The organism is Curtobacterium sp. JUb34, from assembly GCF_003755065.1.
Taxonomy (GTDB): domain Bacteria; phylum Actinomycetota; class Actinomycetes; order Actinomycetales; family Microbacteriaceae; genus Curtobacterium.
In genome coordinates, this window is record NZ_RJVH01000004.1 from 1 (window position 1) to 57,671 (window position 57,671).

The window sequence follows — 57,671 nt, forward strand, 5'->3', positions numbered from 1 at the left end:
AATAAATTGGCATTGACAATGTGCACGCTGTTGAGTTCTCAAGGACCAGACGCACTCCCCCGCTCGACACCCGAAGATGCTCCGCCAGAGAGGCTATGAAATCCGCTGCCCGGGGAAGAACCGTGGCGGACAAGATCTCCGGGTGAACCCAGTGACCGTCTCAGCCGTTCCGTTCTCCGCCGCCGTGGCAACGAGTGATTACTTTACGCAGGGCCGGACGGCTGCGCCAAGCCAGGCGGCATCCCGGGCGTGTCGCCCTGATCGGCTCGCGGACGCGGAACGGCCCGCTCCCCCAGAGGGAACGGGCCGTTGCCGTGACGAGCCGGGTCAGTGGCGAGCGATCACGGGGTTCTTGAGTGTGCCGATACCGGAGATCGTCACCTCGACGACCTCGCCGTCGCGGATCTGACCGACGCCCGCCGGGGTACCGGTCAGGATGACGTCGCCGGGCAGCAGGGTCCAGATCGACGACACGAACTCGACCAGCGACGGGATGTCGTGGACCATCTCGTTCGTCGAGCCCGCCTGACGCAGGTCGCCGTCCACCCGGGTCTCGATGCGGATGTCCGACGGGTCGATCTCGGTCTCGATGACCGGGCCGAGCGGGCAGAACGTGTCGAACCCCTTCGACCGCGTCCACTGGCCGTCGCGGGCCTGCAGGTCGCGGGCCGTCACGTCGTTCGCGATCGTGTACCCGAGGACGACGCTCGCGAAGTCCTCGCGCCGGACGTTCTTGGCGAGCGAACCGATCACGATGGCGAGTTCGCCCTCGTGGTCGACGCGACCGATGTCGGCCGGCAGCCGGATGGGCTCGTCGGGCCCGATCACCGAGGTGTTCGGCTTGAGGAACACCACCGGGTCGTCGCCGGCGCGCTCGTCCATCTCCGAGGCGTGCTCGAGGTAGTTGAGCCCCACCCCGATGACCTTCGACCGCGGGATGACTGGGGCGAGGAGCTTGGCGTCGGCGAGTGCGACGCGCTCCCCCGTGGTCTCGAACCCCTGGTACATGGGGTCTCCGGCGAGCACCACCAGGTGCCGTTCGTCGAGGATGCCGTACCGGGGGTCTTCACCCTTGCTGCTGAACCGTGCGATCTTCACCGTTCGACCCTACCCACGCCCGAGCGTCGATCAGGACGCGTCGGTCAGCTTCGTCATCCACCCGTGCGGGTCGGGACGACGGCCGTACTGGATGTCGGTGAGCTCGTCGCGCAGGGACATGGTGAGTTCCCCGGCGCCCTCGGTCGGCGACCCGATCGTGAAGCCCTCGCCGCGGAGTTCCGCGATCGGGGTCACGACGGCGGCCGTCCCGCACGCGAACGCCTCCGTGATGGAGCCGTCGGCCACACCGTCGCGCCATTCGTCGAGGGTCACGCGGCGCTTCTCGACCGTGAGGCCGCGGTCCTCCGCCAGCTGCAGGATCGAGTCGCGCGTGATGCCCTCGAGGATGGAGTCGGAGTCGGGCGTGACGAGCGTTCCGTCGGATCGCACGAGCACGACGTTCATGCCGCCCAGCTCTTCGAGGTACTTGCCCTCGACCGAGTCGAGGAACATGACCTGCTGGCACCCGTGCTCGTACGCCTCTTGCTGGGGCAGCAGCGACGACGCGTAGTTGCCGCCCGTCTTGGCGGCACCGGTCCCGCCCTTGCCCGCGCGGGCGTACTGGGTGGACAGCCAGATCGAGACCGGCTTCGGGCCGGAGGTGAAGTACGCCCCTGCCGGGCTGGCGATGCAGTGGTAGGCCACCGCCTGGGCCGCCCGCACCCCCAGGAACGACTCGGTCGCGATCATGAAGGGCCGCAGGTACAGGCTCGTCTCGGGCGCGGACGGCACCCAGTCGACGTCGGCCTGCACGAGCTGCCGGATCGACTCGACGAACGCCTCGACCGGCAGTTCCGGCAGCGCCAGCCGGCGGGCAGACCGCTGGAACCGGCGAGCGTTGGCGTCCGGGCGGAACGACCACACCGAGCCGTCCGCGTGCCGGTACGCCTTGAGCCCCTCGAAGATCTCCTGCGCGTAGTGCAGCACGCTGGCGCTCGGGTCGAGCATGAGCGGCCCGTACGGGTGGATCGAGGCGCTGTGCCAGCCGTCATCGAGCGTCCACTCGACGGTGGCCATGTGGTCCGTGAAGTGCTTGCCGAAGCCCGGGTCGGCAAGGATCTCCTCGCGCTCGGCTGCGGCGCGACGGTCCGCGGACGGGGTGGTGGCGAACTCGAGTCCGAAGGCGGTGTCGGTGCTCATGTGGAGGGCTCCTTCTCAGGCGGTGGTGGTGCGTGCCGTGGCCGCGGCGGCGATGGCGTCGCCGATCTCGGCTGTGCGACGCTGCGTGGTGCCCCGGTCTGCCAGGTCCGCCTCGACGGCCCGCGTCACCGCCGTCGCGAGGTCGCTGCGGCCGATGTGGTCCAGCAGCAGGGCGACGGAGAGGATGGCGGCCGTTGGATCGGCCTTCTGCTGACCCGCGATGTCCGGCGCGGAGCCGTGGACCGGCTCGAACATGCTGGGGAAGGTGCCGTCCGGGTTGATGTTGCCCGAGGCCGCCAGACCGATGCCGCCGCTGATCGCGCCGGCCAGGTCGGTGATGATGTCGCCGAAGAGGTTGTCGGTGACGATGACGTCGAACCTAGCAGGTTCCCTCACCATGTGGATCGTCACCGCGTCGACGTGCTGGTAGTCCACCGTGACGTCCGGGAACTCCGCACCGACGGCCGCGACCGTGCGCTGCCACAGGGCGCCAGCGTGCACCAGGACGTTGCTCTTGTGCACGAGCGTCAGGTGCTTCCGTGCCCGACGGTCCGCCAGGTCGAAGGCGTACCGCACGACCCGCTCGACACCGAACGCGGTGTTCAGCGAGACCTCGGTCGCGATCTCCTGCGGAGTCCCCGTCCGGATCGCACCGCCGTTGCCGACGTACGGCCCCTCGGTGCCCTCGCGCACGACGACGAAGTCGACCGCGCCCGGTGCGGCGAGCGGCGTCGCGACGGCGTCGTACACCTTGGTCGGCCGCAGGTTGACGTAGTGGTCGAACGCGAAGCGCAGCTTCAGCAGGAGTCCACGCTCGATGATCCCACCGGCCAGGCGGGGGTCGCGGGGGTCCCCACCGACCGCGCCGAGCAGGATCGCGTCGTGCGATGCGATGGCGGACATGTCGTCCTCGGTGAGGATCTCACCGGTCTCGAGGTACCGCGTCGCGCCGAGGGAGAAGGGGGTCTCCTCGATGACGAGGTCGTCCGGGGTCACGGCGTGCAGGACCTTGAGCGCCTCGTCGACGACCTCTGGCCCGATGCCGTCCCCGCGGATCACCGCGAGCTTGAGCGTCCGGACGTCCATCAGAGCGTGATGTCGATCTCGCGGAGCGAGGAGGCGTCGATGGCCCGGCCGACGTGCTCGAGGATCTCGGCGGGCACCGGGGAGTCGACGGTCAGGACGCTGAGCGCCTGTCCGCCGGCGGCTTCGCGCGAGATCTGCATCGCCGCGATGTTGATGCCGGCCTCGCCGAACTCCTTGCCGTAGACCGCGACGATGCCGGGGCGGTCGACGTACTCCATGACGACGTGGTGCCGGTCGAGCGGGACCTCGACGTCGTGGCCGTTGATCTCGACGAGCTTCTCGACCTGCTTCGGACCGGTGAGCGTGCCGGAGACGCTGATCGCCGGTCCGTCGGACTGGGCGCCGCGGATCGTGAGCACGTTGCGGTACTCGGGGCTGTCGGTCTCGGTGATGAGCCGCACGGTGACGCCGCGCTGCTCCGCGATGAGCGGGGCGTTGACGTACGACACCTGGTCGCTGACGACGTCGGTGAAGACGCCCTTGAGCGCTGCGAGCTTGAGCACGCTGACGTCGTACTCGGCGAGCTCGCCGTGGACCTCGACGTCGATGCTCGTCACGGGCGAGGTGGCGAGGGCCGTGAAGACCTGACCGAGCTTCTCGACCAGCGGGATGCCCGGACGGACGTACGGGTCGATGACGCCACCGGCGACGTTGACCGCGTCCGGCACGAGCTCGCCGCCGAGCGCGAGGCGCACCGACTTCGCGACCGAGACGCCGGCCTTCTCCTGCGCTTCGTCGGTCGAGGCGCCGAGGTGCGGCGTGACGACGACGTTGGGCAGCGAGACGAGCGGGGAGTCCTTCGGCGGCTCCGACACGAAGACGTCGAGTCCGGCGCCCGCGATGGTGTTCGCGGTCAGCGCGCGGTGCAGGGCGTCCTCGTCGATCAGACCGCCGCGGGCGACGTTGACGACGAACGCCGTCGGCTTCATGAGCGCGAACTGGTCGTCCGAGATCATGCCGAGGGTCTCGGGGGTGCGCGGCATGTGGATCGTGACGAAGTCGGCACGCCGCAGCAGGTCGTCGAGGGAGACGAGCTCGACCCCGAGCTGCTGGGCGCGAGCCGTCGTGACGTAGGGGTCGTAGGCGATGACCTGGACGCCGAAGGCCTGCAGGCGCTGCGTGATGAGCGCGCCGATGCGGCCGAGACCGATGATCCCGACGGTCTTCTCGTAGAGCTCGACGCCCGTGTAGGACGAGCGCTTCCAGGCGCCGTCGGCCAGCGACGCGTGCGCGGCCGGGATGTGGCGGGCGAGCGACAGGATGTGCCCGACGGTGAGCTCGGCGGCGGAGATGATGTTCGACGTCGGCGCGTTCACCACCATCACACCGGCGGTGGTCGCCGCCTTGATGTCGACGTTGTCCAGGCCGACACCGGCACGGGCGACGACCTTGAGGTTCGGGGCCGCGGCGATCGCCTCGGCATCGACCTTGGTGGCGGAACGCACCAGCACGGCATCCGCGTCGGCGAGGGCCGACAGGAGCGCGGGCCGGTCGGTGCCGTCCACGTTCCGGATCTCGAAGTCGGGCCCGAGGGCGTCGACCGTGGCGGGCGAGAGTTCTTCGGCGATCAGGACGACCGGCTTCGACACAGCTGCTGTTTCCTCACGAGAGACGGTTGGTATCCCACCATGCTATCGACGTGCGCGGTCCGTTACGACCGCGCTCGTCTAGAACTGCAGCAGGCTCGGCACGAACAGCTGCAGGTCGAGCCACAGCGCGCCGGCCGCCGCGAAGGCGAGGACGAACACGGCGACGGTCACGGTCAGCCGCGCACGACGCGTGATCACCAGGGCGGCCACGAACGCGACGGGGGCGATCAGGATGTCCAGGACCAGCCACAGCCAGGGCGTGCTCGCCTGCAGCGATTCCCCGCCCGAGGTCGTCGCGAGGAAGGCGTTGAACTCGTCCACCCGCTGCGAGATCTGCGTGAGGTTCCCCACCGCCTGCACCGTCATGTAGGCGAACAGCACCGCGAACACGACCCAGACGGCGACGCGGCCGACGATCGGGCCGGGCGACCGGCGTGCGGCCGGCGTCGCGGCGGTCACCCGAAGCTCCGCGTCAGCAGGAACGGCCACGGGAACAGCACGACGGCACCGAGCAGCATCCAGAGCAGTCGCGTCCGGGTCCGGCTGCCCCGGGCGGCCCACAGCACGACCGTGAACCACAGCGCCGGCGCGAGGATGGCGAGGAACCGGAGCACCTCGACGAAGACCGTCAGGACGGTGTCGACACCCGAGACGTACGACGTGGACGCCGTCAGCAGCCAGGCGACGGTGTAGAGCAGGTAGAGCCCACCGAACACGCCGAACCCGACGAGTGCGCCGGAGGTCTCCGGTGCCTCGGGGTCGCGGTCGCCACGGTCCTTGACGGCGACCGGGTTGTGCGCGGCGTCGACGTGGGTGGCGTCGTCGGCGTCACCCCAGCTGAGCGCCTCGTCGTCGTGGTCGACGGCGTTCGTCACGTCCGGGTCGACCGACCCGTCGGGTGGGGATGCTGCCGTGTTCATGCCTCGATCCTACGAGGGACCAGCGCTCGGGGAGACCACGGGTTCCCGGTGAGACGACCGCTCAGGCGTCGGCGGGCTGCGTCTGGAGCACCTCGGCGACGACCTCGCGCACGGCGGGGAACAGCGGGTGGCTCTCCATCAGTCCGGTGAGGATCTCGGTGAGCGCGTGCGCCGTCGCGCCGGAGCGGAGCAGCGCGTGCAGCTCGATCGACTCCGGGTCGTTCTCGTCGTCGAACGCGAGCGCGACGCGGACGGCACCGAGCAGGTGACCGACGGGCAGGCCGCGTTCGGCGAGCTGTGCGGCCGGACCGACGAACCGCTCGCGTCGGCCGAGCTTGCGGAGCGGGTTCCGTCCGACGCGCACGGTGGTGTCGGGCAGGTGCGGGTTCGCGATGCGCGAGAGGTTCGCCGCGACGTAGCGCGCGTGCTCCTCCGGGTCGAAGCCGTGCTTCGCCACGAGCAGCGCGGTGGTCTCGGCGAGGACACCGTCGACCTCGGCACGGACGGCGTCGTCCTCGAGGGCTTCACGGATCAGCCGGATGCCGCGGACGTAGCCGTGGTAGGCGGCCGTCGCGTGCGCGGTGTTGACCGTGTAGAGCTTGCGCTCGACGAAGGGCTGCAGGTCGTCGACCCACGTGACGCCCTCGATCGTCGGGGGTTCGGCGTCGGAGCCGAGGAACGGCGTGCGCTCGATGACCCACTCGTAGAAGGGCTCGAGGACGACGTCGAGGCCACCGGACTGGCCGAGCACGCCGGACTGGTCGGGGACGATGCGGTCGATCGCGCAGTTCGCGAAGACGGCGGCGATGTCGCGGTCCTCGAGCACCGGCGCACGACGGATGCTCGCGTGCAGGGAGTCGGTGGCGTTGAACGCGTTCTCGCACGCCACGACCGTCACGTCGCCACGCTCGAGCGGCCGGGCCGCGAGCCCCTCGGCGATGAGCGGCGCGACGAGCGGGAGTGTGCGAGCGCCGACGGCGGTCGTCACGACGTCCGCCTCGGCGATGGCCTGGACCACGCGGTCGCGGTCGGTCTTGCTGCTGAGCGCCCGGAAGCCGTAGACGAGGTGCTCGACCGGCATCTCGCCGACCTCGTGCACCACGAAGCGTCCGGCTTCGTTCAACGCGGACACCACACGGTCGTCGACGTCGACGAAGGTGAGCTCGTAGCCGCTCGCCACGAGGAACTGGCCCACGAACCCGCGCCCGATCTTGCCGGCGCCGATGTGGACCGCTCGTTTCGTCACCGCCATCCGATGATCATCCCATGCTGGTCGGTCCGCCCCTGACCGCACGTGCGGATCACGGCCGACGGCTGTCGCGCATCGTCCGGGCGCACGCCGAAGGGACGCCGGTCCACGGCGTCGGGGCTGGAGAAGAGCTGCTGCATAACGTTCGGGTCACGTCGCGAGGCGGCGGTGCAAGGGCTGCACCGCCGCCTCGTCATCGAGTGTTCCTCGGAAGACTACCGCGCTGCGGAGCCGTCCACGTAGTCGCCGTCGTTCTGCTTCCACGCGAAGAGCGCGCGCAGCTCGCGGCCGGTCGCCTCGATCGGGTGGCCCTCGCCCTTGGCGCGGAGCGCCTTGAACTCGGGGGCACCGGCGTCCTGGTCGTCGATGAAGCGCTTCGCGAAGGCACCGTTCTGGATGTCCGCGAGCACCGCCTTCATGTTCTCCTTGACGTCGGGCGAGATCACGCGCGGGCCGGAGACGTAGTCACCGAACTCGGCGGTGTCGGAGATCGACCAGCGCTGCTTGGTGAGGCCGCCCTCCCAGATCAGGTCGACGATCAGCTTGAGCTCGTGCAGGACCTCGAAGTACGCGATCTGCGGCTGGTAGCCCGCCTCGACGAGGGTCTCGAAGCCGTACTGGATGAGCTGCGAGGTGCCACCGCACAGGACGGCCTGCTCGCCGAACAGGTCGGTCTCGGTCTCCTCGGTGAAGGTCGTCTTGATGCCGCCCGAGCGCAGACCGCCGATGGCCTTGGAGTACGACCACGCGAGGTCCCAGGCGGAACCCGACGCGTCGACCTCGACGGCGACGATGACGGGGACGCCGCGGCCGGCCTCGTACTCGCGACGGACGGTGTGACCCGGGCCCTTCGGGGCGACGAGCGACACGTCGACGCCCTCGGGTGCCTCGATGTAGCCGAAGCGGATGTTGAAGCCGTGGCCGAAGACGAGGGTCGCGCCCGGCTTGAGGTTCGGGCGGATGTCCTCGGCGTAGACGATGCGCTGGACCTGGTCCGGCGCGAGGATGACGACGACGTCGGCCCAGGCGGTGACGTCGGCCGGGGTGAGGACCTCGAAACCGGCCTCTTCGGCCTTCTGGCGGCTCTTCGAGCCCTCCTTGAGGCCGATCTTGACCTCGACACCCGAGTCACGGAGGTTGAGGGCGTGGGCGTGGCCCTGCGAGCCGTAGCCGATGACGGCGACCTTCTTGCCCTGGATGAGCGTCAGGTCGGCGTCGGCGTCGTACACGATGTCAGTCACGAGGGTGTGTCTCCTTGGTTCTGGTGGTCTGTGGGGGTGGCGGACCGCTGGTCAGCGCACCCGGTCGGTGATGCTCTTCGGTCCGCGTCCCATGCCGAGCAGGCCCGCGCGGGCCAGCTCCTTGATGCCGTAGGGCTCGAGGACGCGGAGGATCGCCTGGATCTTGCCGGGGTCTCCGGTCACCTCGACGATGAGCGAGTCGTTCGCGACGTCGACGACCTGTGCGCGGAACAGGTTCACTGCCTCGAGCACGGCCGACCGCGTCTGGTTGTCGACGCGGACCTTCACGAGCATGTGCTCGCGCTGGACGGACTGCGAGAAGTCCAGTTCGACGATCTTGATGACGTTGACGAGCTTGTTGAGCTGCTTCGTCACCTGCTCGAGCGGGAGGTCCTCGACGTCGACGACGACGGTGATCCGGCTGAGGCCGTCGACCTCGGTGTTGCCGACGGCGAGCGACTCGATGTTGAACCCGCGGCGGGCGAACAGTCCGGCGACGCGGGTCAGCAGACCGGGCTTGTCCTCGACGAGGAGGGACAGGACGTGGCTCATGCGGTTTCCCCCGTCATGTCGGCGTCCTCGTCGTCCCAGGTGGGTGCGAGGGCCTGGGCGTACTCGATGGACGAGTTGCTGACTCCCTGCGGGACCATCGGCCACACCATCGAGTCACGGCTCACGACGAAGTCGATCACCACGGGGCGGTCGTTCGTCTCGAGCGCGAGCTGGATGGCCGCGTCGACCTCGTCCGCCTTCTCGACGCGGATGCCGAGGGCGCCGTACGCGTCGGCCAGCTTCACGAAGTCGGGCACGCGGCGCGAGTCGTGGCCGGTCTCGAGGTCGGTGAACGAGTGGCGGCCGTCGTAGAACAGCGTCTGCCACTGCCGCACCATGCCGAGCGACGAGTTGTTGATGATCGCGACCTTGATCGGGATGTCGTTGATGACGCAGGTCGCGAGTTCCTGGTTCGTCATCTGGAAGCAGCCGTCGCCGTCGATCGCCCAGACCACACGGTCCGGCTCGGCGACCTTCGCACCCATCGCCGCGGGGACGGAGTAGCCCATCGTGCCCGCGCCGCCGGAGTTCAGCCACGCGTTCGGGCGCTCGTACTTGATGAACTGCGCCGACCACATCTGGTGCTGCCCGACACCGGAGGCGTAGACCGCCTCGGGACCGGAGAGCTCGCCGATGCGCTTGATGATGGCCTGCGGGGCGAGCAGACCGTCGGTCGGCTCCGCGTACCCGAGCGGGAAGTCGACCTTGAGCTGGTGGAGCTTCGCCCACCAGTCGGCCGTCGAGGCGCGGTCGTCGACGGCGATGCCGCCCCAGGCGTCGAGCAGGTCGACCAGGACCTCCTTCGCGTCGCCCACGATCGGGACGTCGGCGAAGCGGATCTTCGAGATCTCGGCGGGGTCGATGTCGACGTGGACGACCTTGGCGTTCGGCGCGAACTCGTCGGCCTTGCCGGTCACGCGGTCGTCGAACCGGGCGCCGAGCGCGATGATGAGGTCGCTGTCCTGCAGCCCGAGCACCGCCGGGACGGTGCCGTGCATGCCGGGCATGCCGAGGTGCTGCGGGTGCGAGTCGGGGAAGGCCCCTCGTGCCATCAGCGTCGTCACGACGGGTGCACCCGTCGCCTCGGCGAAGCGGAGGAGCTCGGCGGTCGCGCGGGAGCGGATGACGCCACCACCGACGTAGAGCACCGGGCGCTCGGCCTCGGCCAGGAGCTGCGCGGCCGCGGTGATCTGCTTGCCGTGCGCCTTGGTGACCGGCCGGTAGCCCGGCAGGTCGATCTTGGGCGGCCAGACGTAGGGCGCCGACTTCTGCTGGGCGTCCTTCGTGATGTCCACCAGCACAGGGCCGGGGCGACCGGTCGTCGCGATGAGGTGCGCCGCGGCCAGGGTCGCGGGCACGTCGGCCGGGTCGGTGACCAGGAACGAGTGCTTCGTGATCGGCATCGTGATGCCGACGATGTCGGCTTCCTGGAACGCGTCGGTCCCCATCAGCGTCGAGAACACCTGGCCGGTGATCGCGATGAACGGCACCGAGTCCATGTAGGCGTCGGCGATCGCCGTGACGAGGTTCGTCGCGCCGGGGCCCGACGTCGCGATGGCGACGCCGACCTTGCCGGACGCCGAGGCGTAGCCCTCGGCGGCGTGGCCGGCGCCCTGCTCGTGGCGGACGAGGATGTGGCGGATCGTCTTCGACGCCATGAGCTCGTCGTAGAACGGGATGATCGCACCGCCGGGCAGGCCGAAGACGTCGGTGATCCCGAGGTGCTCGAGCGTCCGGAGGACGGCTCCCGAGCCGGTCAGGATCTCCGGCGACCGGCGTGCACCGGCGGCCGCGGACAGCGGAGTTGCTTCCGTGGGCATGAGGTGGTCCTTGCCTGGAGAGGTGGCGATGGTGCGTGTGTCGAACGCTAGCCCGTGACCGCGCCCTGGGCGGCGGACTTCACGAGCTTGGCGTACTTCGCGAGGACTCCGCGGGTGTAGCGCGGGGGCAGCGGGGCCCAGCCGTCACGGCGGGCCTCCAGCTCGGTCGGGTCGACCAGTAGGTCGAGCGAGCGAGCCGCGATGTCGACACGGATGCGGTCGCCATCGCGCACGAAGGCAACTGGACCTGCGTCCACTGCCTCGGGTGCGATGTGGCCGATGCACAGGCCGGTTGTGCCGCCTGAGAATCGTCCGTCGGTCAAGAGTAGTACATCCTTGCCGAGGCCCGCGCCCTTGATGGCCGCGGTGATGGCGAGCATCTCGCGCATGCCCGGGCCGCCCTTGGGGCCCTCGTAGCGGATGACGACGACGTCGCCCTTCTGGATCTTCCCCTCGGTGAGGGCGTCCATCGCGGCGCGCTCGCGGTCGAACACCCGTGCGGGGCCCTCGAACACCTCGGCGTCGAAGCCCGCGGTCTTCACCACGGCACCCTCGGGGGCGAAGGTCCCCTGCAGGACCGTCAGGCCGCCGGTCTCGTGGATCGGGTTGTCGAGCGTGCGGAAGACCTCGCCGTCGAGCGCCGGCGGGTCGATCTCGGCCAGGTTCTCGGCGACGGTCTTGCCCGTCACGGTGAGGCAGTCGCCGTGCAGCAGGCCGGCGTCGAGCAGCGCCTTCATGATCACCGGGATGCCGCCGTTGCGGTCCACGTCGACCATGACGTACTTGCCGAAGGGCTTCATGTCGGCCAGGTGCGGGACCTTCGAACCGATGCGGTTGAAGTCGTCCAGCGAGAGCTCGACCTCGGCCTCGTAGGCGATGGCGAGCAGGTGCAGGATGACGTTCGTCGAACCACCGAGCGCCATCGCGACGGCGATCGCGTTCTCGAAGGCTTCCTTCGTGAGGATCTGGCGAGCGGTGATGCCGTGCTCGAGCATGTTGACGACGGCCTCGCCGGAGCGGTGCGCGTAGTAGTCACGGCGGCGGTCGGCGCTCGGCGGGGCGGCGGAGCCCGGCAGCGACATGCCGAGGGCCTCGGCCACGCTCGCCATGGTGTTGGCCGTGTACATGCCACCGCAGGCGCCCTCGCCCGGGACGATGGCACACTCGATCTTCTTCAGCTCTTCCTCGGACATGGTGCCGGCCTTGCAGGCACCGACGCCCTCGAAGGAGTCGATGATCGTGACTTCCTTCATCGTGCCGTCGGCCTGCTTCACGTAGCCCGGCATGACCGAGCCCGCGTAGAGGAACACGCTCGCCAGGTCGAGGCGCGCGGCGGCCATGAGCATGCCCGGCAGGGACTTGTCGCAGCCGGCGAGCAGGACGGTGCCGTCCAGGCGCTCGGCGTTGACGACGGTCTCGACGCTGTCGGCGATGACCTCACGCGAGACGAGCGAGAAGTGCATGCCCTCGTGGCCCATCGAGATGCCGTCCGAGACCGAGATGGTGCCGAACTGCAGCGGGTAGCCACCACCGGAGTGGACGCCTTCCTTGGCGCCCTGCGCGAGGCGGTCGAGCGAGAGGTTGCAGGGCGTGATCTCGTTCCACGAGGACGCGATGCCGATCTGCGGCTTGCTCCAGTCCTCGTCTCCCATACCGACGGCCCGCAGCATGCCACGCGAGGTGGTTGCTTCGATCCCGTCGGTGACGACCCGGCTGCGCGGCTTGACGTCGATATCAGGCATGGAGCGAGTCTAGGACGCTTTGGGATACCAGTTGGACATCAACATGCGTTCGCATGTTCTGGAGCCCGACCGGGAGGCCCGGATCACCCTGGTCAGCGCGTCGCACGCAGGCGAGCGAGCTGCTTCAGGACGCCGGTCAGGGCCGCCGGGTCCGCGATGCGGTACCCGGCACGGGTCTCCCCCGGACCCACCTTCACGCCGACGTCACCGTCGCCGAGCACGCGGAAGCCGTCCTCGTCGGTGACGTCGTCACCGGCGAAGAACACCGCGTCGGCACCGTGGAGCTCGCGCAGCCGCGCGATGGCGTCGCCCTTGGTGACGTGCCGGACGGCGAACTCGACGATGTCCTTGCCGCCGCGTTCGAGCACGTCGGGGTCGGCCTCGTGCGCCGCTCGGCTCGCATCGGCGTTCGCCTGCGCGGCGACCTCGGCGCTCACCCGACGGGTGTGCACGCCGTGGCCGGCCGGCTTGTGCTCGATGACCACGCCCGGGTGGCGGGCGCCGACCTCGTCGAGCGCCGCACCGATCCGTGCGACCCGTGCGACCTCGTCGTCGGTGAGGGCCGCCTCGTCGTGGCCGTCCACGCGCCACTCGACGCCGTGCGACCCGACGAGCGCCATGTCCTGCGGCGCGTGCGACACGGCCGCGAGGCTGCCGAGCGGACGGCCCGAGACGAGCACCACCTCGGTGTCCTTCGCGCGGTGCAGCGTGAGGACCGCGGCCCAGGACCCCGGCAGGGCGCCGACCTGCGACGGCTCGTCGGCGAAGGGCGCGAGCGTGCCGTCGAAGTCGAGGGCGACGATCACGCGCCCGGCGCGGCCCAGTGCGTCCAGCGCGGCGTCGAGCCCTGGAGCCGCCGTCTCGTCGACGTGCGTGGTGTGCTCAGTCATCACGTGCCTCCCGGGTGTCCTCGGCAGCCCTGGCGGACTGCGCGTCCTGGTCGAAGATCGACATGTTGTCGGTCTGCGCCTCACGGTGTCGGTCCGCCGGGTCGACGGCGGACGGGTCGAGCTGGGCGTTCCGCGGGGCGTGGCGGTCGAGCGCCTCGAGGAACGAGCGCGACCAGCGCGCGACGTCGTTGTCCCGGACCCGCTTGCGGAGCGCACGCATCCGCGTGGAGCGCTCGCGGCGCGGCATCTCGATCGCGCGCTCGATGCTGTCCTTCAACGCGCCGATGTCGTGCGGGTTGACGATGACGGCCTGCTTCAGTTCGTCGGCGGCGCCGGCGAACTCGGACAGGATGAGCACCCCGTCGCTGTCGAACCGCGCCGCGACGTACTCCTTGGCGACGAGGTTCATGCCGTCCCGCAGCGCGGTGACGAGCATGATGTCGGCCGCCAGGTAGAGCGCCACCATCTCCTCGCGCGGGTAGCCGTGGTGCAGGTACGAGATCGGCTGGTGGCCGATGACCCCGAGGTCGCCGTTGATGCGGCCGACGCTCAGCTCGATCTCGTCGCGGAGCGTGGCGTAGGTGTCGACGCGCTCGCGGCTCGGGCTGGCGACCTGGATGAGCGCAGCGTCCTCGACCTTGATGCGGCCGTCCTCGACGAGCTCGCCGAAGGCCTTGATGCGGTGCCGGATGCCCTTGGTGTAGTCGAGACGGTCGACCCCGAGCAGGACCGTCTTCGGGTTGCCGAGGCTCTCGCGGATCTCGCGGGCACGCTCCTGCACCTCGGGTCGGCGGGCGATCGCCTCGAAGCTCTCGGCGTCGATCGAGATCGGGAAGTGGCGGGCCTCGACGTGGCGGACCGTGATGCCCTTGCGGCTGCGCGGGGCGTCCGGGTCGTCGACGGGCACGTCGATCGTCTGCCCCTTCGTCGTGTAGCCCTTGATGTGGCGGACCGCGCGGAGGAAGTCGCTCGCGTCGTCGTGGCGCTGGAAGCCGATGACGTCGGCGCCGAGCAGACCGTCGAGGATCTGCGCGCGCCACGGCAGCTGGGCGTAGATGCCGACGGGCGGGAACGGGATGTGGTTGAAGAACCCGATCGTCAGGTCGGGACGCTTGGCACGGAGCAACGCCGGGACGAGCTGCAGCTGGTAGTCCTGCACCCAGACGATGCCGTCCTGCTCGGTGATCTCGGCGATCTGGGTCGCGAAGCGCTCGTTGACCCGCTTGTACGCGTTCCACCAGTCGCGGTGGTAGCTCGGGTGCTCGATGACGTCGTGGTACAGCGGCCAGAGCGTGTCGTTGCTGAAGCCCTCGTAGTACTCCTCGACGTCCTCGGCGGACAGCGGGACCGGCACGATGTGGATGCCCTCGTTGTCGAACGGCTCGACCTCGACCTCGGGCTGGCCGACCCAGCCGACCCAGGCGCCGTCGTTCGCGCGCATCACGGGTTCGAGTGCGGTGACGAGGCCACCCGGCGAGTGCCGCCATCCCTCGTTGCCGTCCTGGTCGACGACCCGGTCCACCGGGAGGCGGTTCGAGGCGACGACGAAGGCGTACTTGGTGGACGAAGGAGAAGGTGCAGACACGGGTCGGAATCTACCAGCGCCCGGACAGCGGATTCACGGCGGATCGGCGGTTCCGGTACGCTACGTGTGCGTGTCGGGGGGACACGGGTGCTGGCGTGCGGCATCGGCCTCCCGGTCGGAGAGGACCCACCAGCCATGAGCGAGAACCCACCGAACCCGCCCGTTCCGCCCCTCCAGCCGGGACAGCCGGGCCAGCCGGGTCAGACCGCGCCGGGCGCCCCGCAGCCGTCCGACGCCTTCGGCCGTCTGCTGCGGTCGGTGACCGGCCGCGACTGGCTGGCGTCCGTGCTCGCCGCCGTCGGCGGCTGGGTCGCCGCCTACGTCGTGGCCGCGATCTCGTTGCTCCTCACCGTCGCCGTGCTCGCGGCCGGCGGATCGGGATCCGCTTCCGTCGGATCGGGATCGACCGGCAGCACGCCCGACCTCGGCTCCGGGAGCACGCCCGACGTCCAGTCGCTGCTCTCCGGGGTCAGCGTCCTGCTCGGCACGCCCGCCCAGCTGGTCGCCCTCGCCGACCTGGGCCGTCTGCACCTGTCCGGCTCGATCGGCTTCCTCGGGTCGGGGTCCGGCGCGCTCGCCGTCGTCCCGGTGCTCGTGCTCGCGGCACAGGTCGTGCTGGCCGTCGTCCTCACCCGTCGGATCCGCAGCCGCGACCTCGGGCGCACCCCGATCGTGCTGACCGCCGTCCTATCCGGGCTGGTCACCACGGTGCTGACCAACGCCGCCGCGGGCATCCTGGCCATCCGGTTCCCCGCCGTTCCGGGCGCGGCCATCGACCCCGTGCACGCGGTCGGCCTCGGCAGCATCCTCGGCGCCTTCGTGATCGGCGCACTCGCCGCGGTGCTCGCACGTCCGTCGGCGCTCCTCGGCCGGAACGTGTTCGCCGGTCGTGTCCTCGGCACCCTTCGCGTCGCGGCGTCCCAGCTCACGGTGCTCGTCGTGCTGGTGACCGTCGTCGTCATCGTCGTCGCCCTGATCGGGCAGCCCTCGTGGGGTGCGGCGCTGCCGGTGCTCGTCGGCAACGTCGCGGTCGCCCTCACCGCCCTCGGGTTCCTCGGCGGCGTCGGGCTGTCCGGCTTCGGCTCGGCCGGGAGCACGGCGTCGGTCTTCGGCGGCGCCGGCGGCTGGACCTGGCTCGTCGTCCTGCTCGTCGTCGTGACCTCGGTCGTCGCGGGCCTCGCGCTCGCCGTCCGCCGCAACGACCGGTTCCGCACCACGCTGGACTGGGTCGTGACCCCGGTCGTGTGGTTCGCCCTGGGGCTGCTGCTCTTCGTGCTCGGCACCGGTCTGGTGTCGTACCAGGCGACGGGCGTCAGCGCGGTCAGCGGCAGTGGTTCGGTCGGGATCGCCCCGTGGACGCCGCTGGTGTTCGCCCTCTGGGGCGGCGCGATCGAGGCCGTGGCACGGTACCTCGCACCCGTGCTGCTCCCCCGCCTCGGCGGTGGCGTCGTGCTGCGGACGTCGCGCCTCGTCGGTGCCGACCCGCGTCCGGCGGCCGCGCCGGTGTTCCCGGCAGCGGGATCGCCGGCCCCCGGAACGTCCCCGGTGGCGGGATCGCCCGCACCCGGCACGTACCCGCCTGCCGGCTCGGCTGCGCCCGGCACGTACCCGCCCGCCGGCTCGGCTGCGCCCGGCACGTACTCGCCTGCCGGTGCGGCTGCTCCGGGGGGGTTCCCGGCCCCGACCGCGGACCCGACCGGCGCGGCGTGGTCGGCGACCCCCGGTGTCGGCCACCCCGGCCAGCCCGCGCAGCCGTTCGTCGGCGGTGGTGCGCCCGCACCCGCTCCGATGTCGCCGCGCGCCAAGAAGATCCTGGTCCGCTCGCTCATCGCCGGCGGCGCCGTGGTCGTCGTCGTCATCGCGGGCGCCGTCACCACCGGGGTGCTCCGCGCCAACGTGTGGGGTCCGGCCCCGACCGTGAAGTCGTACGTGCAGGCCATCGCGAGCGGTGACGCGGACGCCGCCGCACGACTCAGCGAGGTGCCGTCCGACGCCGCCATGCTCGACACCGCGGTGCTGAAGAGCGCGAAGGACCGCCCGTCGGACATCCGCGTCGGCCGCGTGTCGACGAGCGGTGACAGTGCCCTCGCCACCGTCAGCTACACCCAGGACGGGAAGAACCGCTCCGGCCAGGTCAGCCTGCGGCGCACCGGCACCTCCTTCCTGGTGAAGGACGAGTGGCGCGTCACCGAGCCGCTCGCCCAGACCGTCACCCTGACCGCGTCCGAGGTGCTCGAGGGCGCCCCGGTGACGGTCGGCGGCAAGGAGATCGGCGAGATCAGCGACGGCCGGTTCACCTCCCTCGCCTACCCCGGCACGTACGAGGTCGAGGTCGGCGGGACGAAGTACTTCACCGGCGGAACCGAGCAGGTGTCGGTCGGGGCGACGTCCTCCGGGTACGTCGACTTCTCGCCGACCGCGACGAAGGCGCTGCAGCAGGACGCCGAGCAGTACGTGTCCGACCTGATCGACGACTGCGCCACGAAGACCGACCTCAGCGCGCTGAGCGGGTGCCCCTGGTACGGCCCGTACGACGCCGACGGTGCCGTCCGCTACGACGTCACGACGATGCCGGAGGTCGAGGTCGAGGCCTCCGCTTCGGGCACGGTCATGGTGCAGAGCACGAAGGACGGCGTCGTCGAGTACGACTACACCTCGTACTTCGGGGACAAGGAGCACGGCGAGGACAGCTTCGACGTGAACCAGTACCTGAAGGTGGAGGACGGGAAGCTCGTCTCCGCGTACTGACGGACGCACCACGACGGCCGGCCTGGGATCCCCGGGCCGGCCGTCTCACTAGGCTGACGCGCATGGTCAGGACACGGGCGTGGCGGGGCGGCGACGCGACGGAGCAGGACTTCCCGGTCGACCGGATCTCGGACGTCATCGCCGACTCGGGCATCGTCTGGGTCGACTACACCGACCCCACGCACGCCGACCTCGAGCAGGTCGAAGCGGAACTCGGCATCCACGCCCTGGCCGTCGAGGACGCCGTCGAGCACGGCCAGCGCGCCAAGCTCGACCGCTACCGGGACAGCCTGTTCCTGGTCGTCTACGACGTCGGCGGGCTCGGCGACGACGGCGAACTCGTCACGCACGAGGTCAAGGCGTTCGTCACCGAGCACGCCCTCGTCACCATCCACGGCGCCGACGTGGACACCTCGGCGATGGAGCACCGGCTCACGGCGAACGCCGACATCGCCGGCCACGGGGTCCCGTGGCTCGTGTGGGCACTGCTCGATGCCGTCGTCGACCACGCCACCGACACCGTCGAGGACATCGAACGGCGCATCGACGACCTCGAGGACGACCTGTTCGAACGGGGCAACGCCCGCGAGCAGCAGATCCAACGCAGGTCGTTCCGTCTGCGCAAGGCCCTCGGCGTGCTCCGGCGCCTCGTCGTCCCGACCCGCGACAGTGTCGCCTCGCTGCTGCACGGCGACGCGGAGACGATCGCGGACGGCATCCGACCGTACTTCCGCGACGTCGAGGACCACCTGGTGTCGATCTCGGACTCCGTCGAGCAGCTGCGCGACGCCGTCTCGAGCGTCCTGGACACGAACCTCAACCTGTCGTCGAACCGACAGAACACCGTGATGAAGAAGGTGACGAGCTGGGCCGCGATCATCGCCGTGCCCACCGCGATCACGGGCGCCTTCGGCATGAACGTCGCGTTCCCCGGCGAGGGGCACTGGTCCGGTCTGTCCCTGTCCGTCGGTCTCGCCGTGGTCTCGTCGCTGCTGCTCTACGTCTCGTTCAAGCGGCGCGACTGGCTCTGACCGCCCGCAGCCGTCGCACGGTGCGAGGTTGTTCGGCCGGTGCGAGCTCGGTCTGTTGACCGCTGCGGATGGGAAGGAACGGCACCGTGCAGGCTTCGCTGCGCCGTGCGCGACTGACCGCACCGTGCGCCACCACGAGCTCGCACCAGGCAGCCGGCACCGCACCGAACGACCGAACACGCACCGTGCGACGCAGTGAACCGTGCGCCACCCAGCGCGCGCACGGTGCGAGGTTGTTCGGCCGGTGCACGACTGACCGCGCCGTGCGCCACCACGAGCTCGCACCAGGCAGCCGGCACCGCACCGAACGACCGAACACGCACGGTGCGATCGGCACCCACGGTCCGATCGGTGACCGGCGACCCCGCCTCAGATCGCGAGCGCGAGCACCCCGGCGACCACGGTGAGCGGCGCCGCGATGCAGCCGAGCAGCATGTACTTCCCCCACGACAGGTGCACGCCCTCGGCCGACAGCCGTGCGTGCCACAGCAGGGTCGCGAGCGACGCCCACGGTGTCACGAGGCACCCGGCGTTCACGCCGATGAGGAGCGCGGCGTACCGCACGGCCTCGTGCCCGGCGGCCGGCTCGAGCACCAGGTACGCGGGCAGGTTGTCGATCGCGTTCGCCGCCACCGCTCCCCCGCCGCCGAGCAGCAGGAGGGGCCCGGTCCCGGTGCCGTCGCCGAGCGCCTGCACGAGCGGGTCGGTGAGCCCCGTGCTGTGCAGGGTCTCGACGACCACGAACAGCCCGGCGGCGAAGAGCAGCGTCGACCACGGCACGCGCGACGGCCGGAGTTCGGTCGGCGACCGGAAGGCCGCGACGACGACGAGCACGAGGGCACCGGCGACGGCCGCGATCCACACCGTCACCCCGGCGGTCAGCGCCACGACGAGCGCGACGAGCACGGCCGACGCCGCCCAGAACGACACCGGGTCGGACGGACGGCGCACCGAGACCGGCGTGTAGCGCCCGAAGAGCTTGCCGCGGAACACCACGAGCAGGACGACGCACGGCACGACGACACCGGCGACCGCCGGCCAGGCCATCAGCCCGGCGAAGGGCAGCGGTCCGCCCAGACCCATCCGGTCGACGGCGAGCAGGTTCGTCAGGTTCGACACCGGCAGCAGCAGGGACGCGGTGTTCGCGAGCCAGACGGTGGTCAGCGCGAACGGCATGGGCGGCAGACCCACCCGCCGCGCCAACGAGATGACGATCGGGGTGAGCAGCACCGCGGTGGTGTCGATGGACAGGAACACGGTGCAGAGCACGGCGAGGACGACGACCGCGCCCCACAGCCCGATCGTGCGTCCGCCGCCGACCCGCGCGGCGACGTCGGCGAGTCGGTCGAACACGCCGGCGTCCGCGGCGAGCTCGGCGACGATCGTCAGCCCGAGGACGAACCCGAGGACGGGCAGGACCCGCTCGGCCAGGACCCCGAGGTCGTCGAGCGGCAGCAGCCCGAGGGCGACGCAGACCGCGCCGATGACGAGCAGCACTGCTCCGATGACGGCCTGACGCACGGGCGCTCCTCCACGAGTGCGCCGGGCAGGGTGTCCGGCGGCGCTCCAATGTACTGACCGGTAGCGTTGGGAGCACGACGACAGGAGGCCTCTGTGCGCAAGTTCATGTTCAACGGTGCGGTGTGGAGTTCGCTCATCAGCGGCTACAGCGTGCTCCAGACCACCCGCCAGGGACCCCGCGACTGGCGGCTCGCCCTGACGTGGGTCGCGTGGATCGCGACCACGATCGTGGCGATCGGCACGGTGGTCGAGGACGACCGCGCCGTCAAGGCGCGCCAGCCGTAGGTCCAGGCCGCGACCACACGACGGACGGGAGGCCCGTGGCGGATCCGCCACGGGCCTCCCGTCCGTCGTCAGCCCCGTCCACGGCACCTGGTTCCGGACACGGAACCACGCGATCCCGCGGTGCTGTGTCCGGAACCTGGTTCCGCAGCGCCGGTCGCGCCCGTCAGCGCTCCGACGGCGGGATGTCGGACGTCTGGATCGGGCCGGTGAAGAGCGCCGCGCGGTCCTCCTGGCCCGGCGCGAACAGCGCGGAGTCGGCAGCGGTCGAGGCCGTGCGCCGCCGCGGCGCCGTCTCGTCGACCATGAGCACGCGTTGGACCGGCAGGGCGTCGGGGTGGGTGCGCTGGATCCACTCGACGAGCTCCTCGCGGATGTAGCAGCGCAGGTCGAACAGCGACGGGGCGTCGTGCGACGTCGCGAGGACCCGTACCCGCACGTACCCCTGCACGGCGTCGGTCACCTGCAGCACCTTGACGCGGCGGTCCCACAGCTCGGTGCGGTCGAGGATGCGGTCGAGCTCCTCGCGCATCTCACCCGGCCGGACCCGCCAGTCCAGGTCCATCTCGACGGCGCCGAGCAGTTCGCTGTTCGTGCGCGTCCAGTTCTCGAACGGCGTGCTCGTGAAGTACGTCGACGGCAGCACGAAGCGCCGGTCGTCCCACAGGTGCACGACCACGTAGGTGAGGGTGATCTCCTCGATCCGCCCCCACTGCTGCTCGACCACGACGACGTCGTCGACGCGGATCGACCCGGAGAACGCGAGCTGCATGCCCGCGAAGACGTTGCCGAGCGTCGACTGCGCTGCCAGACCGGCGACGACCGAGATGAGTCCGGCGCTCGCGAGCACGCTCGCGCCCGCCGCCTCGACGCCGTCGAAGGTGAGCAGGATCGCGCCGACGGCGATGATGACGAGGACGGCGACGGTCAGCCGTCGGATGATCAGGACCTGCGTGCGGATGCGGCGAGCCTGCCGGTTGTCGGGGACGTCGATGCGGAACCGGTGCAGACCGAGGTCCTCGAGGAAGATCGCGATCTGGCACGCCAGCCAGCAGCCCACGGCGATCGTGACGATCAGGAAGCCGTGCACGACCTCGTCGCGCCACGGGTACGCGTCGGCGTCGCGCGGGACGCTCGAGGTGAACGCGATCCAGAGCAGGACCACGAGCAGGGTGGTGCGGAACGGGTGCTTCGCCCGCCGCGAGAGCACGCCGGCCCACCGTTCCCGGCGCGCGATCGTCCGGAGCACCAGGTGCAGGACGACCGCGGCGGCGGCGGTGATGAGGAGGGCGAACCCGATCGCGACGAGGAGTCGGAGGAGGATGTCCATCCCTCCATCGAAGCAACGCACGACAGCCGTCGTTCAGGAACCCGGCCACGCACGCGACGAGGCCCGGTGCGCACGACGCGCACCAGGCCTCCTGTCCGACCTGCTGACTACTCGCCGGACGTGAGCGAATCGACGAAGTCCTGGTGCTCGGAAGCCCACTTCTCCGTGATCGCGGGGTACTCACTGGCCTTCGCGCCGCTGTTCACGAGCGCGTTCTCGAGCGAGTAGAGGGTGTCGGAGTCCATCGCGAAGTCCTCCATCCACTTCGACGCCTGCGGGAACTCGTCGGCGAAGTCCTTCTTGGCGATCGTGTGGATCTCCTCGTTCTTGCCGAGCGCACCCTTCGGGTCCTCCAGGTCCTTGATCGGGAAGGCGTCGTACGCCCAGTGCGGACGCCACAGCGTCACGACGACGTCCTCCTTCTTCGCGATCGAGGCCTTGAGGTCGGCGAGCATCGCCGGCGTCGAACTCGTGATGAAGTCCATGCCGTCCAGCCCGTACTGCGGGATGACCTGCTCGGACACGACCTTCGTCTCACCGGCGGCGGGCTCGATGCCGATGATCTTGTTGCCGAAGTCGGACGCGTGCGCCTTGAGCTCGTCGATCGAGTCGATGTCCGAGTACTCCGGCACGGCGAGTTCCAGGGACGCCTGTTCGTTCCAGGCGCCGAGGTCCGTCAGGTCCTTGCCGTACGTGTCCATGTACTCCTTGTGCGTGTTCGGCAGCCAGGTGTCGAACACGACGTCGTAGTCGCCGGATGCCAGGCCCGTGTAGGCCGGCGCGACGTCGGAGTTCGTCAGCTGGACGTCGTAGCCCTTCTGCTCGAGCACGTACTTCCAGAGGTAGCTGGCGGCGGTGTCCTCGTCCCAGCCGTTGAAGACGACGACGTGCATCGACTTCTGGTCGCCGTTGTCGACGGTGCCGGAGGCCCCGTAGTACCCGGGCGGCATGCACGCGGACAGGCCGACGGCGGTGGCGACGGCGAGGACGGCCGCCGCGAGGGTGCGCTTGGTTCGCTTCATGATCTGTTCCTTCCTCACGCGTCGACGGTCTGACGGTCGCTGACCGCTTCGGTGGTGGCGGCGGTCTGCGCGGTCGCCGCGTTCGGCGTCGCGGTCACGGTGGGCTTCCGCTTGCGCTTCCAGGGCCGGGAGGCGCCGCTCGCGTCACCGCCGAGCGCTGCGGTCAGACGGTCCAGCAGGATCGCCAGGACCACGACCGACAGACCGGCCTCCGCCCCGAGACCGACGTCGATGCGGTTCAGCGAGGCGACGATCTGCTCGCCGAGTCCGCCGGCGCCGACCATGCCGGCGATGACGACCATCGAGAGCGACAGCATGATGACCTGGTTGACGCCGGCCATGATGCTGGCCTTCGCCAACGGCAGCTGGATCTGGCGCAGGATGCGCCACGGGCTCGACCCGAAGGCGGCACCGGCCTCGACGACCTCGCTCGGGACGCCGCGGATGCCGAGCTCGGTGAGCCGGACGCCGGGGGCCATCGCGAACACGATCGTCGCGACGATGCCGGGGACGACGCCGACGCGGAACAGCAGCAGCGCCGGGATCAGGTAGACGAACGCCGGGGTCGTCTGCATGAAGTCGAGCACCGGGCGGATGATCCGGCTCGCGGCGTCGGACCGGGCGGCCCACACCCCGAGCGGGATGCTGAGGATCACGGCCAGGCCGGCTGCGACGACGACGAGCGCGAGGGTGTTCATCGCGTTCGTCCACTGGCCGACACTGACGATGAACAGCAGCCCGATCGCGGCGCCGAGCGCGAGCTTCCAGCCCTTCGCCAGGAACGCCAGCGCGACGAGCACCGCGACGACGACCCAGAACGGCGGGGTGGACAGGAAGTACTCCATCCACGCGTCCATCCACGTGAACACGTAGCGGACGACGTCGAAGAAGCCGGACTGGTAGGTGGTGATCCAGTCGACCACCGCGGCGACCCAGGTGCCGAGGGGCAGGTGGAAGTCGCCGAAGGAGTTGGTACCGGGGGTGATCATGCGTGGTCTCCTTCGGTGGCGGGCTCGCCGGCGTCGGCGGGCGTCTCGCCGGTCGCGGCGAGGGTCGAGTCCATGTCGGAGTCGGAGATGCGGGTGACCGGCTCGAGCACCGGGATCGGCATGGTCGACGTCGGCACGTTGCCGAGCGCGGCCAGCAGCGTGACGCGCGGCACGACGCCGAGCAGGCGCCCCTCGTCGTCGACGACGGCGATCGGCAGGGGCGACTCGACGGCGAGCTCGAACAGGTCGGTCAGCGCGGTGTCGGGAGCGACCCGGGCGTACTCGGTGTTCACGATCGCGTCGAGGTTCGTGTCGCCGGCCTTCACCTGGCGCATCACGTGGCGGTCCCGAACCCAGCCCTCGAGCTTCCGGCCCCGGCCCGTGACGAAGAGCGCGGCGGTCTGCAGGTCCCGCATGGTGCGCAGCGCGCCACGGGGACCGACGGTGAGCGGGACGGTGGCGCGGGCCGGCTCCATGACGCTGGCGGCGGTGAGCACCCGGGCGCGGTCCACGTCCTGCACGAACTGGGCGACGTAGTCGTTCGCCGGGTCCGTCAGGATGTCCTCCGGCGTCCCGATCTGCACGATCCGGCCGTCGCGCATCACGGCGATCCGGTCACCGAGGAACATCGCCTCGTTCAGGTCGTGCGTGATGAAGACGATGGTCTTGCCGAGCCGCTGCTGCAGGTCGACGAGCTGCTCCTGCATCTCGCGGCGGATGAGCGGGTCGAGTGCGCTGAACGCCTCGTCCATGAGCAGGACGTCGGTCTCGGCGGCGAGGGCGCGGGCGATGCCGACGCGCTGCTGCATGCCGCCGGACAGTTCGTCGGGCTTCGCGTCGGCCCAGACGTCCAGGCCGACCAGGTCGATGACCTCGCGGGCCTTCGCGAGCCGGGTGGCCTTGTCGACGCCGTTCACCTCGAGCCCGAACGCGACGTTCTCGAGCACGGTGCGGTGCGGCAGCAGGGCGAAGTGCTGGAACACCATCGACACGCTGGACCGGCGGATGTCGCGGATCCCCTTCGGCGTCGCGCCGGTGACCGTCCGGCCGCCGATCTCGACGCTGCCGGCGGTGGGCTCGAGCAGGCCGTTGAGCATCCGGATCAGGGTCGACTTGCCGGAGCCGGACAGCCCCATGACGACGAAGATCTCGCCGGGTCGGACGTCGAAGGACGCGTCGATGACCGCGGCCGATCCCTGCTCGCGGACCTCGTCGCGGGTGGCGCCGGCGGCGAGGCGTCGGACGGCCTCGGCGGGTCGGCGGCCGAACACCTTGTAGACGTCGCGGACGCTGACCGCCGGCGACGCGGTGGAGTCCGGAGACGTGCTGGTGGGGTCCGGCGACGGGATGTGCCGGCTCTCGGGTGGTGCGATGGACAACTGATCTCCTCGCGTCGCCACGGCGGACGGAGCGCGCGTGCGGCGACGGTGTGGTTGCGAACGGGTCGCCCGGGACGGTGCGCGCGGCCACGTCGAGCCCCGCGCAACGGCGCAGAGCGAGCGATCACGCACGCGGGGACCACGCTCGGGGCGGTCCCGGTCCGGCCGACCGTACGGCCCCGGCGCTGCTGGCCGTGGACGCGTCCTGGTCGTCGTGTCCCCGGCCAACGGGCCTGTGGGGACGTTCAAACCTACCGGTGTCCTGTCCCCCGATCACAATCGGCGTCCGCCGGAATCCGGGCACCGATGTACCCCGTCACCGGCGTGTCGCCCACGCACACGGGGATCGGGATCGTGACCGTCTCGTTACAGATCAGCTCGTTCGGAGGTTTGTGTGCCGCCCCGGTTCCACGCGCATGTAGGTTGTCGCGCATGACAGCGCAGAACGACACGGGCGTGAACCGAGCCCCGGCGAACGACTTCTCGCACGAGCAAGAGGGCTACCAGCACGGACTGAAGCCCCGGCAGTTGCAGATGATCGCGATCGGTGGGGCCATCGGCACCGGACTCTTCCTCGGTGCAGGTGGACGACTCCACACCGCGGGCCCTGCGCTCGCGCTGACCTACCTGATCTGCGGCATCTTCGCGTTCTTCATCCTGCGCGCCCTCGGCGAGCTCGTGCTGCACCGCCCGTCGTCGGGGTCGTTCATCTCGTACGCCCGTGAGTTCTACGGCGAGAAGTTCGCGTACGCCGCCGGCTGGATGTACTTCCTGAACTGGGCGATGACCTCGATCGTCGACACCACCGCCGTCGCGATCTACCTGCAGTACTGGTCCGCGTTCACCGCTGCACCCCAGTGGCTCCTCGCGTTGATCGCCCTGATCGTCGTGCTCGCCGCCAACATGGTCGCGGTCAAGGTGTTCGGCGAACTCGAGTTCTGGTTCGCCCTCATCAAGGTCGCCGCGCTCGTCGCGTTCCTCGTCGTCGCGATCATCTGGCTCGTCTTCGCGTTCCCGGTCGAGGCCGGTGGCGAGGCCGTCCGGACGGGCTTCTCGATCTGGGGTGACAACGGCGGGCTGTTCCCGAACGGGCTGCTCCCCGCGGTCATCGTGATCCAGGGTGTCGTCTTCGCGTACGCGGCGATCGAGCTCGTCGGCACGGCCTCCGGCGAGACGCAGAACACCGAGAAGGTCATCCCCCGCGCCATCAACTCGGTCGTGTTCCGCATCGCGGTCTTCTACGTCGGGTCGATCATCCTGCTGTCCCTGCTCCTGCCGTACACCGCGTACAAGGAGGGCGAGAGCCCGTTCGTGACGTTCTTCTCGTCGCTCGGCAACCCGCAGGTCGGGTCGATCGTCGGCGGCATCATGAACTTCGTCGTGCTCACGGCAGCCCTGTCCTCGCTCAACGCCGGCCTGTACTCGACCGGTCGTGCGCTGCACTCGATGGGCATGAACGGCTCGGCGCCGAAGTGGACCACCAAGATGTCGAAGGGCGGTGTGCCGTACGCCGGCATCCTGCTCACCGCCGGCTTCACCGTCGCCGGTGTCGTCCTGAACTACTTCGTCCCGAGTCAGGCGTTCGAGATCGCGCTGAACATCGCGAGCCTCGGCATCATCACGGCGTGGGGCACGATCATCCTCTGCCAGATGCGGCTCCGGTCGTGGGCGAAGCAGGGCCTGGCGAAGGAGCCGTCCTTCAAGCTGCCCGGTGCCCCGGTGACCGCGTGGCTCACCCTGGCGTTCCTGGCGTCCGTGATCGTCCTGATGGCCATCGACTACCCGGTGGGCACCTACACGATCGCGTCCCTGGTCATCGTGATCCCGCTGCTCGTCGTCGGCTGGTTCCTGCAGCGCGACCGCATCCTGCGCATCGCGTCGCTCCGACAGGGGGTCACCGGTCCGTACCCGATCGGGGTGCGCGACCCGGCGAACCAGGTCCGTCGTGACGGCGACGGTGGCGGCACCGAGCACGACGGGTCCGGCGACTCCGCCTGATCTGTCCCCGGAGCGCAGCACGGTCCTCACGGAGTGCAGTGGGTGCGGCACCCGTCGGTACGATCGGCGGGTGCCGGACCGCTCTGTCTCCCCTGCGTCTGTTCCACCCACCCTCGATCTCCAGCTGAGCTGGCGAGGCGCGTACGGACGCCTGCGGGTGTTCCCCGACCGCCTCGAGGCAGAGACCGACTACCAGCGTGCGGCCCGGGTCTCCGTGCCGATGGACGCGGTGTCGGGGTGGCGCCTCGGGCCGTGTGACGAGGACGCCGTGTGCGTCGAGTTCGTCACCGGACCGGAGACGTTCCGCGTGCTGCTCGACACCTCGGACGAGCAGCTCGCCGCGCTGGCGGTCCGGAAGGTGCTCGGGCCGCCGCTTGCCGACTGACGGTCGGGTCAGTCGTCGGTGTCGACCTGGTCGGTGACGACGTCACCCGAACCCGCGTCGATCCGGACGCTGTGCTTCGTCCCGGACCCGTCGACGACGTCACCCTCCCAGACCACCTTGCCCAGGTGGTCGTCGAGGCCGAGCTCGGTGATCGCACCGGCGTGCAGGTCCTCGAAGGCGCTGACGGCCGTGCTGACGTCGAGGTCGGCCGCTGCGACGAACCGCTCGTGCTCGGCCCGGTCGTCGGCGTCCGCGGTCTCGGTCTGCGGGGTGCCCGTCACACCGGTGCCGTCTGCGTCTGTGTGCACCTCGTGCTCGGTGCCGTCCTTCGTCACGACGAGGACCTCGTGGGCGCTGCCGCGCTGCTCCTGCTCGACCGAGATCACGGTGCCGGACCCGACGCTCTTCCGCGCGGTCGCGACGGCGGCCAGCAGGGCGTCGTTCGACGCGGCGGAGGCCGCGGTCGTGGAATCCCCGCCGGTGGCGCCGGTGGTCGACGACCCGTTCGAGGACGAGGCGGCGGAGTCGGACGAGCCGTTGGCCGTGTCGTCGGTGGAGCAGCCGGTGAGGGCGAGTGCGGCCACGACCGGCAGGGCGGCGAGGGCGGCGACGCGGCGGGCGGAGGGCTTCTGGAGCTGGGTGCGGAAGGTCATGGGACGAGCATGTCGTCGGGGTGCTGAAGCAGACCTGAAGCCGCCTGTTCAGCCGCCGAGTGCGATGCGGACCACGAAGCGCGCCCCGCCGAGCGGGGAGTCCGTCACCGTCGCCTCGCCGCCGTGCGCCCGCACGGCGTCCCGCACGATCGCCAGACCGAGGCCGGCACCACCGGCGTCACGGCTGCGGGCTTCGTCGAGCCGGACGAACCGCTCGAACACCCGGTCGCGCTCGCCCGCGGGGACCCCGGCACCGTCGTCGTCGACCGTCAGCACCGCAACGCCGTCCAGTTCGACGAGCGCCACCGTGACGCGTGACACGGCGTGCCGGACGGCGTTGTCGACGAGGTTGCGGACCACCCCCGTCAGCAGCCGTTCGTCGCCGAGCACGCGCGCGGCGGAGATCCCCGACCCGTCGACCCGGATCGTGCTGTCGCCGGTCGCGTCCGCCGGCACCCGTGCCCGCGCCCGCGCGACGGCGTCGAGCGCGAGGTCGTCGAGGTCCACGGGGCGTCGGGTGCCGGTGCCGCCCTCGTCGAGCCGCGACAGCTCGAGCAGCCCGGTCACCAGGTCCTGCAGCCGCACGGCTTCGGAGCGCACGACGTCGGAGAACTCGGCGACGTCGGTCCGGTCCGGGTGTGCGGCGGCGACCTCGGCGTGCTGGCGGATGGACGCGATGGGCGACCGCAGTTCGTGCGACGCGTCGGAGACGAACCGCCGCTGCCCGGCAGCCGACCGGTCGAGACGGTCGAGCATGGCGTTCATGGTGGTCGCGAGCCGGGCGATCTCGTCTCCGGTGTCCGGCACGACGACGCGGGCGTCCGGCTGGGCAGCGCGGATCGTCTCGACCTCGGTCCGCATCCGTTCCACCGGCCGCAACGACCGCCCGGTCACGGACCAGGTCACCATCCCGAGCACGAGGACGAGGACCGGCACCCCGACGGCGAGGAGCACGACGGCGGTCCGGATCGCGGTGTCGGTCTGCTCGAGGGAGACGCCGTACACCAGGGTCGCCTCACCCCCACCGGGCAGGTCGACGTCGTCCGAGACGAGCAGCCAGCGTTCACCGTCGTGCGACCACCGGGACTCGTCGGCCGTGGACAGCGCCGGGGCGTCGGCGTCCTCGCCGTGCGCGAGGACCGAGCCGCCGTCACCGATCACCTGCACCAGGACGTCCTCGTAGTCGGTCACCGCCCCGGCGCCGTCGGACTCGACCCGTGACGACACCTGCTCGAGCCCGGCCTCGGCAGCGGTCCGCACGCCGTCGAGCAGCACCAGGCGGAGGACGACGACGAAGCCCACGGCACCGACGACGAGCGCTGCGAGCACCACGACGCCCGCGCCGAGCGTCGTCCGTGCGCGGACGGACCGGAACCGCCGGGGACGGGTGCGACCGCGGTCAGCCACCGTCGGCTCCCAGCCGGTAGCCCGCACCGCGGACGGTCTCCAGCGACGTCCGGCCGAACGGCCGGTCGAGCTTGCGGCGGAGGTGCCCGACGTACACCTCGACGATGTTCGGGTCGCCCTCGAAGTCGACGTCCCAGACGTTCTCGATCACCTCGCGCTTCGAGCACACCTGCCCGGCGCGTCGGGCGAGGTACTCGAGCACCGCGAACTCCCGGCTGGTCAGGTCGACGACGGTCCCCGCACGCGTCACCGACCGCGCGGCGGGATCGACGACGAGGTCACCGACCGTGAGCACCGTCGGACGCTCCCGCGCACCACGGCGGACGAGCGCACGCAGGCGCGCGACGAGGACCGGGTGCGAGAAGGGCTTCGTGACGTAGTCGTCGGCACCGGCGTCGAGGGCGTCGACCTGGTCCCACTCGCCGTCCTTGGCGGTGAGCATGAGCACCGGCGTCCAGTCCTGGTCGGCCCGGAGCTGCGCGCACACCGCCCATCCGCTCATCCCCGGCATCATCAGGTCGAGGACGATCGCGTCGTACCGGAACTCGCGGGCGTGCCAGAGACCGTCGACACCGTCGTGGGCGACGTCCACGGCCCACCCCTCGGCCTCGAGGCCACGACGGACGCCGTCGGCGAGCCGTACCTCGTCATCGACCACCAGTACGCGCATGGCGACGATCCTGCCGTGCGCCGCTGAAGCAGCGCTGAAGCGACGCCCGACGCCCGACGGCGGACGGCGGATGGCTCAGACGAGCAGCAGGATGCCGGCGACGACCGCGGCCACGGCGATCGCGAGCGCGATGAGCAGCAGCACGAGGTGCACCGTGTAGAACGTCGTCGGCTTGCCCGCGGCGTCACGTGCGCGGGTGTCCTTCGCGACGCGCTGGAAGAAGCGCGGCCAGGTGACGACGTTGAAGACGGCACCGATGAACAGGACGACTGCGGCGAAGACGAGCACCGTCCGAGTCTAGACAACGAGTGTCGGTGGTGCTCGGCCGCCCCCAACGCGGCCGAGACCCACCCGACGGGCCACAAGATCTGTAGCACTTGCTACAAACCCTACACGGGCGTCCGCGGACCGTCGAGCCACACGTTCGGGCTACGCGGCGTCGAGCGCCGCTTCGGCCTCGGCGAGTGCTGCCCGCTCGGCATCGGTCAACGACGCACGCGACCGCCGGAGCCCGTCGTTGACCTCGACGATCGCGCGGCTCAACCGCGTGGCGGGGTCGTCCGTCGACGGGTAGGCGTTGTCCGCGCCGATCCGCTCGTGCAGCGGTGCGAGACGGCGCAGCGCCGCATCGACCCGCCGGGTGCGGCGACGTCGCGAGACCCGGTGCCCGATCACCAGCAGCAGCATCCCCGTCGAGACGCAGATCACGGCGCCCGGCGTGGTGACGTCGTACGGCAGCGCGAGGGACCGCATCCGGTCCAGGTCACCCAGGACGTGCGCCAGGTCCATGACCACGACGACCACCATCCGGACGACCCCGAGCACGCCGCCGAGCACCAGCACCCACAGCCCGACCAGGTCCGTCGTCGTCCGCGCCTCGCGCAACCGGAGGACGCAGATGAACCCCGTCGCGCCGAGCGCCACCCCGAGGTACAGGGTCTGCGCGATCGAGTAGACCGTCGCGGCCGGGTGCGATCCGGCGTCGAGCATGAACGTCGTCGTGGTGGCGGGCTTGTCCAGGACCGTGAAGGCGACGACGACCACGATGACGACCGCGGCGAACGACACCACGATCGCGTTCCGGAGCCACGGCCGGGCCGCTCCCACCGCCTTGGCCACGCCCCACAGCAGCGTGCTCGTGCCGGCGACCATCAGGCAATCGCTGACCACCGTCACGACGTTGAACCCACCGAGCAGCGGGTCGAGCCCGCGGTACAGCGGATCGACGTTCGTGACGATGGTGGCGGCGAACAACAGGAACGTCACCGCCAGGGTGCGGTCCTGCCCGCGTTGCAGGACGAAGAGCGCGATCGTCCCGGCGATGAGCAGCACCGCCTGGACGACGGCGACGATCACCCGAAGACCCCGCGGAAGGCGCTCGGACGACCCCGGTGCCGTCGGATGAGTGTCGCGAGCTCGTCGGCGAAGACCTCGGCCTCGTGCTCGTACGTGTTCGAGAACATCCCCCGCGCCAGGGCCCGCTCGACCTTGTACTCGGGCAGGTCCGGGATGACGTCGCGGATGTACGCCGACTGCGGTGCGTGCTCCTGGTGCCGGTGCAGGACGTGGCCGAGCTCGTGTCCGATGACGAACGCCCGGAAGGTGGGCGACGCGGTCGGCGAGATCATGATCAGGTGCGCGTGCTCGAGCGTCGCGACGAAGCCGCAGACGGGTTCCGTCGCGAGGAACGCCTCTTCGCGGACGACGATCGGCTTGTCGACGACGACGGCAGCGGCCGCGACGGCCTGGTCGACGTCGGACCACTCCTCGGCCGCTCCGCGCGCCCAGAAGGACTCGAGCAGCGGGTCGGTCATGCCACGCTCCCGCGCTGTGATTCCTCCTCGAGCACCTCGGCGATGCGCCGCAGCGCCTCGGGTGAGAGCTCGCCGGGGAAGGTGCGTGCGGCGAACCCGCTCACGCGGGCGGAGCGCAGCGAGCGGACGAGGGCGAGCTGCGCACCGATGCGCTCGGGGACGTCGCTGTCCTCGAGCAGGAAGCGCTCGTCGACCTCGAAGAACCCGGCGAGGAGCCGCAGGAGCTCGGTGTCGCGGTTCCGTCGGCCGTCGCCGGAGAGCATGTAGGTCCACTTCGCCCGCGAGAGCGAACCACCCCGGCTGGCGACGTACTCCTCGATCGAGGCGAACGGCACCGGGGTCCCGCGCTGGGACTCCTCGAAGTCGAGCAGCAGGTTGATGCGCCGTGCGAGTTCGGCGGCGTCCAGGACCCCGCCCCTCGGATCACCGGTCTCCATGTCGGACTCCTCCCCAGCCGTGCGTGCACGACATCGTAGCGCGGCGGACACGGTGCACGCCGTTAGCCTCGGGGCATGGCCCGCAGCTTCCCGTCGACGATCGCCGAGCCGGTCGAGCACGAGATCGTCATCACGAAGTCGCGGTTCGTCACCACGGTCGCCCCCGTGTCGGACGTGGCGGACGCCGAGCGCGTCATCGCCGAGGTGAAGCGCCGGTACTGGGACGCCCGGCACAACTGCACCGCGATGGTCACCGGCACGCTCGGCGACCAGGCACGGTCGTCGGACGACGGCGAGCCCTCGGGCACGGCGGGCGTGCCGATGCTCGAGGTGCTCCGGCGCCGCGACCTCACCGACGTGGTCGCCGTCGTGACGCGCTACTTCGGCGGCGTGAAGCTCGGCGCCGGCGGACTCGTCCGCGCCTACTCGAGCTCGGTCTCCGAGGCCCTGGACACCGCCGCGCTCGTCCGACGCGAGGCGCTCACGCAGGTGCACTTCGACGTCCCGCACGCCGAGGCCGGCCGGCTCGACAACGTCCTGCGCGACTGGGTCCGGCACCACCACGCGTCCCTCGGTGCGACGGTGTACGGACCTGCGGCGACGTTCGAGGTCTGGGTGCCCGCCGACGCGCTGCCGACCCTGACCGCGGACCTCGCAGCAGCCTCGGCCGGTGCGGTCGACCTCGTCGTGGGTGAGGAACGGATCGTCGACGTGGCCGCCGACTGAATCCGACCGCCGGACGCACCTCGGGCGTGTCCGGCTCGGAACCCGTCCACACCCCGCGAACGCACGAAGGCCCCGACTCGATGAGTCGGGGCCTTCGTGATTGCGGTGCACCCCCTCGGACTTGAACCGAGAACCCACTGATTAAGAGTCAGTTGCTCTGCCAATTGAGCTAGAGGTGCATGTTCCGGCTTCCGTGCCGCAACGGGAATCAACAATAGCATGGGTTCTGCGTGCTCACGACCACTCGCGGGCACGGAGCGAACAGGAGCACCATGACCGACCGTCTCGCCGCCGGCGACACCGCCCCCGACTTCACGCTGCCGGACCAGGACGGCGTCGAGCACTCGCTCGCCGCACTGCGCGGCAAGAAGGTCATCGTGTACTTCTACCCGGCCGCGTCCACCCCCGGGTGCACCACCGAGGCCTGCGACTTCCGCGACAACATGTCGTCGCTGCAGGCAGCCGGCTACGAGGTGCTCGGCGTCTCGAAGGACGAGCAGGCGAAGCTCAAGACCTTCCAGCACGAGCAGGCGCTCACGTTCCCGCTGCTGAGCGACCCGGACCTCGCGGTGCACAAGGCGTACGCCGCATGGGGCGAGAAGAACAACTACGGCAAGATCGTGACCGGTACGATCCGCTCCACGATCGTCGTCGACGAGGACGGCACCGTGCAGCTGCCGCTGTACAACGTCAAGGCGACCGGACACGTGGCGAGCCTGCGGAAGAAGCTCGGCCTGGTCTGAGGACCGGACCACAGCGAGACGGGAGGCGCGGTGCCAGCTGGCACCGCGCCTCCCGTCCGTCTGTCGCTCGCGTCTACTCCACGGGACGCGCGAGCGCGGCCGTCACCGACCGCGACAGCACGAACGTGATGCCGAGCAGTGCCGGGATCAGCAGGACCCAACCGACCGCCGGTTCACGGAAGACGCCCTGGAACGCGCCGATCGCGATGGCGCCCTGCAGCACCTGCCAGACGATGATCCCGGAGCGCACCCACGCGCGCCGCTTCCACAGGCCGTTCAGCAGCGCACCGAGCCAGAGCGCCGCGACGGCCGACAGGATCGTCAGGGCGATCCCGGAGGCCAGGCTCGACGCCGGTGCGACGATCAGCTCGACGACGAGCACGACGGTGACCACGACGAGCGCCGCGAACTCGAGGCCGACCACCACCAGCAGGCCGATCAAGGCGCGTGAACGTGGCTCAGGACGGTCGACCGCGGTCGGGTCGTCATCGTGCACAGTGATCCTCCAGCATCGGAACCCTTGATTTGCCCCTACCAGTATGGAACGATATTCGAGGTCGTTTGGACGGCACGATGTGGTGTGCGTCTCCCGTGGTTCGTCGCTCCTCCCCCGAGCGTCACGCGGGCGTCAGACTCGCTTCCAGCGGACTCCTCCCCACAGTTGTCCCCTCATGCCTCATGCATGGTCAGCGTTCCGATCCCCCGAACCCCGGCCCCGGCCTGCCGTTCGAGCATCGACATCAAGGAGCACCACACATGGACTGGCGTGACAAGGCAGCTTGCCTCACCGCGGACCCCGAGCTCTTCTTCCCCGTCGGGAACACCGGGCCCGCCGTCGATCAGATCGAGAAGGCCAAGTCGGTCTGTGCGCGCTGCACGGTCACCGAGATGTGCCTGCAGTACGCACTCGAGAACAACCAGGACTCCGGTGTCTGGGGTGGCCTCAGCGAGGACGAGCGTCGTGCGCTGAAGCGTCGCGCCGCCCGCGCCCGTCGCGCTTCCTGACCCGGTCCCGCCTGACGCACTGACGCCCGTCGTCCCCTCGGGGACGGCGGGCGTCGTCGTGCGCTTGGCGCGCGGGAGTGGGGCGCGGGGCGCGGCGGCACGCCGTGCGCTGGCCCTCGGGGTTCCACGACATGCCGCGTGCTGACCGCCGAGGTTCCACAACACGCGCGATCGCGCGCCGAGATGCGCAGATCTCGGCACCTCGGCGCGGCGGCGGGTGCCCCGCAGTGGCGGGGGCGCCCATGCGCGCCCCCGCAGGGGCATTGCGCCCCGAAGAGCCGGGGCGCAATGCCCGTGAGCGGGCGCGAACCCGACGCGCAACTCCCGCGGGCGCGGCGCGCCCCCCGGGGCTAGGCGGTGGCGGTCAGCCAGCGGAACGGGATGGTGATCGTCACCTCGGTGCCGCTGCCGGTCAGGGTGTGCCAGTCGATCGTGCCGCCGAGCTCGCCCTGGATGAGCGTGCGGACGATCTGGGTGCCGAGACCCGACCCGACCTTCCCCTCGGGCAGACCCACGCCGTTGTCGCGGACCTCGATCTCCAGGTGGTCGTCGAAGCGGCGGGCGACGATCTCGACCTCGCCGTCGCGGCCGTCCAGCCCGTGCTCGACGGCGTTCGTGACGAGCTCGGTGAGCCCGAGTGCGAGCGGCGTGGCGGCCTCGGACGGCAGCACGCCGAACTCGCCGGTCTTCTTCGGGTGCACGGTCGTGTTGTGCGACGCGGCGACCTCGGTGACGAGCTTGAGCACCGAGTCGAACACGTCGTCGAAGTCGACCGTCTGGCTCAGGCCGCTCGACAGCGTGTCGTGCACGACCGCGATGGCGGCCACCCGGCGCATCGCGTTCTGCAGCGAGGTCCGCGCCTCGTCGGAGTGCGTGCGACGGGCCTGGATGCGGAGCAGGGACGCCACCGTCTGCAGGTTGTTCTTGACGCGGTGGTGGATCTCGCGGATCGTTGCGTCCTTGGTGATGAGCTCTCGTTCCTGGTGCCGGAGCTCGGACACGTCGCGGCAGAGCACGATCGCACCGATGCGGTCGCCGTGGTCGCGGAGCGGGATGGACCGCAGCGACACCGTCACGCCCTTCGACTCGATGTCGGCCCGCCACGGTGCGCGGCCGGTGACGACGAGGGGCAGGGACTCGTCGACGTCGAGCTGCGCGCCGATGAGTTCGGTGGTGACCTCGGCGAGGGACTTCCGCTCCAGCTCGCCCTCGAAGCCCATGCGGTTGAAGGCGCTCAGGCCGTTCGGGCTGGCGAAGGTGACGATGCCGGCGGTGTCGAGGCGCAGCAGACCGTCACTGGCCCGGGGAGCACCACGGCGCGGGCCGGCCGGTGCGCCGAGGTCCGGGAAGTCACCCGTCGCGATCATGCCGAACAGGTCGTTCGCGCTCGCGGTGAAGTTGAGTTCCTGGCGGCTCGGCGTCCGCATCTCGTCCTGGTTGGAGTGCCGGGTGACGACGGCGATCGGCCGCTCGGTGGTCTGCGCGCTCTTGGCACTGAGGCGCCGCAGCACCGGGATCGCGCGGACCCGGGTGGGGGTGTCCTCGTACCAGTCGGGCTCGGCGGAGTCGACGACGCGGGACCCGGCGAAGCTCTCGGTCACCTGACCGCGCCACTCCTCGCGGATCTCCTGCCCGACGATGTCGCGGTAGAACAGCGTCGCCGCGGAACTCGGACGGGCGTGCGCGACGGCGACGAACGAGCCGTCCTCGGCGGTCGGCACCCACAGGACCATGTCGGCGAAGGACAGGTCGGCGAGGAGCTGCCAGTCCCCCACGAGCAGGTGGAGCCACTCCACGTCGGCTTCGGAGGAACGGCCTTGCGCGAGGACGAGGTCACTGAGGGTCGACACCCCGCCAGTCTAGGTGCGCCGACTTGTGGAGAAGGTCGCGTTCTCCACAGGCCCGGAGGCTCCGTATTTCGCATGTTGCACGCCCCATACGCTCGCTCCAGCAACGAAAGGGGCAGGGGTGGCAGAGCAGGCACGCCGGATCGACCACACGACGACGACGGCACAAGCGCCGCCACTCACGATCGTCGGGCCGCCACCGGCCGAGGAGCCGGTGAGCGGCCCGCCGGACCCCGCCGAGACCGCCCGCGCACTGGGCTTGTGCGTCGCCGAGGTGTTGACCGGGTCGCGCGAGGTCGACAGCATCGCCCGGTGGATCACCGACGACGTCCATCGTCACCTGCAGCAGCGCGCAGCGGTGGCCGCGCACGCGCGTTCGGTGCACCGTCGGTCGCGGGCGCGCCCCGTGCTGCGGGTGGGCAGCGTGCTCGTCTGCCGACCGGCCGACGGGGTCGCCGAGGCCACCGTCGTCGTGCACACGCGCAGTCACGCGCGCGCGGTGGCGATGCGGTTGGAGACGCGGCACGGCAAGTGGCGGGCGACCGCGATCGGCGTCCTGTAGCGGGACCGGAACGGACGGGAGGCACGGTGCCAGCTGGCACCGTGCCTCCTGTCCGTCTCGCGCGGACGCTAGTTCTTCTTCGACGCCTGACGACGCTCGGCGCGGTTGCCCGCCGCGGCGGCCTGGCCGGAGGCCGTGGCCGCGTTGCCGAACGCCGAGCCCTGCTCGGGCTCGGCAGCAGCCTCGGCCTCGGCCTGGGCCTGCTGCGCGCGCGCCGTGGCGGCCTGCTCGAGGCGACCCTTCTCGTCGCGGACCTCGACCTCGCCGTCGATCGACGGCGCCGAGTACTCGAGGCCGGAGACCTCGTCCTCACCGAGACCCTTGGCCTCGATCACGGCGTTCTCGCCGTCGGACTGCACCTGGACCTCGAGGTTGAACAGGTAGCCGACCGACTCTTCGCGGATCTGGCCCATCATCGTCTGGAACAGGGCGTAGCCCTCGCGCTGGTACTCGACGAGCGGGTCGCGCTGCGCCATCGCGCGGAGGCCGATGCCGTCCTTGAGGTAGTCCATCTCGTACAGGTGGTCGCGCCAGCGGCGGTCGATCACCGACAGGACCACGCGGCGCTCGAGCTCGCGCATGGCCTCGTCGCCGAGGAGTTCCTCACGCTGCTGGTACGCGAGCTTGGCGTCGGACAGGATCTCGCGGCCGAGGAAGTCACGCGACGCCTTGCCCTTCGAGCCGGCCTCGGTGATGACCTCGTCGATGGAGATCGAGATCGGGTAGAGCGTGCCGAGCTCGGTCCACATGGCGTCGAGGTCCCAGTCGTCCGGCGAGCCCTCACCGGTGTGGGTGTCGATCACGTCGTCGATGACGGCCTTGAGGAACGACTGCGCACGGTCGTGCAGGTCGTCGCCCTCGAGGATGTGACGACGGTCGCTGTAGATCGCCTCGCGCTGGCGGTTCAGGACGTCGTCGTACTTCAGGACGTTCTTGCGGATCTCGGCGTTCCGGCCCTCGACCTGCGCCTGGGCGGAACGGATCGCACGGCCGACGAGCTTGTTCTCGATCGCCAGGTCGTCCGGCACGTTCGAACGGCCCATCAGGCTCTCGGCGGCACCGGAGTTGAACAGGCGCATCAGGTCGTCGGTCAGCGACAGGTAGAAACGGCTCTCGCCCGGGTCGCCCTGACGGCCGGAACGACCACGCAGCTGGTTGTCGATGCGGCGGGACTCGTGACGCTCGGTGCCGAGGACGTAGAGCCCACCGGCCTCGCGGACCTTGTCGCCCTCGACCTCGACCTCGGCCTTGACGCGCGCGAAGACCTCGTCCCACGCGGCCTCGTACTCGTCGGGGGTCTCGGTCGGTGACAGGCCCTTGGCGTGCATCTCCTGCACGGCGAGGAACTCGGAGTTGCCGCCGAGCATGATGTCGGTGCCACGACCGGCCATGTTCGTCGCGACGGTCACCGCGCCGAGGCGACCGGCCTGGGCGACGATCGCCGCTTCACGCGCGTGGTTCTTCGCGTTGAGGACCTCGTGCTTCACGCCCTTCTTGGCGAGGAGCTTCGACAGGTACTCGGACTTCTCGACGCTCGTGGTGCCGACGAGGACGGGCTGGCCCTGCTCGTGGCGCTCGGCGATGTCCTCGGCGACCTGTTCGAACTTCGACTTCTCGTTCTTGTAGACCAGGTCGGTCTGGTCGATGCGCTGCATCGGCTTGTTCGTCGGGATCGGGACCACGCCGAGCTTGTAGGTCGACATGAACTCGGCCGCTTCGGTCTCGGCGGTACCGGTCATGCCGGAGAGCTTCTGGTAGAGCCGGAAGTAGTTCTGCAGCGTGACGGTGGCGAGGGTCTGGTTCTCCGCCTTGACCTCGACGCCCTCCTTCGCCTCGATCGCCTGGTGGATGCCCTCGTTGTAGCGACGGCCCATCAGGATGCGGCCGGTGTGCTCGTCGACGATGAGCACCTCGCCGTTCATCACGACGTAGTCCTTGTCGCGCTTGAACAGGGCGACGGCCTTGATGGAGTTGTTCAGGAACGAGATGAGCGGGGTGTTCGCCGACTCGTACAGGTTGTCGATGCCGAGGTAGTCCTCGACCTTCTCGATGCCGGGCTCGAGCACACCGACGGTGCGCTTCTTCTCGTCGACCTCATAGTCCTCGCCCGGGGTCAGGCGCTTCGCGATCGAGGCGAACTCGGTGAACCACCGGTTGGCCTCGCCCGAGGACGGGCCGGAGATGATGAGCGGCGTGCGGGCCTCGTCGATGAGGATCGAGTCGACCTCGTCCACGACGGCGAAGAAGTGGCCACGCTGCACCATGTCGGAGGCCTGCCACGCCATGTTGTCGCGCAGGTAGTCGAAGCCGAACTCGTTGTTCGTGCCGTAGGTGATGTCCGCGGCGTACTGCTCGCGGCGCTCGGCCGGCGTCTGGTTGGCGATGATGCAGCCGGTCGTCATGCCGAGGGCGCGGAAGACGCGGCCCATGATCTCGGACTGGTACGAGGCCAGGTAGTCGTTGACCGTGATGACGTGCACGCCGCGCGACGGGATCGCGTTGAGGTAGGCCGCCGTGGTCGCGACGAGGGTCTTGCCCTCACCGGTCTTCATCTCGGCGATGTTGCCGAGGTGCAGGGCCGCGCCGCCCATGAGCTGCACGTCGAAGTGCCGCATGCCGAGGGTGCGCTTCGCTGCTTCCCGCACGGCGGCGAACGCCTCGGGCAGCAGGTCGTCGAGGGTCTCGCCGTTGGCGTACCGCTCGCGCAGCTCCTTCGTCTCGTCCTGGAGTTCCTCGTCGGTGAGGCTCGAGAAGTCGTCCTCGAGGTCGTTGATCGCCGAGGCGTACGCCTTCAGCCGGCGGACGGTGCGTCCTTCGCCGATGCGGAGGACCTTCTCCAGCACGTTTGCCACGTGAGCTCCTTACGGGGTCGTCGTGCGCGACCTGCGCGCCCGATCGACCAGTCATGCTAGCAACCCACCGGTGCCGTGCGCTGTGAGGGACGTCGGCGTGGGAACAGCGGTGTGCGCGGCCCGCGAACGGGCCGCGCACACCGGGTCGGACGAGTCCGCGGCGATCGCGTCAGGCGAGCGCGGCGGCGGGCTCGGCGTCCGCCGACGCCGTGGCGCCGGTCTGGTCGTCGATGCCGATCACGCCGTAGTCCCAGCCCTTGCGCCGGTAGACCACGCTCGGGCGGTGGGTCTCGGCGTCGACGAACAGGTAGAAGTCGTGCCCGACGAGCTCCATGAAGTACAGGGCGTCGTCAACCGTCATCGGGGCGGCCTCGAACACCTTGTGCCGGATCACCACGGGGCTGTAGACCTCGGTGTCGTCCTCCTCCGTCGTCTGCTCGTCGACGACGGGGACCGCGCCGGTGGCGACGTCCTCGATGAGTCGGCCGTCGGCGGGGACCACCCCCATGCCGTCGAAGGCACTGCCGGCGGCCTCGGCCACCGAGGTCGGACGGTGACGACCGCGGTGCACCTTGCGCCGGTCGCGGGCACGGCGCAGGCGTTCCATGATGCGGGCGAAGGCGAGGTCGAAGGCGGCGTACTTGTCGGACGCCGCGGACTCCGCCCGCACGAGGGGCCCGGGACCGATGAGCGTGAGCTCGATGCGGTCCTCGCCCTGGCTGCCGCCGGACTTCTCGTGGTGGCGGCTTATGCGCACCTCGAAGGCGAGCGCACGGTCAGCGAGCACGTCGATCTTCTCGGACTTCTGTTCGACGTAGGTGCGGAATCGGTCGGTGACCCCGACGTTCCGGCCTGTGATCGTCACGTCCATGTCGCGGCTCCCATCGAGCTTCGGCGCGTCGCCTCCATCCGGCGAACCCGAACGCCTTGTCGCGAGGCTAGACCCGCGGCTGGTCCGGCGTCACGGTGCGGCGGCGAGTCCGCCGGACACTCACCGGACGCACAGTGGTCACCCGGTGTTCACCGAGGCGTCAGTCCTCGACGCTCGCGACGGCGACGCACCGGACGACCCGACCGCCCGCGGCCCGCACCGCGCGGACGCCCTCGGCCATCGTGACGCCGGTCGTCACGACGTCGTCCACCAGCACGACGTCCCGCCCCCCGACCCCGTTGGCCCGCAGCGTGCCGACGGTCGCCGCGACCCGCTCGATCGCCGTCCGTTCCTTCTGGCCCGGCCCACCGTCCGCAGGTCCGCCCCGTCCCCGTACCCGTACCCGCCGGAGTCGCCCGGTGCCGCGGACGCCGCCGCGGGCGAGCAGCAGCACCACGGGGTCGAAGCCGCGCCGCCGTGCCCCGGCCCGCGACGGCGGCACCCGCAGCACCACCGTGCCGGCAGGGGCCTCGGCGAGCGCCGCGCGGACGAGCGTGCCGAACCGACCGCCGAGTGGACGTGCCACGTCGACCCGGCTCCGGAGCTTCAGCTCGAGGAGCAGCGTGCGGACGAGCCCCTCGTACTCGAACGCGGCGTCGAGCCGGACCCCCGCGACGAGGCGCACCCGACGCGGGCGTGCGGCCAGGTCGGCGCGGCAGGCCCGGCAGAGCGCACGGTCCGGGCGTCCGCAGCCCAGGCACTCCACGGGCAGGAACAGACCGAGCACGGCGAACGCGGCGTCCCGCCACGGCGTGGGCGAGCTCGGGGCGGTCGCCTCCGCGGTGCGCGTCCCGGCGGTGGGATGGTCCTCGGTGCGCATGCGACGAGTGTGGTGGCGACCGGACGGCGGGCGCGGGCCGGCGGTGCGGACGGTGGACGGGCCTCCTGGCCGGGGTGGGTGTGGAGGGGAGACCGCGTCGTCAGCGCTGGACGCCGAGCACGTCGGCGGTGACGCCGGTCGTGTCCCAGCCGCCGCCGGTGGACTGCAGCACCGACCCGCTCGACATCCGGAGGAGCAGTGCACCGCCGCTGCCGCCGCTGATCGACGTAGCGCGACCGTCCGGCTTCGGCAGGGTGCTCGACTGGCCGCCGATGGTGGTCCGCACCACGTTCGGCCCGGCCGTGGTCTGCCCGACCGAGGCCACGTCGGTGTCGTTCACCCACGTCGCCCCCACCGCGTCGCCGGTGGCCGCCTGCACGCGGACGGCTGCACCGAACGACGTCGGCGACCGGTCGGACCCGCGGATGACCGCCATGACGTACAGGCCGGGGCCGTCCGCGGTCTCGATCAGGGCGAGTGCCCGGGTGGAGTCGCGGGACACCTGGAACGACACGAGCTCGCCGCGCGGCAACGACGTCGCGACCTGGTGCGGGTCGCCGCCGAGGCCGTACGCGGTGATCCGGCGGGTGTCCGACGACTGGCCGACCCAGACGAACCCGAGGTCGTCGATCGAGGGGGCGACCAGGTCCTCGCGCGCGTCGACGCGCAGGTGGTCGTCGCCGCGCACGACGACGGCGCCGTCGCGGTTGCCGACGGCGGCCGTGGTGCCGGAGGCGGACAGCGCGATCGAGGTCGGGTCGAGGTCAGCCACGGTGTCGCCGACGCCGCCGCCGAGCTTCGCGACCTTGCCGGTGCCCGTGGCCGCGTAGCCGACGACGCCGTCCTCGTCGACGAGGGGTCGGGGGTCCACGTCCGGGTTCTGCTGCGCGTTCGCCCCACCCGAGTCGGGCACGGACACGCTCGCTCCCTCGATGGTCATCGACACCGACGAGATCGTGGCGACCGAGGCGAGGGACTTGCTCAGCTGCTCGCGCATCCGGACGCGGTCGACGGTGCTGGCGCCCAGCGCGTCGCTGGACAGGTCGACGAGCGCGGTGCCGCTGTCGATGGTGACGGCGTTCAGGGAGAGCTGGGTGCCCTCCGGGAACGACGAGACCACGGCGCCCTTCAGCCAGTCGGCGGGGCCGGCGAGCAGGGCGCTGGCGATGCGCGTGCTCGTGGACGAGCGGGCGAGGAACCAGCGCTCGTCCGGCACGAGGAACCGGAACGTCGGGTCGTAGAAGTACAGGGCGTGCTGCTGGAAGACCGAGTCGAAGCTGACCGGGGACAGGATGATGCCGTCCGGCGCGTAGGCGATGCGCCACTCGCCGTCCTCGCGGGTGAACTGGAACGTCAGCGTGGACGAGGTCGGGCGGACCGCCTGCGTGTACTCCCCCTCGGAGTCGACGGTGGCGCTCGCGGTGAGCGTGTACGTCAGCTCGCGGTCGTCGGCGCGCTCGACGGTGCCGCTGCCGTCGCGGATCGTGACGCCCTGGCGCGGGTTCCACTGCTGCGAGAAGTCCGAGGCCAGGAACTGCCGGGCGATCGCGTAGTTGTCCTGCGCGCCGGTGGCCGCCGCGATGAACCCGCGCAGGATCGCCGTCTGGTCGGAGCCGGTGATCGGCTTGTCCGGCCGGAAGTCGACGCCGGAGAGTGACTCGTCCTTGATCGTCTGCCCGGTGCGAACGGCGCCGTCGACGGGGATGGCGGCGCAGGCGGTGAGCGCCAGCACGCTGACGGCGGCCAGTGCCGCGGCGACGACGTGCCGGAGCCGGGGACGGGGACGGGAACGCATCAGGACTCCTCTCGCACGGCGCGGGGGCCGTCGTACGACTCGTCGAGCTCGGGCAGCGGGATCGCCGACGTCGCGGCTGTGCCCTGCTCGTTGCGGGGCAGGGTGAGCACGAACGTCGACCCGTGACCAGGGCGGGACCACACGTCGATCCGACCACCGTGCAGCTTCGCGTCGCCCAGGCTGATCGCGAGACCGAGACCGGTGCCGCCGATGGTGCGCTTGCGGCTCGGGTCGGCACGCCAGAACCGGTCGAACACCCGGGCGGCGTCCTCCGGCGGCATGCCGACGCCCTGGTCGCGCACGGCGATGGCGACCGTGCGGGCGTCGCTGTCGACGACGACCTGGACGGGCTTGGCGTCACCGTGCTCGATCGCGTTGCCGACCAGGTTGCGCAGGATGCGGCGGACCCGCTTGGCGTCGAGCCGCATCGTGGTGTGGCCGCCCGGGGTGGCGAGCTGCAGGTCGATGCCGGCCCGTTCGGCGAGGGGGCGGAACTCCTCGACGATGTCCGCGGCGAGCGCCGCGGGCACCGACGGCTCGGTGTCGAGCTGGACGGCCTGGGCGTCGTAGCGGGAGATCTCGAGCAGGTCGGCGAGCAGCAACTCGAACCGTTCCACCTGCGCGTGCAGGAGTTCGGCCGAGCGACCGACCGACGGCTCGAACGCGTGCCGCGAGTCGAAGAGCATGTCGCCGGCGAGCCGGATCGTGGTGAGCGGGGTGCGCAGCTCGTGGGACACGTCGGACACGAAGCGCTGCTGCACGCGGGAGAGCTCGGCGAGCTGCGTGATCTGTCGGCTGACGGCCTCGGCCATGCCGTTGAAGCTGCGCGCGAGGGTCGCCAGGTCGTCCTGGCCGCGCACCGGGATGCGTTCGTCCAGACGGCCGGCGGCGATCTTGCGGCTCGTCTCCGCTGCCTCGCGGATCGGGACCACGACCAGCCGGACGACGAGCGAGGTCACCAGGGCGATGAGCACCATGAGCGCGACGCCGCCGATCGAGAGCGTCTGCGACACGAAGTCCAGGGTCTGCTGCGCGTCGGACAGGTCGTAGACCAGGTACAGCTCGTACTGGCCGGCGCTCGGGATCTGCAGCGTGGAGCCGACGGCGAGCCCGGGCACGCGGCGGCCGTCGTCGTCGAGCTGCACGGGCTGCAGGCTGAGCTTGCCGGTGTTCGCGCCGACCTCCTTGCGCAGGGCGTCGGTGATCACGGCGTCCGGGAAGTCCTGGCTCGCGATGGTCTGCAGCGTCTGCGGGGTGGACTGGTCCGGGCTCCGCTCGATCGCGATGCTCGTGCCGCCGGGGCTGGTCGTGTTCGACAGGATCGCCTGCTGCGCCTCGTTCTGCAGCGTCTCGAGCTCGGACTGGTTGTTGTCCTCGGCGGCGGTGGCGGCGTCGAAGATCCCCTGCGCGACGATGGTCGCCCGGGCCGACTCCGACTCGATCTGGTCGCGGCGCTGCGAGTAGACGTTCGTCGAGATGCTCACCATGACGGCGGTGCCGATGATCCCGACGGCCAGTCCGGTCGTCATCACGGTGATGGCGACCGAGCGGAACATCAGGGACCGTCGCCACACGTACGCGACGGGCCGCCAGCCACGACGGACCCAGCGGCGCATCCGTCGCCGACCGCGGCCGACCACGCCGATCGACACGGTGGCCGCGCCGGGGGCGGCACCGGATGCCGTGCCGGGACCGGTGCCGGCGGGCGGGGCGGGCGGCACGGCGGTCAGGCTCCTCCGGCGCGGTACCCGACGCCGCGGACCGTGGTGACGGTCTTCGGGTTGTCGGGGTCGTGCTCGATCTTCGCGCGCAGGCGCTGCACGTGCACGTTCACCAGGCGGGTGTCGGCCTTGTAGTGGTAGCCCCAGACCTGCTCGAGGAGCATCTCGCGGGTGAAGACCTGGTTCGGCTTCTCGGCGAGCGCGCGGAGCAGGTCGAACTCGAGCGGGGTGAGCGCGATGACCGTGTCGCCGCGGCGCACCTCGTGCCCGGCGACGTCGACGGTCACGTCACCGACGTGCAGGACCGTGGCGTCGGTGGCGCTCGGCCGCAGCCGCGTGCGGATGCGGGCGACGAGCTCCTTGGGGTTGAACGGCTTGACGACGTAGTCGTCGGCACCGTTCTCGAGGCCGAGGACGACGTCGGCGGTGTCGCTCTTGGCGGTGAGCATGATGATCGGCGTGCCGCTCTCGGCGCGGATGCGCTTGCAGACCTCGATGCCGTCGATGCCCGGGAGCATCACGTCGAGCAGGACGAGGTCCGGCTTCGTGCTGTGGAACGCGTCGACGGCGTCGTTGCCGTCGGCGCTGAACTCGGGTTCGTAGCCCTCCGAGCGGAGGACGATGCCGATCATCTCGGCGAGGGCCTGGTCGTCGTCGACGACGAGGATGCGCGGTGTCATGTGATGTGGACTCCGTGTGGCGTGCGGGTGGTGCCGGGTCGGCACGTGTCCCCACACGATAGCCGAGGCCCCGTCACGCGGCGTTTTCCGCCAGGATGGACGTGGACCGCGCGTCGCAGCGCGGACCGACACGACGAAGGGGGCCGAGGTCATGTCCGATTGGCAGACGCCGGGCGGTGGACGGCAGGGTGCGGGACAGCAGGGTCCGTGGCAGGGGCACGAGCAGCCGGGAGGCCCGCCCCACTCCTCCGCGCCGCGACCGCCCGCCCCGGGGCCGGGTCGACCGCCCGGCGACCGACAGCCGTCCGGCTCGCGTCCGGTGATCCCCCTCCGCCCGCTCGGGCTGGGTGACGTCCTCAGCGGCGCGTTCACGGTCTTCCGCCGCAACGCCCGCGTCCTGCTGCTCTGGAGCGTGCTGCTCAGCGGCGTGCTCGGGCTGCTCTCCACCCTCGTCAGCACCTTCGGCCAGCAGGCGCTGCAGTCGCGGATGATGACCGCGTTCGACGGCAACGGTGGTGGCGACACGATCGTCGCGGGCTCGGTGACGCTGTGGATCCTGCTGACGATCGGCCTGCCGTTCCTGGCGTACCTCGGGCGCGGGTTCCTCGTCGCGCCCGTCGCCGCGGACACCGGGCAGCGCGTGCTCGGCCGCCGTGCGACGTTCCGGGGCCTCTGGGCGTTGCTCGCCGGGCGGCGGTGGCCGGTCGTCGGGTGGATGTTCGTGCAGATCGGCGCGGGTCTCGTCGTCGGCATCGTCGTCGTGGTGGTCTTCGTCGCGTTCTTCGCGGCGCTCGGCGCCGGGGACGCCAGCGCCGGGTGGTTCGTGCTCGCCGTCTTCCTGATGGTCCTCGGCCTCGGCGTGGTCCTGACCTGGCTCGGCATCCGCTTCGCCTTCACGGTGCCGACCATCGCGCTCGAGGGCCGACCGGTGTTCGCCGCCGCCGCGCAGTCCTGGCGGCTGACCCGCGGTGCGTTCTGGCGGACCTTCGGCATCCTCCTGCTCGTGCAGGTGATGTTCGGCGTCGCGGCGTCGATCGCCTCGGCGCCGCTCACCATCGGGGCGGTGCTCGTCGGCGGGGTGTTCGACCCGCTCGGGCAGACCGACGCGTCATCGGGGATCGGTGGCGGCGCCCTCGTCCTGATCGTCATCGGCAGCCTGCTCGCGATCGCCGTGCAGTGCATCACCGACGTGCTGAGCGCGGCGGTCGTCACCTTCCTGACCATCGACCGGCGGATCCGGACCGAGGCCCTCGACCAGCGCATCGCGTCGCACCTGGACACCGGGCAGCCAGCCGACCCGTTCGCTCCGTCGGCACCGGTCGCCCGACCGCCGTGGCCGCAGCAGCAGTGGGCCGGGCAGCAGCAGCCCTGGGCCCAGCAGCAGCCGTGGGCCCAGCAGCAGCCGCAGCAGTGGCCCGGACAACCCCCGCAGGCATGGCCCGGACAACAGCAGGCGCAGCAGCCCTGGCCCGGGCAGCAGCAACCGTGGCCGCACCACCCGCCGCAGCAGGGACAGCACCGTCCGCCGGACGGGACCGCATGACCGCGGTCGACCCCGACGAGGCCCGCCGCCTGCTCGAACGCGAACTCGATCGGCCCGCCTACGACGGCGCCCACGTGACCTGGTGGGACCGCGCGTCACGGACGTTCCTGGACTGGCTCGGGTCGCTCCGCGCCGACGGACTCGACTCCCCCGTCGCAGCCCGCACCGCCCTGGTGATCGCGATCGTGGTGCTCGTCGCCGTCGTGGTGCTCGTGGTCGTCGCCCGCGGGCTCCCCCGACGTCGCGCACGCAGCGGCACGGACGACACCGGCGGGGTGTTCGACGACGACGACCTCCGGTCCGCCCGTGAACTGCTCGACGCCGCCCGGTCCGCGATCAGCCGGGGCGACTGGTCGGCCGCGGTCCTCGACGGTTTCCGTGCGACCGCCCGCGGCCTCGGCGAGCGCGATCTCGTCCCCGACGTCCCCGGTGCCACCGCACGGACCATCGCCGCCCGCGCAGCCGTCCCGTTCCCCGCCGAAGCCGCCGCGCTCGACGGCGCCGCCGCGGCCTTCGACGCCGTCCGCTACCTCGGGCTCGACGCCGACGAGGCCACCGCCCGGCGGGTCCTCGACACCGAGCACGCCGTGCGCCAGGCCCGTCCGGCCAGGTCCGTGGGGCCGGAGGTGCCGGCATGAGCACCAGCACCGCCACCGCGACGCCGCGCTCGGGCGCACCGGCACCGGAGCAGCCCGAGGGCCGCCGGTTCCGGTTCGGCTTCTGGGCCGCGATCGTGGTCGTCGGACTCGTGCTCGCCGTGCTCACCGCCGTGGTCCAGGGCGCCGAGGGCCCGGACCGCCGGCCGCTCGACCCGACGTCCACCACGGCGAGCGGATCGGCTGCGCTGGTCCGTGTCCTGGAGCAGCGGGGCACCTCCGTCCGGGTCACCGACCGTGCGGACGGGATCGACGGCGGCACGGTGTTCGTCGACGACTCCGACGGGGTCCTCGACCCCGCGGTCGCCGAGCGCATCGCCCGGACCGCGGAGCACGTGGTCCTGGTGGGTGTCGACTCCACGCCGTTCACGTCCTTCGGGCTCGACGTCACGACGGCGACGGCGCCCGGGAGCGGCGACACCGTGTCGACCGCGACCTGTGCGATCCCGGCCGCGGCCTCGGCAGCGCGGGTGTCCACCGACGGGTACGGCTACACGGTGGACGACCCCGACGCGGACCGGTGCGCGCCGTCCGGCAGCGGCGACGACCGGGCCTGGGGACTCGTCCGCGCGGCGACGCCCGGCGGTGACGTCACCCTGGTCGGCACCACGTCGGCCCTCCGCAACGACACGATCACGACCGCCGGGAACGCCGCGCTCGCCCTCGGGCTGCTCGGCGCTGACGACCGCCTCACCTGGTACACACCGACCGTCGGCGCACCCGACGCGGCCCCGACGCTCGGCGAGCTCGCGCCGCCGTGGGTGCCGAGCGGCATCGCGCTGCTCGCCCTGGTCGCCGTCGCCGCCGCGGTGTGGCGCGGCCGCCGCCTCGGGCCGCTGGTCGTCGAACGGATGCCCGTCGTGGTCCGCGCCGCCGAGACCACCGAGGGCCGGGCCCGGATGTACGCCCGCACCCACGACCGCACCCACGCCCTGGACACCCTCCGCGTCGCCGCGGTGCGCCGCATAGGTCGGCTGCTCGGACTCCCCCGCTCCGCGCACGTCGACGACGTCGTCCGCGCCGCAGCCCGCGCGACCGGCATCCCCCACGACCGCGTCGGCGCCGTCCTCGTCGGCGGTCCGACCACCGACGACCGCGCCCTCGTCGAGGGCACGAGGGCACTCGACGACCTCGAACGGGCCGTCCGACGATCCGCCTCGGGCGACCGTCCCAGCACCGACCACGACCGACCAGGAGCACGACCGTGACCGACCTGCCAGCAGTCCCCGACCAGCACGACCGACCCCGGCAGGACCCCGTCCCGGGCGACGCCGGCCTGCGCGACGCCTTCGGGCGCGTCCGGGCCGAGGTCGCCAAGGCCGTCGTCGGACAGGAGGGCGCGGTGTCCGGCATGATCGTCGGACTTCTGGCGCAGGGGCACGTGCTGCTCGAGGGCGTTCCCGGCGTCGCCAAGACCCTGCTCGTCCGCAGCCTGGCCGCCGCGATGTCGCTCGACACCAAGCGGATCCAGTTCACGCCGGACCTGATGCCCGGCGACGTCACCGGGTCGCTCGTGTACGACGCCTCCACCGGGACGTTCCCGTTCCGCGAGGGCCCGGTCTTCACCAACGTGCTGCTCGCCGACGAGGTGAACCGCACGCCCCCGAAGACCCAGTCCGCCCTGCTCGAGGCGATGGAGGAGCGGCAGGTCAGCGTGGACGGCGACGCCCGGCTGCTGCCCGACCCGTTCTTCGTGGCCGCGACGATGAACCCGATCGAGTTCGAGGGCACGTACACGCTCCCCGAAGCGCAGCTCGACCGCTTCCTGATGAAGCTGACGCTCGACATCCCGCCGCGCGACGTGGAGTGGCAGGTCCTCCGCCGGCACGCCGACGGCTTCGTGCCGCGAGACGTCCGGTCGGCCGGCATCACCCCCGTGGTCGGCGTCGACGAGGTCCTCGCCGCGCAGCGCGCCGTCCGTGCCGTCGGTGCCCGCGACGACGTGCTGGCGTACATCGTCGACCTCGCCCGCGCCACCCGCCAGGCACCGTCCGTCCGGGTCGGGGTCAGCCCGCGCGGTGCGACGGCCCTGCTCGCCGCGGCGAAGGCCTGGGCGTGGCTCACCGGCTATGACGCCATCACGCCCGACCACGTGCAGGCGATGACCCTGCCGGTCTGGCGGCACCGGCTCCGGGTGGCCGCCGACGCCGAGCTCGAGGGCGTCGGCGCCGACGGGGTGCTCCAGCAGGTGCTCGAGCAGGTGCGGGTGCCGATCTAGTGGCGGTCTCCGGCCGGTTCGTCGCGCTGCTCGCCGTCGCGATCGTCCCCACCGTGCTGCTCGCCAGCGGGTGGGCCGGTCTGGCGTGGGTCGTGGTCGTGCTGCTCGCCGCCGCCCTCGACGTCCTGCTCGCCGCCGATCTGACACGCGTGCGCGTCGAACGGCGCATGCCGCGACTGGCCCGACGCGACAGCACCGCCGACGGCACGCTCGTGCTCGCGAACGACGGCGGGCGGGTGCTCCGGGGCATCGTCCGCGACATGTGGGAACCCTCCGCCGGGCACCGGCCGCGCCGGATCCGGATGACGGTCCCCGCGGGTGAACGACGGACGGCACGGATGCGGTTCACCCCGTTCCGCCGCGGCCGCCGACGCACCGCCGGCGTCGCGGTCCGGGCCTTCGGTCCGCTCGGTCTCGCCGCTCGACAGCGGGTCGTGGCGGCCCCGGGTGAACTGGTCGTGACCCCGCCGTTCCGCTCGCGACGGCACCTGCCGTCGCGGTTGGCCCGGTTGCGCGAGCTCGACGGCGAGACCACCCTGCAGCTCCGCGGCCACGGCACCGAGTTCGACTCACTGCGCGACTACGTCCGGGGCGACGACGTCCGCTCGATCGACTGGCGGGCGACCGCCCGACGGCAGGACCTCGTGGTCCGCACCTGGCGTCCCGAGCGGGACCGCCGGGTCGTGGTCGTCGTCGACGCCGGACGTGCCGGAGCCGGCAGGGTCGCGGACGAACCACGCCTCGACACCTTCATCGAGTCCGCACTGCTCCTCGGCGCCCTGGCTGCGGCCGCCGGCGACCGGGTCGACCTGGCGGTCCTCGACGACAGCGTCCACGACCGCGTGCACGGTGCCACGCGCACCGACGTCGTCCAGCGGTTCGGCGAGGCCCTCGCGATGGCGGAACCCGGACTCGCCGCGACCGACTGGTCCGCGGTGCCGGCGCTCGTCGACTCGATCACGACGTCCCGAGCGCTCGTCGTCCTGGCGTCGAGCCTCGACTCGGTCGGTGCCTCCGGTGACCTGCTGGCGGTGCTGCCCCGGCTCACCCGGCGGCACGCCGTCGTGGTGACGAGCATCGAGGACCCGGCGGTGCAGCGGACCGCGCGCGGCGGGGTGGACCCGGCCACGACGGTCCGCACGGCGCGGGGCGGACGCGTGCCAGGCCTCCCCACCGGCGCGGAGCGCGACGTGTACCGACGGGCCGCCGCCGAACGCACGCTGCTCGATGCCGACGGCGTCGCCGACGTCGCACGACGTGCCGGCGCCGAGGTGGTCCGCGGCGCACCGGAGGACGTCCCGCCGCTCGTGGCGGACGCCTACCTGCGCGCGAAGGCCACGGGCCGGCTCTGAACCGACCCGCCGCTACCCGGCGACCAGCGCGGACGTGCCCCGCTCGAACTCGTCGAGGTCGCCGCGCTCCCCGGCGCGGTACGCACGACCGCCGAGCACCCACTGGTACGCGAGGACCGCGGCGAGCGCGACCGTCCCGATGCCGATCTTGACCGGCCACGGCCAGTCCTGGCGGGTGACGACGCCCTCGACCAGGCCGGAGAGCAGCAGGGTCAGCGTCAGGCCGACCGCGATCGTGATCAGTGCTCGGCCGTCCTCGGCGAGGGCCTGCGCGCGGGTGCGGTGCGGACCCGGCGCCACCCAGGACCAGAAGATCATCAGGCCCGCCCCGCCGGCGAGGAACACCGAGTACAGCTCGAGCTGACCGTGCGGGGCGATGTAGAGGAAGAAGTCGGCCAGGCGACCCTGCGAGTGCATGATCGCGGCGGACACCCCGAGCCCGACGGCGTTCTGCATGATCGAGAACGGCACGAAGACGCCCGTGATCCCGAACGCGACCATGGTCGCCGCGATGTACGCGTTGTTCGTCCACACCTGCGCCGTGAACGCGCCGAGGCCGTGGTCGGAGTAGTAGTCGACGAAGTCCTGCGTGGCGTACTGGCGGAGCGCCTCCGGCGTCCCGAAGGTCGCCGTCGCCCCCGGCGTCGTCGTGATCCACACGGCCACGATCGCGGCGATCGCCGCCGTCGCCAGCGCCACCCAGATCGTCACCCAGCGGATCCGGTACAGCGCAGCGGGCAGGTGCCGGGTGAAGAACAGGGCGACCGCGGTGAGCGGGTCGACCGGGGTGCCGGTGAAGCGCAGACGGGCGCGGTACAGCGTGAGGGACAACCGGTCACCGGTCGCCGTGCGGGGCGCTGCACCGCGGATGCGGGCCAGGTCCGTCGCGGCGGCCTGGTAGCCGGAGACGAGCTCGTCGACGTCGGCACCGGTGGTGTGCCGAGCGCGCGCGAGGCGGTCGAGTTCCTGCCACCGGTCGCGGTGCACCTCGGCGTAGGCGTCCAGGTCCACGTGTTCCCCCTCGTGTCGGCCGACTTCCGACAGAATGATCCCATGTCGAAGCCCCGCACGCCGCGCGACCTCGCCGACGCCCGGTTCTCGCTCGCCCTCGACGAGACCGCCGACGAGCTCGTGGTCGGCGAGGCGGTCGCGCTCGACGTGCAGCCCGCCGGACTCGTGCTGCGGTTGGCGTCGGCCCTCCTCGACGGGGTGTGCCTGCTCGTCCTGTACCTGCTCCTGGTGTTCGGGGTGTCCCGGCTCTGGCCGAGCGGCGTCGACGACGCGTGGGGCGCCGCGCTGAGCATCGCCCTGTTCGTCGCCGTGCTCGTGCTCGTGCCGGCCGCCGTCGAGACGGTGACCCGGGGCCGCAGCGTCGGGCGGTACGCGGTCGGCACCCGGGTCGTCCGCGTCGACGGCGGTGCCATCGGGTTCCGGCACGCGTTCACCCGCGCACTCGTCGGACTGTTCGAACTGTGGATGACGTTCGGGTCGGTGGCGCTGCTCGTCGCACTGTTCGGCAGTCGTCCACGGCGACTCGGGGACCTGCTCGCCGGCACCGTCGTGCAGCACGAGCGGCTGCCGAAGCAGCGCGACCCGCAGGTCGTGCTGCCGCCGGAGCTCGCGGCCTGGGCGACGGTCGCGGACGTCTCGGCGCTGCCGCAGCGGCTCGAGAACCGGCTCGGCGCGTTCTTCCGCGGGGCCGCCGTCATGCGCCCCGAGCTCCGGGAGTCCGCCGCCCGCGCGCTGGCCGCGGACGTCGCGGCCTTCGCCCACCCGGTGCCGCCGGTCCCCGCCGAGGTGTTCCTCGCCGGTGTCGTCGTGCTGCGGCGCGGGCGGGACGTGCAGGCGCTGCGCTCCCGCGTCGCCGTGCTCACCGCGGCGGGGGCGTCGGCGTCGGCGCGGCCGCCGGGCTTCCCGCGCTGAGGCCGCGCCTGCGGCACGGCACCAGGTTCCGGACACAGCACCACGACGTTGCGCAGTGCTGTGTCCGGAACCTGGTTCCGCGTGGCCGCAGCGCGCCGCCGGCCGCCCGACCGGCTCAGTAGCGGTAGTGCTCCGGCTTGAACGGTCCCTCGACCGGGACGCCGATGTACGCCGCCTGCTCGGGACGCAGCTCCGTCAGCTCCACCCCGAGGGCGCCCAGGTGCAGGCGCGCGACCTTCTCGTCCAGGTGCTTCGGCAGCACGTAGACCCCGGTCGGGTACTCGTCACGACGGGTGTGCAGCTCGATCTGCGCCAGGACCTGGTTCGTGAACGAGTTGCTCATCACGAACGACGGGTGCCCGGTGGCGTTGCCGAGGTTCATGAGCCGCCCTTCGGACAGCACCAGGATCGACCGACCGGTCGGCAGGCGCCACTCGTGCACCTGCGGCTTGATCTCGACCTTCTCCACACCGGGCAGCGACTCGAGGCCGGCCATGTCGATCTCGTTGTCGAAGTGCCCGACGTTGGCGACGATGGCCAGGTGCTTCAGCCCGAGCATCTCGTCGACGCCCACGACGCCGAGGTTGCCCGTGCAGGTGATGACCATGTCGACGGTGTCGACGACGTCGGCCAGTCGCGCCACCTGGTAGCCGTCCATCGCGGCCTGCAGCGCGCAGATCGGGTCGACCTCGCTGACGATGACGCGGGCGCCCTGGCCGCGCAGTGCCTCGGCCGCCCCCTTGCCGACGTCGCCGTAGCCGACGACGAACGCGACCTTTCCGCCCATCAGGACGTCGGTCGCCCGGTTCAGGCCGTCGGGCAGGGAGTGGCGGATGCCGTACTTGTTGTCGAACTTCGACTTCGTGACGGAGTCGTTGACGTTGATCGCCGGGAACCGCAGCTGCCCGTTCCGCGACAGCTCGTACAGGCGGTGCACGCCCGTGGTGGTCTCCTCGGTGACGCCCTCGATGTCTGCGGCGATGCGGGTCCAGCGGTCGGACGACGTCTCGAGCGACGCGGCGACGGTGTCGAGCACGATCTTCCACTCGGCGCTCGCGTCGGCACCGGCGACGGGAGCAGCACCAGCCGCTTCGGCGTCGGCGCCGGTGTGCACGAGCATTGTGGCGTCACCGCCGTCGTCCAGGATCAGGTTCGGACCGGCCCAGTCGGCTCCGACGGCGGCGGCCTCGGCGGTCCAGTCGAAGATGCGGCTGGTGCTCCACCAGTACTCCTCGAGCGTCTCGCCCTTCCACGCGAACACGGGGACGCCGGCTGGTGCGTCCGGCGTGCCGGTCGGCCCGACCGCGACGGCCGCTGCGGCTTCGTCCTGCGTGGAGAAGATGTTGCAGCTCGCCCAGCGCACCTGCGCGCCGAGGGCGACGAGCGTCTCGATCAGGACGGCGGTCTGCACCGTCATGTGCAGCGATCCGGCGATGCGCGCGCCGGCCAGCGGCTGCGACGCACCGAACTCCTCGCGCAGGGCCATCAGGCCCGGCATCTCGTTCTCGGCGAGGCGGATCTGGTGGCGGCCCGCCTCGGCGAGCGAGAGGTCGGCGACGCGGTACGGTGCTGCGGTCTGGGCTTCGGTGGGCATGCCCATCAGTCTTCCATGCCGGGAGGCGCGGGTCCCCAGCCGACGTCGGTCACGTTCCACGGGCCTCCCGTCCACCACCGCTGGTGCGTCGCGGACGCGAGCCCTCAGTCGGCCTCGCGCTGCAGCGGCTCGCGCCGCACCACCTGCCAGCCGCGCGGGACGCGCAGACCGGCGGCGTGCCGGGCGCAGAGGTCGTAGCCGTGCGGTTCGACCCGCGTGGAGAGCGGCCCGACCACGACCATGGAGTCGCCGTAGTCGTACGTCAGGGTCGCCGAAGCGCTCGCGGCGCACGCGACCTTGCTGCAGATCCTCACGTCCATGTCGTCAGGGAGCCTAGCGGAGCGCGCACGGGCGACCGGAGCGACCAGGAGCGACGGCGGCACGCGTACGATGTGGGGATGCGTCGCAAGCCCCGCCTCGTCACCCCGGTCGACCGCGGTCGAGGACGGTCCCGGCACGGACGCGGTGGGCGGTCGAGCGTGACCGGTCCTGAGCTCGCGCCGATCACCACCCGCGCCGAGGCGTTCGACCGCATCGTCGGCGACAGCGCCCACTACCTGATCGGCCTGTGGCCGGACGAACTGGCGGGCGTGGTGTTCCAGGTGGCCGACATGCCGACCGACGCGACGCTGCCCGATGCGATGCCCCGGTGGCGGATCGACCGCGACACCCGCAGGGTCACCGTGTTCCGGATCCCCGTCGAGCGCGTGAACCGCAGCCCCGAGAAGGACGACGCCGACCGGCGGATCATCGTCGAGACGGCCGTGTTCCGCGCCGTCGGCGAGCTGATCGGCAAGGACCCGTGGGACCTGGCGCCGGACCGCTACCGCCACTGGTGACGACCCGACGCACGGATGCGCCGCACCGTCGTCACCGTCAGGGGTAGACGCGCACCGGCGTGGACACCTGGGTGGACGGACGGACCGGGAACCCGGCGATGCCGTCGTCCCCCCGGTAGGTCACGCCCGCCACGACGCCCTCGGCCCCGGAGATCGAGAGCTGCTTCGCGGTCTGCACCGGCATGGTCGCCGTCGCGCCGGACAGCACCTGGATGGTGCGCTTCTCGTCGCCGGAGCGGATCGTGATCGCACGGTCCTCGCGCGTGGGGTTCACGAAGTTCATCCGGACGCCCTCCCCCGGAGCCACCGCGGTGATGACCTCGTCGCCCAGGGGTTCGGCCGAGGCGAACCAGCCGAGGTCGCTGTTGCCGTCGGCCGTCGGTGAGGTCGTGCGGGCACCGGCGACGACGGGCTGCGTCGACGTGACGGTGAACGAGTACCGGCCGTCCGGGAAGTCGTCGAGCGCGACGTCGGTCACGACCCCGGGCTCGGCGGTGGCGTTCACGGTCGTGCCGCCGCCGTCCGCCGTCGTGATGCCGAGGGTGACGCGTGCCGACTCCGTGCCCGGGACGAACAGCCGGACCACGGGGGCGGCGTCCGCGGTGTCGTCGCCGCGCTGTGCCTCCTGCGCACCGGCGAGCACGACGCCGGGGATGACCTGCGAGCGTGACGGCGCGGCGCCGCCGGAGACGATGTCGTAGCCGCCGGGGGTGAGCGTGCGGACGACGGTCTCCTGCATGTGGGCGACGATCTGCCCGCCGGAGGACGACACGTGCACGACGGTGGATCCCTGGTCGGACACGAAGCCGGACAGCGGGACGACCTTCTGGGTGTTCGGGGCGACGACGATGCCGGTCGTGCCGGGGGCGCTGACCGTGCCGGTGCCGTCGTAGATCGCCAGGTCGACGGTCGCGTTCACGTCGGTCGGGTTCGACAGGGTGACGAGGCTGGTGCGTCCGGTCTCGGTCGAGCCGCCGACGAGCCAGGTCGACTGCGTGGGGTCGTCGCACGACGCCGCCCCGGCACCGACCAGGTCGCCGCTGGAGACGCTCTGGTAGCTGCTGCCCGCGACCTGCGGTGTGGTGTCACCCGCGGGGGCCGTGAGCAGCCGCGGGTCGCTGCCGCCGGTGGACGACGGGTCGAGCGAGGACCGCTCGACGGTCGAGCCGGTCGTCGCCGTGGCGACGGTGGCGGACCCGACCGTGCTCGCCTGGGTGGCGTCGTTGCCGGAGTCGTCGGACAGTCGCAGGGCGCTGCCGGCACAGACACGCTCGGCGTCGGCGGGG

Annotated in this window: 53 protein-coding genes and 1 tRNA gene (1 of these 54 running past the window's edge); 16 read left to right on the top strand and 38 right to left on the bottom strand. The window is 71.3% G+C overall.

Annotated features, from left to right (window positions below; translation table 11 throughout):
- Positions 1-327 precede the first annotated feature (327 nt).
- From EDF63_RS14020 to otsA, 13 genes are all read right to left on the bottom strand, one after another.
- The gene (locus tag EDF63_RS14020) at positions 328-1,098 is read right to left on the bottom strand and encodes a fumarylacetoacetate hydrolase family protein (protein ID WP_111085932.1); all 771 of its coding nucleotides are present in this window, start codon (positions 1,096-1,098) and stop codon (positions 328-330) included.
- Positions 1,099-1,128: 30 nt separating this feature from the next.
- Entirely contained in the window at positions 1,129-2,238 is a 1,110-nt protein-coding gene (locus EDF63_RS14025) for a branched-chain amino acid aminotransferase (protein WP_123313665.1), read from the bottom strand.
- 15 nt (positions 2,239-2,253) lie between these two features.
- A complete protein-coding gene (locus tag EDF63_RS14030; RefSeq protein WP_123313666.1) occupies positions 2,254-3,324 on the bottom strand; it encodes a 3-isopropylmalate dehydrogenase in 1,071 nt (356 codons plus the stop codon).
- Positions 3,324-4,913: a phosphoglycerate dehydrogenase gene (serA, locus tag EDF63_RS14035; protein ID WP_123313667.1), complete on the bottom strand. Its 1,590-nt coding sequence runs from the start codon at positions 4,911-4,913 to the stop codon at positions 3,324-3,326. The genes EDF63_RS14030 and serA overlap by 1 nt, the downstream gene beginning before the upstream one ends.
- Before the next feature lie 78 nt (positions 4,914-4,991).
- On the bottom strand, positions 4,992-5,372 hold the full coding sequence (locus tag EDF63_RS14040; RefSeq protein WP_123313668.1) for a hypothetical protein: 381 nt from the start codon (positions 5,370-5,372) through the stop codon (positions 4,992-4,994).
- A complete protein-coding gene (locus EDF63_RS14045) occupies positions 5,369-5,833 on the bottom strand; it encodes a hypothetical protein (protein WP_111085937.1) in 465 nt (154 codons plus the stop codon). The genes EDF63_RS14040 and EDF63_RS14045 overlap by 4 nt, the downstream gene beginning before the upstream one ends.
- Positions 5,834-5,894: 61 nt before the next feature.
- Entirely contained in the window at positions 5,895-7,085 is a 1,191-nt protein-coding gene (locus tag EDF63_RS14050) for a mannitol-1-phosphate 5-dehydrogenase (protein ID WP_123313669.1), read from the bottom strand.
- A 212-nt stretch (positions 7,086-7,297) separates the two neighbouring features.
- Positions 7,298-8,323, bottom strand: a complete 1,026-nt coding sequence (gene ilvC / locus EDF63_RS14055; protein WP_123313670.1) for a ketol-acid reductoisomerase — start codon at positions 8,321-8,323, stop codon at positions 7,298-7,300.
- 51 nt (positions 8,324-8,374) lie between these two features.
- Positions 8,375-8,875, bottom strand: coding sequence for an acetolactate synthase small subunit (gene ilvN, locus EDF63_RS14060; RefSeq protein WP_022907763.1), 501 nt, complete (start codon positions 8,873-8,875; stop codon positions 8,375-8,377).
- A complete protein-coding gene (locus tag EDF63_RS14065) occupies positions 8,872-10,695 on the bottom strand; it encodes an acetolactate synthase large subunit (protein WP_123313671.1) in 1,824 nt (607 codons plus the stop codon). The genes ilvN and EDF63_RS14065 overlap by 4 nt, the downstream gene beginning before the upstream one ends.
- Positions 10,696-10,742: 47 nt before the next feature.
- Positions 10,743-12,437 carry a dihydroxy-acid dehydratase gene (gene ilvD / locus EDF63_RS14070; RefSeq protein ID WP_123292267.1) on the bottom strand — a complete coding sequence of 565 codons (1,695 nt, stop codon included), beginning with the start codon at positions 12,435-12,437 and terminating at the stop codon, positions 10,743-10,745.
- A 92-nt stretch (positions 12,438-12,529) separates the two neighbouring features.
- Entirely contained in the window at positions 12,530-13,327 is a 798-nt protein-coding gene (gene otsB / locus EDF63_RS14075; protein ID WP_123313672.1) for a trehalose-phosphatase, read from the bottom strand.
- Complete coding sequence (gene otsA, locus EDF63_RS14080) at positions 13,320-14,912, bottom strand: alpha,alpha-trehalose-phosphate synthase (UDP-forming) (RefSeq protein WP_123313673.1); 1,593 nt, start codon at positions 14,910-14,912, stop codon at positions 13,320-13,322. The genes otsB and otsA overlap by 8 nt, the downstream gene beginning before the upstream one ends.
- A gap of 135 nt (positions 14,913-15,047) precedes the next feature.
- Here otsA and EDF63_RS14085 point away from each other — a divergent pair, with 135 nt between their 5' ends.
- Both EDF63_RS14085 and EDF63_RS14090 read left to right on the top strand, forming a co-directional pair.
- Entirely contained in the window at positions 15,048-17,660 is a 2,613-nt protein-coding gene (locus tag EDF63_RS14085; RefSeq protein ID WP_123313674.1) for a hypothetical protein, read from the top strand.
- Positions 17,661-17,722: 62 nt separating this feature from the next.
- Positions 17,723-18,691 (top strand): magnesium transporter CorA family protein, encoded by a 969-nt coding sequence (locus EDF63_RS14090; protein ID WP_123313675.1) that lies wholly within the window; start codon positions 17,723-17,725, stop codon positions 18,689-18,691.
- A gap of 369 nt (positions 18,692-19,060) precedes the next feature.
- Here EDF63_RS14090 and EDF63_RS14095 read toward each other — a convergent pair whose 3' ends face one another.
- Positions 19,061-20,212 carry an SLC13 family permease gene (locus EDF63_RS14095; protein ID WP_123313676.1) on the bottom strand — a complete coding sequence of 384 codons (1,152 nt, stop codon included), beginning with the start codon at positions 20,210-20,212 and terminating at the stop codon, positions 19,061-19,063.
- A gap of 93 nt (positions 20,213-20,305) precedes the next feature.
- Here EDF63_RS14095 and EDF63_RS14100 point away from each other — a divergent pair, with 93 nt between their 5' ends.
- On the top strand, positions 20,306-20,497 hold the full coding sequence (locus EDF63_RS14100; RefSeq protein WP_111085947.1) for a hypothetical protein: 192 nt from the start codon (positions 20,306-20,308) through the stop codon (positions 20,495-20,497).
- 163 nt (positions 20,498-20,660) lie between these two features.
- Here EDF63_RS14100 and EDF63_RS14105 read toward each other — a convergent pair whose 3' ends face one another.
- The 4 genes from EDF63_RS14105 to EDF63_RS14120 form a co-directional block, all read right to left on the bottom strand.
- Positions 20,661-21,824 (bottom strand): mechanosensitive ion channel family protein, encoded by a 1,164-nt coding sequence (locus EDF63_RS14105; protein WP_123313677.1) that lies wholly within the window; start codon positions 21,822-21,824, stop codon positions 20,661-20,663.
- A 107-nt stretch (positions 21,825-21,931) separates the two neighbouring features.
- The gene (locus EDF63_RS14110; RefSeq protein WP_123313678.1) at positions 21,932-22,846 is read right to left on the bottom strand and encodes a glycine betaine ABC transporter substrate-binding protein; all 915 of its coding nucleotides are present in this window, start codon (positions 22,844-22,846) and stop codon (positions 21,932-21,934) included.
- Positions 22,847-22,860: 14 nt separating this feature from the next.
- Positions 22,861-23,835 (bottom strand): proline/glycine betaine ABC transporter permease, encoded by a 975-nt coding sequence (locus tag EDF63_RS14115; RefSeq protein ID WP_123313679.1) that lies wholly within the window; start codon positions 23,833-23,835, stop codon positions 22,861-22,863.
- Positions 23,832-25,184, bottom strand: a complete 1,353-nt coding sequence (locus EDF63_RS14120; protein ID WP_123314064.1) for a glycine betaine/L-proline ABC transporter ATP-binding protein — start codon at positions 25,182-25,184, stop codon at positions 23,832-23,834. Before EDF63_RS14120 ends, EDF63_RS14115 begins: the two co-directional genes overlap by 4 nt.
- Positions 25,185-25,646: 462 nt before the next feature.
- Between EDF63_RS14120 and EDF63_RS14125 the strand changes: the two genes are divergently transcribed.
- Positions 25,647-27,212 (top strand): amino acid permease, encoded by a 1,566-nt coding sequence (locus tag EDF63_RS14125; RefSeq protein WP_123313680.1) that lies wholly within the window; start codon positions 25,647-25,649, stop codon positions 27,210-27,212.
- A gap of 70 nt (positions 27,213-27,282) precedes the next feature.
- Positions 27,283-27,597: a hypothetical protein gene (locus EDF63_RS14130; RefSeq protein ID WP_148061791.1), complete on the top strand. Its 315-nt coding sequence runs from the start codon at positions 27,283-27,285 to the stop codon at positions 27,595-27,597.
- An 8-nt stretch (positions 27,598-27,605) separates the two neighbouring features.
- On the opposite strand, the gene EDF63_RS14135 is transcribed toward EDF63_RS14130, so the two are convergent.
- From EDF63_RS14135 to EDF63_RS14165, 7 genes are all read right to left on the bottom strand, one after another.
- On the bottom strand, positions 27,606-28,250 hold the full coding sequence (locus EDF63_RS14135; protein WP_123313682.1) for a PepSY domain-containing protein: 645 nt from the start codon (positions 28,248-28,250) through the stop codon (positions 27,606-27,608).
- 48 nt (positions 28,251-28,298) lie between these two features.
- Positions 28,299-29,657 (bottom strand): cell wall metabolism sensor histidine kinase WalK, encoded by a 1,359-nt coding sequence (locus EDF63_RS14140; protein WP_123313683.1) that lies wholly within the window; start codon positions 29,655-29,657, stop codon positions 28,299-28,301.
- Entirely contained in the window at positions 29,650-30,327 is a 678-nt protein-coding gene (locus EDF63_RS14145; RefSeq protein ID WP_123313684.1) for a response regulator transcription factor, read from the bottom strand. Before EDF63_RS14145 ends, EDF63_RS14140 begins: the two co-directional genes overlap by 8 nt.
- Positions 30,328-30,402: 75 nt before the next feature.
- On the bottom strand, positions 30,403-30,615 hold the full coding sequence (locus tag EDF63_RS14150) for an SCO4848 family membrane protein (RefSeq protein ID WP_111085956.1): 213 nt from the start codon (positions 30,613-30,615) through the stop codon (positions 30,403-30,405).
- A 141-nt stretch (positions 30,616-30,756) separates the two neighbouring features.
- Complete coding sequence (locus EDF63_RS14155; RefSeq protein WP_123313685.1) at positions 30,757-31,683, bottom strand: hypothetical protein; 927 nt, start codon at positions 31,681-31,683, stop codon at positions 30,757-30,759.
- Positions 31,680-32,141: an ImmA/IrrE family metallo-endopeptidase gene (locus EDF63_RS14160; RefSeq protein WP_123313686.1), complete on the bottom strand. Its 462-nt coding sequence runs from the start codon at positions 32,139-32,141 to the stop codon at positions 31,680-31,682. The genes EDF63_RS14155 and EDF63_RS14160 overlap by 4 nt, the downstream gene beginning before the upstream one ends.
- Entirely contained in the window at positions 32,138-32,578 is a 441-nt protein-coding gene (locus EDF63_RS14165; RefSeq protein WP_123313687.1) for a hypothetical protein, read from the bottom strand. The genes EDF63_RS14160 and EDF63_RS14165 overlap by 4 nt, the downstream gene beginning before the upstream one ends.
- A gap of 75 nt (positions 32,579-32,653) precedes the next feature.
- Here EDF63_RS14165 and EDF63_RS14170 point away from each other — a divergent pair, with 75 nt between their 5' ends.
- Positions 32,654-33,304, top strand: a complete 651-nt coding sequence (locus EDF63_RS14170) for a YigZ family protein (protein WP_123313688.1) — start codon at positions 32,654-32,656, stop codon at positions 33,302-33,304.
- Between the two features lie 106 nt (positions 33,305-33,410).
- On the opposite strand, the gene EDF63_RS14175 is transcribed toward EDF63_RS14170, so the two are convergent.
- Positions 33,411-33,483 (bottom strand) — tRNA-Lys (locus tag EDF63_RS14175).
- Between the two features lie 93 nt (positions 33,484-33,576).
- Here EDF63_RS14175 and bcp point away from each other — a divergent pair.
- Entirely contained in the window at positions 33,577-34,047 is a 471-nt protein-coding gene (bcp, locus tag EDF63_RS14180; protein ID WP_111085961.1) for a thioredoxin-dependent thiol peroxidase, read from the top strand.
- A gap of 73 nt (positions 34,048-34,120) precedes the next feature.
- Here bcp and EDF63_RS14185 read toward each other — a convergent pair whose 3' ends face one another.
- Positions 34,121-34,543 (bottom strand): hypothetical protein, encoded by a 423-nt coding sequence (locus EDF63_RS14185; protein WP_123313689.1) that lies wholly within the window; start codon positions 34,541-34,543, stop codon positions 34,121-34,123.
- Between the two features lie 260 nt (positions 34,544-34,803).
- Between EDF63_RS14185 and EDF63_RS14190 the strand changes: the two genes are divergently transcribed.
- Positions 34,804-35,052 (top strand): WhiB family transcriptional regulator, encoded by a 249-nt coding sequence (locus EDF63_RS14190; RefSeq protein WP_017888820.1) that lies wholly within the window; start codon positions 34,804-34,806, stop codon positions 35,050-35,052.
- 350 nt (positions 35,053-35,402) lie between these two features.
- Here EDF63_RS14190 and EDF63_RS14195 read toward each other — a convergent pair whose 3' ends face one another.
- Positions 35,403-36,902 carry a sensor histidine kinase gene (locus tag EDF63_RS14195; RefSeq protein WP_123313690.1) on the bottom strand — a complete coding sequence of 500 codons (1,500 nt, stop codon included), beginning with the start codon at positions 36,900-36,902 and terminating at the stop codon, positions 35,403-35,405.
- Between the two features lie 118 nt (positions 36,903-37,020).
- Here EDF63_RS14195 and EDF63_RS14200 point away from each other — a divergent pair, with 118 nt between their 5' ends.
- Positions 37,021-37,461 (top strand): Rv3235 family protein, encoded by a 441-nt coding sequence (locus EDF63_RS14200; RefSeq protein ID WP_123313691.1) that lies wholly within the window; start codon positions 37,021-37,023, stop codon positions 37,459-37,461.
- 68 nt (positions 37,462-37,529) lie between these two features.
- Here the strand turns inward: EDF63_RS14200 and secA are convergent, their stop codons facing one another.
- The 6 genes from secA to mtrA all read right to left on the bottom strand — a co-directional run bounded on the left by secA (position 37,530) and on the right by mtrA (position 46,260).
- Positions 37,530-40,313, bottom strand: coding sequence for a preprotein translocase subunit SecA (gene secA / locus EDF63_RS14205; RefSeq protein ID WP_123313692.1), 2,784 nt, complete (start codon positions 40,311-40,313; stop codon positions 37,530-37,532).
- A gap of 169 nt (positions 40,314-40,482) precedes the next feature.
- Positions 40,483-41,184, bottom strand: coding sequence for a ribosome hibernation-promoting factor, HPF/YfiA family (gene hpf, locus EDF63_RS14210; RefSeq protein ID WP_123313693.1), 702 nt, complete (start codon positions 41,182-41,184; stop codon positions 40,483-40,485).
- Positions 41,185-41,344: 160 nt separating this feature from the next.
- Complete coding sequence (locus EDF63_RS14215; protein WP_123313694.1) at positions 41,345-42,064, bottom strand: ComF family protein; 720 nt, start codon at positions 42,062-42,064, stop codon at positions 41,345-41,347.
- 100 nt (positions 42,065-42,164) lie between these two features.
- Positions 42,165-43,859, bottom strand: a complete 1,695-nt coding sequence (locus EDF63_RS14220) for a GerMN domain-containing protein (protein ID WP_123313695.1) — start codon at positions 43,857-43,859, stop codon at positions 42,165-42,167.
- Positions 43,859-45,580, bottom strand: coding sequence for an MtrAB system histidine kinase MtrB (gene mtrB, locus EDF63_RS14225; RefSeq protein ID WP_260233125.1), 1,722 nt, complete (start codon positions 45,578-45,580; stop codon positions 43,859-43,861). The genes EDF63_RS14220 and mtrB overlap by 1 nt, the downstream gene beginning before the upstream one ends.
- 5 nt (positions 45,581-45,585) lie before the next feature.
- A complete protein-coding gene (mtrA, locus tag EDF63_RS14230) occupies positions 45,586-46,260 on the bottom strand; it encodes an MtrAB system response regulator MtrA (RefSeq protein ID WP_123292246.1) in 675 nt (224 codons plus the stop codon).
- A gap of 319 nt (positions 46,261-46,579) precedes the next feature.
- On the opposite strand from mtrA, the gene EDF63_RS14235 reads away from it, so the two are divergent.
- Genes EDF63_RS14235 through EDF63_RS14255 form a run of 5 tightly spaced genes read left to right on the top strand, consistent with a single transcriptional unit; the run spans position 46,580 to position 52,029 of the window.
- The gene (locus EDF63_RS14235; protein WP_185021439.1) at positions 46,580-47,803 is read left to right on the top strand and encodes a glycerophosphoryl diester phosphodiesterase membrane domain-containing protein; all 1,224 of its coding nucleotides are present in this window, start codon (positions 46,580-46,582) and stop codon (positions 47,801-47,803) included.
- Complete coding sequence (locus EDF63_RS19075; protein WP_123313697.1) at positions 47,800-48,441, top strand: DUF4129 domain-containing protein; 642 nt, start codon at positions 47,800-47,802, stop codon at positions 48,439-48,441. Before EDF63_RS14235 ends, EDF63_RS19075 begins: the two co-directional genes overlap by 4 nt.
- The gene (locus tag EDF63_RS14245; protein WP_123313698.1) at positions 48,438-49,667 is read left to right on the top strand and encodes a DUF4350 domain-containing protein; all 1,230 of its coding nucleotides are present in this window, start codon (positions 48,438-48,440) and stop codon (positions 49,665-49,667) included. The genes EDF63_RS19075 and EDF63_RS14245 overlap by 4 nt, the downstream gene beginning before the upstream one ends.
- Before the next feature lie 5 nt (positions 49,668-49,672).
- A complete protein-coding gene (locus EDF63_RS14250) occupies positions 49,673-50,677 on the top strand; it encodes an AAA family ATPase (RefSeq protein WP_395872255.1) in 1,005 nt (334 codons plus the stop codon).
- Complete coding sequence (locus EDF63_RS14255) at positions 50,677-52,029, top strand: DUF58 domain-containing protein (protein WP_123313699.1); 1,353 nt, start codon at positions 50,677-50,679, stop codon at positions 52,027-52,029. Before EDF63_RS14250 ends, EDF63_RS14255 begins: the two co-directional genes overlap by 1 nt.
- Before the next feature lie 12 nt (positions 52,030-52,041).
- Here EDF63_RS14255 and EDF63_RS14260 read toward each other — a convergent pair whose 3' ends face one another.
- On the bottom strand, positions 52,042-53,040 hold the full coding sequence (locus EDF63_RS14260; RefSeq protein ID WP_123313700.1) for a stage II sporulation protein M: 999 nt from the start codon (positions 53,038-53,040) through the stop codon (positions 52,042-52,044).
- A 42-nt stretch (positions 53,041-53,082) separates the two neighbouring features.
- Between EDF63_RS14260 and EDF63_RS14265 the strand changes: the two genes are divergently transcribed.
- On the top strand, positions 53,083-53,952 hold the full coding sequence (locus EDF63_RS14265) for an RDD family protein (RefSeq protein WP_123313701.1): 870 nt from the start codon (positions 53,083-53,085) through the stop codon (positions 53,950-53,952).
- Between the two features lie 115 nt (positions 53,953-54,067).
- Here EDF63_RS14265 and ahcY read toward each other — a convergent pair whose 3' ends face one another.
- Together ahcY and EDF63_RS14275 are read right to left on the bottom strand one after the other, a co-directional pair.
- Positions 54,068-55,546 (bottom strand): adenosylhomocysteinase, encoded by a 1,479-nt coding sequence (gene ahcY, locus EDF63_RS14270; RefSeq protein WP_123314067.1) that lies wholly within the window; start codon positions 55,544-55,546, stop codon positions 54,068-54,070.
- A gap of 104 nt (positions 55,547-55,650) precedes the next feature.
- Entirely contained in the window at positions 55,651-55,866 is a 216-nt protein-coding gene (locus EDF63_RS14275) for a DUF3499 family protein (RefSeq protein ID WP_123313702.1), read from the bottom strand.
- 78 nt (positions 55,867-55,944) lie between these two features.
- On the opposite strand from EDF63_RS14275, the gene EDF63_RS14280 reads away from it, so the two are divergent.
- A complete protein-coding gene (locus tag EDF63_RS14280; protein WP_123313703.1) occupies positions 55,945-56,385 on the top strand; it encodes a metallopeptidase family protein in 441 nt (146 codons plus the stop codon).
- A gap of 37 nt (positions 56,386-56,422) precedes the next feature.
- Here EDF63_RS14280 and EDF63_RS14285 read toward each other — a convergent pair whose 3' ends face one another.
- Positions 56,423-57,671: the 3' portion of a DUF5719 family protein gene (locus EDF63_RS14285; protein WP_123313704.1), read on the bottom strand. Its footprint extends 155 nt past the window's final position; 1,249 of the gene's 1,404 nt are visible here — the last part of the coding sequence; its start codon lies beyond the right edge, outside the window; its stop codon occupies positions 56,423-56,425.

Coding starts and splice junctions, on each gene's coding strand:
- EDF63_RS14025 (WP_123313665.1), bottom strand. CDS start 2,238: ATGAGCACCGACACCGCCTTCGGACTCGAGTTCGCCACCACCCCGTCC.
- EDF63_RS14030 (WP_123313666.1), bottom strand. CDS start 3,324: ATGGACGTCCGGACGCTCAAGCTCGCGGTGATCCGCGGGGACGGCATC.
- EDF63_RS14045 (WP_111085937.1), bottom strand. CDS start 5,833: ATGAACACGGCAGCATCCCCACCCGACGGGTCGGTCGACCCGGACGTG.
- EDF63_RS14050 (WP_123313669.1), bottom strand. CDS start 7,085: ATGGCGGTGACGAAACGAGCGGTCCACATCGGCGCCGGCAAGATCGGG.
- ilvN (WP_022907763.1), bottom strand. CDS start 8,875: ATGAGCCACGTCCTGTCCCTCCTCGTCGAGGACAAGCCCGGTCTGCTG.
- EDF63_RS14065 (WP_123313671.1), bottom strand. CDS start 10,695: ATGCCCACGGAAGCAACTCCGCTGTCCGCGGCCGCCGGTGCACGCCGG.
- ilvD (WP_123292267.1), bottom strand. CDS start 12,437: ATGCCTGATATCGACGTCAAGCCGCGCAGCCGGGTCGTCACCGACGGG.
- otsB (WP_123313672.1), bottom strand. CDS start 13,327: ATGACTGAGCACACCACGCACGTCGACGAGACGGCGGCTCCAGGGCTC.
- EDF63_RS14085 (WP_123313674.1), top strand. CDS start 15,048: ATGAGCGAGAACCCACCGAACCCGCCCGTTCCGCCCCTCCAGCCGGGA.
- EDF63_RS14090 (WP_123313675.1), top strand. CDS start 17,723: ATGGTCAGGACACGGGCGTGGCGGGGCGGCGACGCGACGGAGCAGGAC.
- EDF63_RS14105 (WP_123313677.1), bottom strand. CDS start 21,824: ATGGACATCCTCCTCCGACTCCTCGTCGCGATCGGGTTCGCCCTCCTC.
- EDF63_RS14110 (WP_123313678.1), bottom strand. CDS start 22,846: ATGAAGCGAACCAAGCGCACCCTCGCGGCGGCCGTCCTCGCCGTCGCC.
- EDF63_RS14115 (WP_123313679.1), bottom strand. CDS start 23,835: ATGATCACCCCCGGTACCAACTCCTTCGGCGACTTCCACCTGCCCCTC.
- EDF63_RS14125 (WP_123313680.1), top strand. CDS start 25,647: ATGACAGCGCAGAACGACACGGGCGTGAACCGAGCCCCGGCGAACGAC.
- EDF63_RS14135 (WP_123313682.1), bottom strand. CDS start 28,250: ATGACCTTCCGCACCCAGCTCCAGAAGCCCTCCGCCCGCCGCGTCGCC.
- EDF63_RS14145 (WP_123313684.1), bottom strand. CDS start 30,327: ATGCGCGTACTGGTGGTCGATGACGAGGTACGGCTCGCCGACGGCGTC.
- EDF63_RS14160 (WP_123313686.1), bottom strand. CDS start 32,141: ATGACCGACCCGCTGCTCGAGTCCTTCTGGGCGCGCGGAGCGGCCGAG.
- EDF63_RS14165 (WP_123313687.1), bottom strand. CDS start 32,578: ATGGAGACCGGTGATCCGAGGGGCGGGGTCCTGGACGCCGCCGAACTC.
- EDF63_RS14170 (WP_123313688.1), top strand. CDS start 32,654: ATGGCCCGCAGCTTCCCGTCGACGATCGCCGAGCCGGTCGAGCACGAG.
- bcp (WP_111085961.1), top strand. CDS start 33,577: ATGACCGACCGTCTCGCCGCCGGCGACACCGCCCCCGACTTCACGCTG.
- EDF63_RS14190 (WP_017888820.1), top strand. CDS start 34,804: ATGGACTGGCGTGACAAGGCAGCTTGCCTCACCGCGGACCCCGAGCTC.
- hpf (WP_123313693.1), bottom strand. CDS start 41,184: ATGGACGTGACGATCACAGGCCGGAACGTCGGGGTCACCGACCGATTC.
- EDF63_RS14215 (WP_123313694.1), bottom strand. CDS start 42,064: ATGCGCACCGAGGACCATCCCACCGCCGGGACGCGCACCGCGGAGGCG.
- EDF63_RS14220 (WP_123313695.1), bottom strand. CDS start 43,859: ATGCGTTCCCGTCCCCGTCCCCGGCTCCGGCACGTCGTCGCCGCGGCA.
- mtrA (WP_123292246.1), bottom strand. CDS start 46,260: ATGACACCGCGCATCCTCGTCGTCGACGACGACCAGGCCCTCGCCGAG.
- EDF63_RS19075 (WP_123313697.1), top strand. CDS start 47,800: ATGACCGCGGTCGACCCCGACGAGGCCCGCCGCCTGCTCGAACGCGAA.
- EDF63_RS14245 (WP_123313698.1), top strand. CDS start 48,438: ATGAGCACCAGCACCGCCACCGCGACGCCGCGCTCGGGCGCACCGGCA.
- EDF63_RS14265 (WP_123313701.1), top strand. CDS start 53,083: ATGTCGAAGCCCCGCACGCCGCGCGACCTCGCCGACGCCCGGTTCTCG.
- ahcY (WP_123314067.1), bottom strand. CDS start 55,546: ATGCCCACCGAAGCCCAGACCGCAGCACCGTACCGCGTCGCCGACCTC.
- EDF63_RS14275 (WP_123313702.1), bottom strand. CDS start 55,866: ATGGACGTGAGGATCTGCAGCAAGGTCGCGTGCGCCGCGAGCGCTTCG.
- EDF63_RS14280 (WP_123313703.1), top strand. CDS start 55,945: ATGCGTCGCAAGCCCCGCCTCGTCACCCCGGTCGACCGCGGTCGAGGA.